Origin of the sequence: Actinophytocola sp. (genome assembly GCF_049647105.1) — a bacterium.
Classification (GTDB): Bacteria; Actinomycetota; Actinomycetes; order Mycobacteriales; family Pseudonocardiaceae; genus Actinophytocola.
The window spans coordinates 1-46,693 of sequence record NZ_JBARWZ010000078.1; the positions used below are offsets into that span (position 1 = coordinate 1).

Sequence of the window (46,693 nt, forward strand, 5' to 3'; positions counted from 1 at the left end):
GCGCTGGCCAGGCGGCGGGGCACCGTCGACCTGGTGGTCCGAGGTCCGGCGGGCGAACGCGGCGCGGTCGCGTTCGTGTACGGCAAGCACGCGGTGCTGTGCAAACAGACCTTCACCGGCGACCGGCTCGTCGACGTGCGGCGCATCCCGCTCAGCGCGGTCGCGTCCGCACTGACCGCACTGGTACCGGACCTGGTGGCGGCCCCGGCCATGCCCGTCCGGCTGCCTGCCGCGGCCGCACAGGTGACGACGGGCCACCACCACGTGGTGGTGGCACACGGCGGCGACCCCGACGAGCTGGACGCACTCACCGACCTGGTCAGCACGGTCGATGGCGGCGGGCAGCTGGGCGCGACCACGACCACCCGGGAGAACGGGACCGTCCGCGACACCCGCTCCGGCCAGGAGCTGTGCTGGCTGGACACCCCGTCGGGCCGGGTCCGGGTCACGACCCCCACACAGCCGACACCCAACGGGTGGATCAGCGTGAACCCGTTGTCCCCAGGCACCCTCCGCTCGGCAGCCGAGGACCTGGTCGAGGCGCTACGCCGCTGAAAGGGCGGTGACCAGGGCGGGACAGCGAGTGACTCCATCGCGGGGCGGCCGGCTTGCGAGTGTGGCGCGGGTGTGCCGCAAGGTCACCGAGTGAGACTTCCCGGTGATCCTGCTCTTGTAAGGAGTCACCATGTCGGTCGTCACGAACCTGCGTGTGGCCAGCCTCGCCGAGCGTCCCGACCTGGCGTCAGCGATGCTGACCATGGAGTCGACCTGGCCCGCGTACGTCCGGGCCGAGCCGCTGCTCGTCGACTGGGCGTTCGAGCGGCACGCGGAGCACCAGCTCGTCGTGCTCGACGGCGATGGCGACGACGAGCAGGTCATCGCGAGAGCGGCGAGCGTTCCGTTCGCATGGGACGGTGACCTCGACAGCCTGCCCGACACCGGCTGGGACGAGGTGCTCCGCCAGAGCATGGTCGACACCTACGCCGGACGTGCGCTCACCGCCGTCTGCGCGCTCGAGATCGCCGTCGTGCCGGGCAGACAGGACAGAAACCTGTCCAGCAGGACGCTCGTGGCACTCAACGACAACGCGCGGCGCCTCGGTTTCGCCGACCTCATGGCGCCGGTCCGGCCGAGCAACAAGCACGCGGAGCCCGAGGTGTCGATCACCGAGTACGCGGCACGCACCCGGCCGGACGGGCTCCCGGCCGACGCCTGGCTGCGCGTGCACGTCCGGGAGGGCGGCCAGATCATCAAGATCTGCCCGGCCTCGATGGCGATCGCGGGCAGCCTCGCACAGTGGCGCGAGTGGACCGGCCTGCCCTTCGACACCGACGGCCCCGTGGCGGTACCCGGCGCGCTGACCCCCGTCGAGGTCAACGTCGCGCACGACCGCGCCGTCTACATCGAACCCAACGTGTGGATCCGACACCGGCTCGACAAGTGAGAGTGGAAAGGCGTTCCCCGATGACCAGCACCCTGCCCAACCAGGCCGAGAAGATCCGCAACCGGGCCGCGCTGATCGAAGTGATCGGTGGCTACATGGCGTCTCAGGCACTCAGCCTCGCCGCCGAGCTGAAGATCGCCGACCTCATCCACGACGGTGTGGACACCAGCACCGCGCTGGCCGAGGCGACCGGCTCGCACGAGCCGTCGCTGCTCCGCCTGCTGCGCATGCTGGCGGCGGTGGGCATCACCACCGAGCCGGAGCCGGGGCGGTTCGGGCTGTCGGAGGTCGGTGACCAGCTGCGCACGGACTCCCCGAACTCGCTGTGGGCCTTCACGCGATTTTTCACCGACCAGTCGCTGTTCAGCTCGTGGCAGTCGGTCGGGCACACGATCAAGACCGGTGAGTGCGCGTTCGACCACGTCCACGGCAAGAACGCCTACGTGCACCTGTCCGAGCAGCCGGAGCTGTCCGCGCTGTTCAACTACGCGATGAGCCAGGAGTCGCGGATCTCGGCGGGCCAGGTCGCCGACGGGATCGACTTCTCCGACGTCAAGACCGTCGTGGACATCGGCGGCGGGGACGGCACGCTGCTCAAGGCGATCCTCACCGCCCACCCGCACCTGACCGGCGTCGTCTTCGACAGCGCGAGCGGGGTGGCCGAGGCGCCGGGCGTGCTCGCCGAGGCCGGTCTCACCGACCGCTGCGAGGTCGTGGCAGGCGACTTCTTCTCCTCCGTGCCCGACGGCGGGGACCTGTACATCATCAAGAGCGTGTTCCAGGACTGGGACAACGAGCCCGCCGCGAACCTGCTCAGGACGGTCCGCGAGCACATGCCCGCGAACGCGACGCTGCTGATCGTGGGTTCGGTGCTGACCGACACCGCGACGACCGACGAGCCGGTGATGTTCCTGACCGACGCGAACATGCTCGTCACCGCGGGCGGCCGGGAGCGGACCGAGAGCGAGTTCCGCGCGCTGCTCGAGGAGACCGGGTTCACCGTCGAGTCCGTCGGCCGCAACGCGGCAGGCCCGCTGTCCATCATCAAGGCCGTGCCCGCCGAGGCCAGCTCGTGCCATTGCTGCCACGCAACGGAATCCTGACCAGACGTTCTAGGAGTACGACATGATCCCCTTCAGCACCAAGCCGAGTGAGACGATCGACAGCGGTGGCGGCAAGTGCATGTACGCGCAGCTGGACCGGTTTCGCGAGGCCGCACCCGCGGTGGCCGTCGAGTTGCCAGAGGGTGTCGTGGTCTGGTCCATCACCCGTGGCGACGTGGTCAAGAAGCTGCTGAGCCACCCCGACATCTCCCGCAACCTCAAGAACAACCTGCCGATGTACGAGCCGGGTGAGGTGCCGTGGCTGTCGCCGTGGGTGGACGTCGAGTCCATGTCCACCGCGGAGGGCCGCGAGCACCAGCGCCTGCGCAAGCTGGTCGCACCCGCGCTCACGCCCAAGCGCATCGACGCCATGAAGCCGCACCTCGAGGCCATCGCGGAGAAGCTGCTCGACGACCTGGCGACCCGCCCCGGCGACGAGCCGGTGGACCTGCACACCGCGTTCTCCCAGCAGCTGCCGACCAGGATGATCTGCGACCTGTTCGGGGTGCCAGAGGACCTGCGCCCCGAGGTGCTGCGCATCCTGCGCGTCGTGCTGGACACCGACAACGTGCCGGAGGAGGAGTCGGCCAGGGTGTTCGTCGACATCAACGTCGCGATGCGGACCCTCATCGAGGGCAAGCGCCGCGAGCCGGGTGACGACCTGACGAGCTTCCTGATCGCGGCCCGCGTCGACGGCGAGGAGCCGCTGTCGGAGCAGGAGCTGGTCGACATGCTGATCCTGCTGATCGGCGGCGGCAGCCAGACCACGGTCTCGCTCATCGACCACACGGTCCGCGAGCTGCTCGCCAACCCCGACCAGCTGGCCATCGTCAGGGCGGACCCGAGCCGGTGGCCGGACGCGATCGAGGAGTCCCTGCGCCTGCAGTGCCCCGTCGGGCACCTGCCGATGCGGTGGGCCAAGGCCGACATCGACCTCGGCGAGGGCGTCGTCATCAAGAAGTACGACGCCATCATGATCAGCTACCTCGCGCACGGCCGTGACCCCAACGTGTTCCCGAACCCGGAGGTGTTCGACATCGACCGGGAGAACAAGGAACACATCGCCTTCGGCGGCGGGCCACACTTCTGCCCCGGCGCCCGCCTCGCACGACTCGAGGCCAACGTGGCGGTGCCCGCGCTGTTCGCCCGCTACCCCGACCTGGGGCTCGCGGTCGCCCCGGAGGATGTGCCGCCGCTGCGCTCCTTCATGGCCAACGACGTCGCCGCACTGCCGGTGCTGCTACGCCACGAGGCGAAGAAGGCCGCCTGACCTTGACGCGCTCACTGCACTGAAGGATTCCTTCGGTGCAGTGAGCGCGTTCTCGTTTGGTCTTTCATGGCATCAGGCGTCAGGTGCAGGCCACCCTCAGTGCGTCAAGGCGTTCGGTGTTGCGCTGCACCCAGCGTGCGACGACGCCCGCGTCGTCGAGGCGTTCCTTCTGCACCTGGACGTAGGAGTCGGCCAGGCCGAGGAGTGAGGCCTTGATGTCCTCGTCGGCGACGTCGCCTGCCAGTTCGCGCAGTCTGCGTTCCTTGTCCTCCGCGCGGGCCTGGAGGCGCTCCTTGTCGATGAGCGGGTTCAGGTCCGCAAGGCCGAGCGCCTCCGCGCACACCGACGCCTGGTCGGCGACCGCGTTCGCGTCGTCCATCGCCGAGCCGACCTCGGCACATCCGGCCACCACCAGCAGCGATGCCAGCACGGCGCACACTCTCCGAATCCCCATGCGAAAAATCTAGCTGGCCCCGGTTTGCCCCCGAGGGTGATCGGGTAGATCATCAAGGCCCGGATCGGATGCAGGGCCTTTCCGGTGTACAGAGGACCGGACCCGTCGGATGCGCCCTCGCGAGCCGACCGGGTCCGGCCTTTGTCCGGGCCCTACGCGCGGTGGTTCGGGTTTCCGCTGATCAGGCGAATGGTGAAGCCGTCGGGTGTGAGGCTCATCGCGACGTGGTCGCACAGCTGGTGGGTCAGCCACAGCCCCAGCCCGCCTATCGGCGCGTGCGCGGCGGCCCGCAGCCCGGCGAACGGGTCGGCAGGGCCCTTGCCGCGGTCGGTGACCGTCACGACGACGCGGTCCGGGCCAGCCCAGCAGCGGACCAGCGTGGGTGGCTCACCGTGGGTCATCGCGTTCGTGATCGTCTCGGTGACCGCGATCCGCAGGTCACCGAGCACCTCCGCCTCCAGCACCCCCTGGCCGACCTGCGCGAGCGCGGCCCTTGCGGCGCCCGGGTTCGGGTCGGCCAGCTCGAACGCGGGCGGCGTGAGCTGTAGCGGGTCCGGCGCCATCGGCAGGTCGCGACGCAGGAACAGGCCGGGCTCGACGTAGGCCGGGCTGGTCAGGTGCGTGTCGCCGGGGGTCGCGACGTGCGGGTGGGTGCGGGCCACGTCGGCCAGCACCTCGGGCGGGGTGATCCGGGTGTCGTACGCGCACATGCTCCAGAGCGGGAACTCGTCGTACGCGTCGTTGATCGCCGACTCGTAGCGGGCCCACCAGTCCCAGGTCGCCCCGAGCGCGGTGGCCGGCAGCGCGCCGACCACCCGGATCTGGTGCGCACCGGCCGCCGTGTGCCCGGCGAACATGTCGCGGTAGGCGCGGATGGCGCCGGCCGGGCGGGCGTACATTTCACCGCCCGCCTGGAAGACCACCGGTGTGTCGTTCCCGAGCGCGTCGCGGACCAGCGCGGTCTCGGCCTCGCCCAACGCGACGACCGTCGGCTCACCAGCGTCGATCCCACCCTGGAGGAACGGGAGGACGACGGCGAGCAGCTCGTCGTCCGAGGCGTAGCGGATGGCCTCGTGGAAGTATCCGGCACGCCCCGAGGGCGCCCCGGTCCTCATAAACCGTCCCTTTCGTCCACGACGTCCTGCTCCAATGGCTCGATCCTCAGAAGACCAGGATCGCATCGATCCATCGGGCGTGGGTGACGGGGGCACGGGTGAGACCCGCCACAGACGCCCTCAGCTCTCAGTAGGGCCGTTTGGGCATCATGAACCACAAGATCAGGTACAGGACGAACTGCGGCCCGGGCAGCAGGCAGGACAGCACGAACACCAGCCGCACCCGGCCGACGCGCCAGCCGTACCGGTCCGCGATCCCCGCACAGACGCCGGCGATCATCTTCTTGCTCTGGGGCCTCGTCAACGTGGTCATGACTCCACGGTCCCCCAGTTCGAGCCGTTCCGCATGGTTGACGACCCTGAGATGACCCTGGGTTTCAGCTGCCGCCCCGGGCCGCACCGTCCCAGCCGTACATGAATTCACGCACCTTCGAGCGGGTCTGTCATGACCCCACAGGACCCGTCCCGTGTTCATTCGCGCACAGCGTCACGTTCGTTTTCCGACGGCGATTCACAGTCGTACCGAATCGTCCGCGAGGAGGAACCCATGGCCGACTACCTCGACGTCTACATCTCCCGCGCGGATGCCGGACGGGCGAAGGCACTGACCGGCACCACCACTCCCTTCACGATCACCGTGCGGTTCACCGGTGGGCTGACGCGCACACAGCAGGACGCGTTCGTCGCGGCCGCGGACCGCTGGGCCCGCGTCATCGTCGGGGACCTGCCCGACGTGGAGCTCGACGGGGAGGTCATCGACGACGTGCTCGTGCTGGCCTCCGGCGAGGACATCGACGGGGAAGGCAACGTGCTCGGCATGGCAGGGCCGACGCACGTGCGGGTCGGCGGGGCGCCCTGCCGGGGCGAGATGCGGTTCGACTCGGCCGACCTCGCCGCGATGGAACGCGACGGCATCCTCATCGACGTCATCACCCACGAGATGGGGCACGTGCTCGGCATCGGCACCCTGTGGGAGGGCCTCGTGCAGGATGCGAGTGGCGCCGACCCGCGCTACACCGGCCGCGTCGCCATGGTCGAGTACGGGCGCCTCACCGGCAGCAACCCCGAGGCGGTACCGGTGGAGGACGAGGGCGGCCCCGGCTCCCGCGGCAGCCACTGGCGCGAGAGCGTCTTCCGCAACGAGCTGATGTCCAGCGGCATCGGCGGTGTCAACAACCCGATCAGCAGGCTGACCGTGGCGTGCCTCATCGACCTCGGCTACCAGGTGGACCTCGACGCGGCGGAGCCGTACACGTTCCCGATCCCGATCGAGGGTGCCGCGCTCACCACGCGCCGCCTGGCAGGGCACTTCGAACGGCCCACGCGCCTGCGGGTCAGCACGGAGGAGACCGTCACATGACGTGCGGCCGGCGCGGCTCCCCGCCGCGCCGGCCCGGTCGCGCCCGCATCCGTGTCGGCGAGCACGTTGTGTATACAGTATTCATCTCAGGCTGTAGTCTTGCCCTCCATGTACACAGTCACCAACCCGGCGACAGGCGAACTGGTCGAGGAGATCGAGAACGCGACCGACGAGGAGGTGCGGGCCGCGGTCGAGCGCGTACACGGCGCCTACCCGGCCTGGCGGGCACGGTCGGTCGCCGAGCGCGCGAAGATCGTCTCGCGGGCGGCGGAGCTGTTCGCGAAGCGGACCGACGAGCTGGCCGAGATCATGACGCTGGAGATGGGCAAGCGGATCAACGAGGGCCGCGGCGAGGTCGGCATCGTGGTCGACATCTTCAACTACTACGCGGACAACGGCCCCGCCCTGCTCGCCGACGAGCCGCTGACGGTCACGACCGGCGACGCGGTGATCGTGAAGCAGCCGATCGGCGCGCTGCTCGGCGTGATGCCGTGGAACTTCCCGTGCTACCAGGTGGCACGGTTCGTGGCGCCGAACCTGGTGCTGGGCAACACGATCGTGCTCAAACACGCGTCGATCTGCCCGCGCTCGGCGCAGGCCATCGCCGACATCCTGCACGAGGCCGGGGTGCCGGAGGACGTGTACGTCAACACGTTCGCCGCCAGCCGCCAGATCCCGTCGGTGCTGGCCGACCCCCGGATCATGGGGGTCTCGCTGACCGGCAGTGAGCCCGCGGGCATCTCGGTCGCGACCGAGGCGGGCAAGCACCTCAAGAAGACGGTGCTGGAGCTTGGCGGCTCCGACCCGCTGATCGTGCTCGACACCGACGACCTTGACGAGACGGTGAAGCAGACCGCGACCGCGCGGATGCGCAACTGCGGCCAGTCCTGCAACGCGCCGAAGCGGATGATCGTGCTGGCCGAGCTGTACGACGACTACGTGGACAAGCTGTCCAAGCACGTCGCCGACTACTTCCAGCCGGGCGACCCGGCCGACCCGGCGACGAAGCTGCCGCCGCTGGCCTCGGCCGCCGCGGCCGACGAGGTGGCCGGTCAGGTGCGCAAGGCCGTCGAGCAGGGCGCCACCCTGCGGGCGGGTGGGCGCCGCGTCGAACCGGGCGCCTACCTCGAGGCGACCGTGCTGACCGGCGTGACCCGCGAGATGGACGCCTACTACGAGGAGATCTTCGGCCCGGTCGTGGTCGTGTTCCGCGCGGAGGACGAGGAGGAGGCGATCGAGATCGCCAACGACTCGCCCTTCGGCCTCGGCGCGAGCGTGTGGGGCACCGACCCGGCCCGGCTGCGCCGCGTGGCGGAGCGGATCGAGGCGGGCATGGTGTACGTCAACCGCGCGGGTGGTTCGTCCGCCGACCTCCCGTTCGGCGGCATCAAGCGCTCCGGCATCGGCCGCGAGCTCGGCGCGGCGGGCATCGAGGAGTTCATGAACAAGAAGGCGATCCGCCTGTAGGACCTGGCCGAAAGTTTCGGTCGCGAAATCCTCGTGATTGACAACGTCTATCAGACATCTCTACATTTAATTCCGGAATTGTTTCGAAACTTCCGGACTCGTAGTGGTGCGATAGACGGGAGCACGGTGAACACGCCGAAGCGCAACAAGATCCTCGCGGTGCTCACCGGCGCCGCCGTCCTGCTCACCGGCGCGACCTCGGCCGACGGTGAGACCGCCGACCCGCCCGCGCGCTGGGTCGGCACGTGGGCGAGCGTCCCGACGCAGACCCCGGCCACCGCGACCCCGTCACTGGCCGACGAGACGATCCGGCAGGTCGTGCACACCAGCGTCGCGGGCAGCCAGCTGCGCCTGCGTCTCACCAACGAGTTCGGCACGACCGCGCTGCGCGTCGGCGCGGTGCACGTCGCGCGGCGCGCCGGGACGACCGGCACGGACATCGACCCGGCGACCGACCGCACGGTCACGTTCGGCGGCATCGGAGCCCCCACGATCCCCTCCGGCGCACCGCTCGTGAGCGACCCGGTGCGGCTTCCGGTGCCCGCCATGGCGGATCTCGTCGTGAGCATCCATCTCCCGGACCCGACACCGGTGACGTCGCTGCACAACTTCGCCTACCAGGAGAACGTGGTCGCCGAGGGGGACGTGACCGACGACCCGGCCGTCACCGGCCGCACGGTCACCGCGTGGTACTTCCTTTCCGGGGTCAGCGTGCGCACCACGGACCGGCACGCGGACGCGGTCGTCGCGTTCGGCGACTCGATCACCAACGGGTTCGAGACGCAGGTCAACGCCAACCACCGCTGGCCGGATCTGCTCGCGAACCACCTGCGGGACAAGGGAATGCTGAACCTCGGCGTGGCGGGCAACCGCCTGCTGCACGACCCGAACCCGCCACCTGGCAGTGACGCGGTGAACTACGCGGCGTTCTTCGGGCAGAGCGCGCTGCGCCGCTTCGACCGGGACGTGCTCGCGCAGCCGGGCGTCGAGCACGTGATCGTGTTGCTTGGCGTGAACGACCTCGGGCACCCCGGGACCACCGCGCCCGCCTCGGAAACCGTTACGGCGCAGGAGATCATCGGCGCGTACCGGCAGCTGATCGTGCGCGCGCACGCGGCGGGCGTCGAGATCGTCGGCGGCACCATCCTGCCGTTCAAGGACGACACGCTCGGCTTCTACAGCCCGGAGAACGAGGCCAAGCGGCAGGCCGTGAACCGGTGGATCCGCACGAGCGGCGAGTACGACGGCGTGATCGACTTCGACGCGGCACTGCGCGACCGGGCTGACCCCCAGCGTCTGCGCGCGGCGTACGACAGCGGCGACCACCTGCATCCCAACGACGCCGGCATGGCGGCGATGGCGGCGGCTATCCCGTCACACCTGCTCCGCTGACACCCGGAACGGCAGCCGGGCGGCGGGTGGCGCGGGCGTCAGGCGGGCCGGGGCGCCCAGCTCGCCGGGGGCCGCGAGGGTGAGCACGGCGCGCAGCGTCCACACCAGATTGTAGTCGCCGTACCACCAGTAAACGTGCGTCGGCGCGAACACGTCCGTCGCCGGGCCGGTCGGCGTGCGGTAGGCATGCGCGTGTTCGGCGTCCCGGACTACCAGCACGTCCACGCAGTCCGCCCACTGGTACACACCGACCAGCAACTCCGGGCCATCCTGTCCGGCACCGAACCGGCGCCACCGGAACCCGCGCACACTGGCCAGTTCGAGCAACGCGTCGGCGCTCATCTGGTCGGCACGGTATTCAATTGGTCCTGCTGCTGCCCGAAGTGCTCGGGGTCCATCCACACCAGTGCCATGGGCTCAGGCCGTGCGGTGTAGCGGTCCAGCGCCGCCGTGGCGCAGGCGTGCACCGAGTGCGTGGTCTGCCGGGTCACCGGGTCCCGCCGGTAGATCACCGCCTCCCGCTCACCCTCATCCTCATCCTGGATCTCCATGCCCCACGCGAAGATCAGGTCGTTGTCGGCCGCGTTGACCAGCGTGAACAGTCGTCCGTACATGTGATTGCCTCCGTTATTTACCAGTCCACATTCGATTCTTCCGATACGTATCTATCTACACAATGCACCTATCGAGGGATTGTCAGCACACCCGTTTGCACATTTAGGATTGCTACATGGCAGTTATCATCGGTACCGCCGAGTCGCGCGAGCTGGGTGCCGAACTCCGGCGCCTGCGCACGGAGGCCGGGCTGAACACCAGGACCATGGCCGACCGGACCGGAGTCTCGAACGCGAACATCTCGTTCTGGGAGACTGGTAAGCGGCTCGTACCGTTAGAGCGGTTGACCGCCATTCTCGATGCACTGAGCGTGACCGACGACGAGCGGGAGCGCATCATCGGGCTACGGCGCAAGGCCGACGGTCCCGGCGAGCTGACCACCAGCTCCACCAGCATCGGCCTGCGGCTCACGAGGCTGATCGAGCTGGAACGCACGGCCACCCGGATCACGGAGATCGCCCCGCTGGTGATTTCCGGCCTGCTACAGACCGGCGACTACGCTCGCGCCGTGTTCGGCGACGGCCCTGACACGGACACCAAAGTGGCGCTGCGTGCGGGCCGCCGCGACGTGATCACCCGCAGACGCGATCCAGTCGAGTTCCTCGCGTTGATCGACTCCGAGGCGCTGGTCCGGCCGATCGGATCGCCGGAGGTGATGGCCGACCAGCTCGATCACCTGGTTCACATGGCCGAGCTGCCGAACGTCACCATCCAACTCGTCCCGAGCACGGCATCCGGCTACCACCCGATGCTTGCTGGCCCGTTCATCCTGTACGAATTCCCCACCGCGACGCCCATCGTTCTACTCGAACACCACCGCACGAGCGCGTTCCTCTGGGACAAGGAGAGTGTGGCGGCGTATCTGTCCGTACCGGGGGAAATCCAGAATCTGGCAATGACACCGGACCTGTCATGGAGGATGATCAAAGAGATCGCCCGACGAATGGAGACGACATGACCACGAACCTCCGGTGGCGCAAGTCCAGCCGCAGCGGACAGGACACCGCCTGCGTCGAGCTGGCACACACCAGAACCGCGGTACGTGACAGCAAGAACCCCACCGGGCCCACACTGACGCTTGACACCGCCGACCTGATCACCGCGATCAGGACCGGCCGACTCGACCGCTAAACGACGAGGTGACCATAGGGACGCCGAGCGTTCCCTATGGTCACCCTCCACGGCCCCCTACGCAGGCAGGTGCCAGACCTGGTTGCTGCCCGCGAAACAGTCCCAGATCTGCAGGCGTGTGCCGTCCGAGGAGCTGGGCCCGGTGGCGTCGAGGCAGCGCCCCGACACCGGGTTGCGCAGCGTGCCGTTGGACTGCGCCTGCCACTGCTGCGCACCGGTCCCGTTGCAGTCGTACAGTTGCACAACGGTGCCGTTGGCCGTGCCCGCGGCGTTGATGTCCATGCACTTGCCGAGCGCACGCAGCGTGCCGTCGGAGCTGACCGTCCAGCTCTGCGCGGTGGAGCCGTTGCACGACCACAGCTGGACGGCGGTCCCGTTGGCGCTGCTGGCACTCGCGACGTCGACACACTTCCCGCCGATGCCGGTGATCGGCCCGGTACGCCCGGTCGGCGGGTTGCCGCCGCCGGTGGCGACCTCGTAGATCGCGCTGACGAGCGACGTGGCGCCGCTGGTGTCCTGCGACAGCTCCCAGTTCATGATCCCGCCCGCGTTCGCCATCGCCCACTGCGTCTTGCGCTTGATCGTGGGGATGCCGTTGTAGCACTGCTGGCCGCCGCTGTTGATGCAGTCGACGTTGGCGTTGGCCGGGTTCATCGCGACGATCTGCGCGTAGGTCAGGTAGCCGGGGCGGCTGTAGAACGGCACGCCGAGCACGGTCTTGCTCGCAGGCAGGCCGCGGCCCTTCCAGTAGTTGGCGGACTGGATCGACCAGTCGTAGTTCGCGTGCGGGCTGCCGCCGTCGTAGGCCATGATGTTGAGCCAGTCGACCTGGCTGAACACGGCGGTCTGCACGCCTTCCGCGGTGCCACCGCCGGAGACGACGGCCGCGGTGAGCAGCTTGCCCCTGCTGTGCATGGCGGAGGACAGCTGTTGCATCAGCGCGGTGAAGTTGTTGCCGGACTGACCGGGGTCCGGGTACTCCCAGTCGATGTCGACGCCGTCGAGGTTGTACTGGCTGACGACGCTGACCACGCTGTTGACGAACGTGGTGCGTGAGCCGGAGTTGGCGGCGAGGGCCTCGAACGCGGAGTCGTTGCCGTCGTTCCAGCCGCCGATCGCGAGCGACACCCGGACGTTGTTGGCGTGCCCCTGGCTCACCAGCGACGACAGCTTGCCGGGGTCGGGGATGCCCTGCAGCGTGCCGTTGGAGTTCGGCAGCGCGAAGGCGTAGTTGATGTGTGTGAGCTTGTTGTACTGGATGCTGTTGACGTTCCCGGACCACGACGGCATGTAGCCGACGCTCCGGAAACCATTGGGCAGCACCGCGGCGGCCGCGGGAGACGCGGCGGCCACGACGAGCCCGGTGGCCATGGTTGCCAGGGCGAGCCCGGCGGCACCCCACCGGCGTCTTTGCCGGGTCAGGCGTGAGTTGGGCATGGGCGTTCCTTCCAAGGCAGGGGAAGAAGGTGACGCGTACGCGGAACCGGTTCCGGCCAAGTGAACATCGGATGTCTCCCGGCCGTCAATAGAGGACGGCACATTGGTTCAACCAATAGCCGAGTGGCTCAACCACCCGCCACGCGCGGGCCCGCCGAGGTCATCCGACGATGCCGAGCCGCGCCCGCACCTGCCGCACCGCGCGTGACTCACTGCCGCGCATCCAGAGGAGGACGTCGAGCAGCCGCAGGACGCTGACCTCGTCACTGGGCGCGAGGGCGGCCAGCCGAGCGCGTCGCTCACCGTCCAGCAGCACCCCGCGAATCGCCTGCCACGAGCCAAGCGGCGACAACCGCAGCGTCCGGAGGACGACCCGGTCGATGATCGGCACGAGGTGCGGCCGTTTGCGGGCCAGCAGCTTGGACGTGGTGACCCGGCCGACCCCGCGCAGCCCGCGCAGCAGCTTCCACAGCTCGGTGAGCGGGCCGGCCAGCAACTCGTGGTCCTCCCAGATCGGCACTCCCGGGTCGACCTTGGCCAGCAACGTCGAGATCGCGTCCGCCTCCGGTCCGAGGATGGCGCGCACGGCGGCGGGGCCGAACCGCACCTCGAGCAGGGACGTGGCGAGCAGGTCGTCGACGGTGATCCGGCACGGATCGGGCTCACCGAGGGAGTCGAACAAACCTCCCGCGAAGCCCGCGTCCGGGTCGAAGTACGCCGCCACCAGTGCCTTCGAGTGGGTCTCCGCCAGCAGGCCGTCGACGATCGACCCCGCGTCCGGGCGGACGGACTCAGTCATCCATGCACTGTAACCCGGGAGCCAGGACGACCGGGTCCGTTCGACGGGTGGTTCGACCCGTTCGCCGGGGTTACCCGTCGTTTTTCCGGGATTGTTCGGACCCATTGCGGAGGCCACCGGAAATGCGGTACTACCGGTTTTCGCGCAAATTTTCCCCACTGTTGCCAAAAACTCCGGAGGTGCGCGATGTCAACTCGCTGGTCCCGCCGTTCGTTCCTCAGAAACGCGACAGCCGGCTCGCTCCTGGGCGCCGTGGCGCTCAGGCAACCGCTTGCTTCAGCGGATCCCGCCGACCCGTGGACGCGGGCGGACGCCATCGCGCGTCGTGTCCGACCGCCGCGATTTCCACACAGGTACTTCCCCGTCACGCGGTTCGGCGCGAAAGGCGACGGGGTCACCGACTGCACCATCGCATTCGCCCGGGCGGTGCATACCTGTGCGAAAGCGGGTGGCGGGCACGTCGTCGTTCCGGCAGGCCGTTACCTGACCGGGCCGATCCATCTGCGCAGCAACGTCGACCTGCACGTCACCGCAGACGCGACGATCGCGTTCAGCCAGGACCCGAACGCCTACCTGCCCGCCGTGTTCACCCGCTGGGAGGGCACCGAGCTGTACAACTACTCGCCGCTGATCTACGCCTTCGGGCAGCGCGACATCGCGGTCAGCGGCACCGGCACGCTCGACGGGCAGGCCGACAACGCGCACTGGTGGCCGTGGAAGGGAAACGTCGAGGACGGCTGGCAGCCCGGCGACCCGCACCAGGCCGAAGCACGCGCCCGCCTGTTCGCCATGGCCGAGCAGGGGGTGCCGGTCGCGCAGCGGGTCTTCGGCGACGGCGACTACCTGCGGCCGAGCTTCATCCAGCCCTACCGGTGCCGGAACGTCCTCGTCGAGGGCGTCACGATCGTCAACTCCCCCATGTGGGAGGTCCACCCGGTGCTGAGCCGCAACGTGCTGGTGCGGGACGTGACCGTGGTGACCCACGGCCCGAACAACGACGGCTGCAACCCCGAGTCCAGCCAGGACGTGGTGATCCGCGGCTGCACGTTCGACACCGGCGACGACTGCATCGCCATCAAGTCCGGCCGCAACGCCGACGGCCGCCGGGTGAACGTGCCGAGCGAGCGGATCCTGGTGGAGGACTGCGACTTCGCGGCCGGGCACGGCGGCGTGACCGTGGGCAGCGAGATGTCGGGCGGTGTGCGGGAGGTGTACGCGCGCAACCTCCGCCTGAGCAGCCCGGAGCTGGACACCGCACTGCGCTTCAAGACCAACTCGGTGCGCGGCGGGTTCATCCACGACGTCCACGCCCGCGACATCACCATCGGCACCGTCGGCCAGGCCGTGATCACCATCGACTTCTACTACGAGGAGGGCCCCGGCCACGGCTTCAACCCCGACGTCACCGGCATCAGCGTCGACAACCTCACGGTCGCCGAGGCGGGCCGGGCGCTCAACCTGCGCGGCTACCCGGACAACCCGGTCGGCGCGATACACCTGACCGGCGTCGACTTCGGGCGCACCGCGCAGCCGTCGATCGTGGAGAACGTGTCGGGCCTCGTGCTGACCGACGTGTACGAGAACGGGGCGCCCATGGAGGCGTAGGGGCTCATACTTTTCAGTCCGGAGAGGCGGACTAGTCATGCCGGGGCGGCACGCTCGTGCGAACATCGACACGTGAGATTCAATGAGGACGCGGACCTCGACACGTCGCAGATCACCGACCAGCGTGGGATGGGCGGCCGTCTCGCGGTAGGCGGTGGCGGGCTCGGCATCCTGGGGTTCGTCATCTACTTCGTGATCTCGCAGCTGGGTGGCGGTGGTGGCACGGCGCTGCCGCCCGGGTTCGGCGACCTCGGCCAGAACGAGCAGGTCGGTTCGTCGTCGCTCGCCGAGCGGTGCAAGACGGGCGCGGACGCCAACCGCGAGGCGGACTGCCGCGCGGTCGCGTTCATCAACTCCATCCAGAGCTACTGGACCGGCAGGCTCGACGGCTACCAGGTCGCGGAGACGAACTTCTTCTCCGGTGGCGTGCGGACCGGCTGCGGCAACGCGGACTCGGCCGTCGGCCCGTTCTACTGCCCCGCCGACAACGAGGTCTACATCGACCTCGGGTTCTTCCAGGAGCTGACCGACCGGTTCGGCGCGCAGGGCGGCCCGTTCGTCGAGGGGTACGTGCTGGCGCACGAGTACGGCCACCACGTGCAGAACCTGCTTGGCACGTCAGGAGGCGTCGGGCAGGACACCGGTCCGACGTCTGGCTCGGTGCGCCTGGAGTTACAGGCGGACTGCTACGCGGGCGCGTGGGCCAACCACGCGACCACCACGCCGAACGCGGGCGGCGAGCCGCTGATCACCGAGGTGACGCGGCAGGACATCGCGGCCGCGCTCGACGCCGCGTCCCGCATCGGCGACGACTACATCCAGCGCGAGCTGGGTGGCGGCACCGTCGACACCACCCAGTTCAGCCACGGTTCCTCGGCGCAGCGCCAGAAGTGGTACTCGACCGGCTACGAGACCGGCGACCCGAACAGCTGCGACACGTTCCGCACCAACAACCTGGGCTGACGGGCACCCTTCCCCTATTGCCTGCGCGTGACCATCTGGTTACAGTTGTGCCGCCCGGGTTGTAACGTTTAAATCCCCCTGCACGTCGGTCGCTCGCTGGGAGCCCTGCCATGCCCCGGAACAGCCGTCGCTCGATCATCGCCGTCCTCGTCACGACTCTCGTACTCGCCGTCGTCGGTGTGCCACCCTCGGCCACCGCCGCGCCGCCCGGGCTCGCCGGGGCGCACTGGATCTGGTACCCGGAAGGGGATCCACGCGTCTCCGCACCTGCGGGCCACCGCTACTTCCACGCCACGTTCACCGTCGCGCCCGGTGCGGTCAGCGACGGCACCCTCGCGATCACCGCCGACGACACCGTCGACGTGTGGCTCAACGGCACGCCACTGGCCGGTTCACCGCGCCGCGACCACTCGTGGCGCCAGTCGATCGCGGTCGACCTGCGGTCCGCGCTCGTCGCTGGCACGAACACGATCGCGGTCGCCGCACGCAACACCTCGGTCTCCCCCGCGGGACTGGTCGCCAGCGGCCGGGTCACGACCGCGGGCGGGGTGACCGACCTCGTCACCGGCGCGAACTGGAAGGCGAACCGCACCGCCCCCTCTGGCTGGGAGAAGGGTGCGGGCGGCGGCTGGGTCGGCGCCCAGGACCTCGGCGCCTACGGGATCGCGCCGTGGAACCAGGACGTCGTCGCGCCGGACGTGACGGCCGCGACGCCGTTGCAGGTCACGCGCGGCACCGTCGAGCACCAGCCCGCCCCACTCGGCGTCGACGCCGCCAAGCCGCGTTTCGGTTGGCAGCTCACGGCTGCCGCGCCACAGCAGCGCCAGGCCGCGTACCAGCTCACGGTGTCCGGTCCACAGGGCGTGGTGTGGGACAGCGGCCGCGTCGTGTCCGGCACGCGGGCCGACGTGGCCTACGGCGGGCCCGCGCTCGCGCCGCGTACCCGCTACACCTGGCGGGTACGGGTGTGGGACGGGCAGTCCCGCGCGGGTGGCTGGAGCCCGGAGTACTCGTTCGAGACCGCGCCCCGGGACTGGACCGCCGGCTTCATCGGACAGCGGCCCGCCGCGCCGGGGCTGTCCGGCGCGAGCTGGATCTGGTACCCCGAGGGCGATCCGGTGGCGGGTGTGCCGCCATCGACGCGCTACTTCCGGCACACGGTGAACGCCGCGTCGTCCGGCCGCGCCACGCTGGTGCTCACCGGTGACGACAGCGCGGACGTGTGGGTGAACGGCACGCAGGTCAGCACGTCGCCGAGGGTGACGGACTCGTGGAAGAACGCGGCGGTGGTCGAGGTGCCACTGTCCTCTGGCGCCAACGTGATCGCGGTCCGCGCGGAGAACACCACCCAGTCCCCGGCCGGGCTGATCGGCGCGCTGTCCCTCCCAGGTGGACAGACGGTGGTCACCAACGGGTCGTGGAAGGCCAGTCAGAGCGGGCCGTCGGGCTGGGAGCAGCCGGGGTTCAACGACAGCGCGTGGCCTGCGGCGCGTGCGCTGCTCGCGTACGGGAGCGGCCCATGGGGCGCGAACGTGCGGGTCGCGCAGCCCGCGCCGTTGCTGCGCAAGGGTTTCACGGTCGCCAAGCCGGTGGCGAGCGCACGCCTGTCGACCACCGCGCTCGGCCTGCACGAGACCCGGCTCAACGGAGCGCGGGTCGGCGGCGACGTGCTCGCCCCCGGGTGGACCGACTACCGGAAACGCCTGCAGTACAAGGTGTTCGACGTGACCGGGCAGATCCGGCAGGGCGCGAACGCGCTCGGTGCGTGGCTGGGCAACGGCTGGTACTCGGGCAGCCTCGGCATGGCGGGCAACCAGTACTACGGCACCCAGCCGTGGTATTCGGCGCAGCTCGTGATCACGCACACCGACGGCACCACGTCGGTGGTCGGCACCGACGGCACGTGGAAGGTCGCCGCGAGCCCGATCCGGTCCGACGACCTGTACCACGGCGAGACCTACGACGCGCGGCTCGCGGTGTCCGGGTGGGACGCGCCGGGCTTCGACGACGGTGCGTGGGCGGCGCCGGTCGTCCGCACCGAACCGCTGCCGAACCTGGTGTCCCAGGTGGACAACGGGGTGACCGTGCAGCAGGAGTTCCGGCCCGTCGCGGTCACGCAGCCCAAGCCGGGCGTGTGGGTGTTCGACCTCGGCCAGAACTTCACCGGCTGGAACCGGCTCGCGGTCCGTGGCCCGGCGGGCACCACCGTCACGATGCGGCACGCGGAGGTACGGAACGCCGACGGCACGATCTACACGGCCAACCTGCGGGGCGCGCAGGTCACCGACCGGTTCACCCTCGCGGGCACCGGTGGCGTGGAGACGTGGGAGCCGCGGTTCACCGTGCACGGCTACCGGTACGTCGAGCTGACCGGGCTGCCGTCGGCACCGACCGCGGACACGGTCACCGGCCGTGCCGCGTGGGCGTCCGGTGGGCAGCCGGGCACGCTGACCACGTCGAACCCGCTCGTGAACCAGTTGCAGCACAACATTCTCTGGGGCACGCGGTCGAACATGCTCTCGATCCCGACCGACTGCCCGCAGCGCGACGAGCGGCTCGGGTGGACCGGCGACATCGCGATCTTCGCGGGCACGTCGACGTTCAACCTTGCCGCGCACAACTTCCTCGGGAAGTTCGCCGACGACCTCGTCGACGCACAACGCGCGGACGGCGCCTACACCGACGTGGTGCCCGCCGTGATCGACGGCGCGGGCCGGGCGGGCTGGGGCGACGCGGGCGTGGTCGTGCCGTACACGCTGTGGCAGCGCTACGGCGACACGGCCGTGATCGACGAGCACTTCGCGGCGATGGCGCGGTGGGTGGACTACCTGCGTGCCACGTCGGGTGCGGACCTGATCCGCAACCAGTGGACCTACGGGGACTGGCTCAACGTCAACGACAACACCGCGCAGGACGTGCTGTCGACCGCGTTCTTCTCCTGGTCGGCGCGGCTGGTGTCCCGGATGGCGGCGGCGACGGGGCGAACCTCGGAGGCGGCGTCGTACGGCAGGCTGGCCGACGACGTGGCGGCGGCGTTCACGAACCGTTTCGTCGCCGAGGACGGCACGGTCGGGTCGAACACGCAGACCGGTTACGTGCTGGCACTGGCGTTCGGGCTGCTGCCACAGTCGCTGCGGCAACCGGCGGCGGACAAGTTGGCGGCGAAGGTCGCGGCGACCGGCGGTCACCTGTCGGTCGGGTTCCTCGGCGTGGAGAACCTGCTGCCCGCGCTGGCCGACAACGGGCACGTCGACACGGCGTACGAGATCCTGCTGCAGCAGGACTTCCCGGGCTGGGGCTACATGCAGAGCCGCGGCGCGACCACCGTGTGGGAGCGGTGGGACGGCATCAGGCCCGACGGGTCGTTCAACGACCCTGGCATGAACTCGTTCAACCACTACGGCCTCGGCTCGGTTGGCGACTTCCTGTACCGCCAGGTGGCGGGCCTCGGCCCGGCAAGCCCTGGTTACGGGTCGCTGCTGATCGCCCCGCGCCCCGGCGGTGACCTGACGTCGGCGAGTGCCACCTACGAGACACCGCACGGCACCGCGAAGAGCGACTGGTCGCGGTCGGGCGGACAGCTGACGCTGCGGGTGACGGTGCCGACGGGCACGTGGGCGACCGTCCGCGTCCCCGGCACGGTGACGGCCTACCCACCGGAGGCCATCCCGACGGATAACGGCTTCTACGTCCCAGCGGGCAACTTCACCTTCACCGCGACGACGTGAGGCAGTGGGCTAGAACAGCCTGGTCGGGACCTCGTTCGCCAGAGCGCGGTACCCGGCCGGGTTGAAGTGGAGGTGGTCGCCGGTGTCGTAGGCGGTGAGCAGCTGGCGCGGCGTGGCGGGGTCGCGGGCGACCTTGTCGAAGTCGATGACGGTGTCGAAGACGCGGCTCGTGCGGATCCAGCGGTTCACCGTCTGCCGCGCCGCCTCCCGGTGCCCGGCCGGGTCGTCGTAGGCCGTGTTGCCGCCGAACGGGGTGATCGTCGCGCCGAAGACGTCGATGCCCTGTGCGTGCGCGCGGACCACGATCTGCTCGTACGCCGCGATGAGGTCGGCCGCGACCTGTTGCTGTGCCTCGGGAGTTGCCGCCGCGGTACCGATGTCGTTGACGCCCTCGAACACGACCAGCCACTCGGCCCCGCTCTGCGCGAGCACGTCCCGGTCGAGGCGGGCGAGCGCGTTGGGCCCGAGACCGTCGTTGAGTACGCGGTTGCCACCGGCCGCCTGGTTGAGCACGGCGAGGTGGCGGGCCCGGTCGGCGAACTGGTCGGGCCAGCGGTCGTTGCCGTTGGTGGTGGAGCCCCGCCCGTCGGTCAGTGAATCACCGAGCATGACGACCGCGGCCGTGCCGCGCGCGGCGAGTACCTCGACACCGGACAGGAAGTACCAGTGGTCCGACGGCGTCGCGCCTGGCAGGTCGACGGCACCGACATGGTTGCCCGCCAACAGGTGCGAGGTCGTCCGCGATCCGGGGTGCGACGTGATGGCGTTCGATGCCTGTCCGCTCTGGAGGTACACGGTGACGGTCAGGTTGGTCCTCGGCGCGACGGGGAAGGCGAGCGGATCCGACACCACCTGCGCGCCGACCGGGACCGAGGTGGCGGCCCGCCCGTTGAAGGTGACGGGCCGCACGGACCCCGGCTCGATGGCCGCCACCCCGGCCCGGCCACCGGCGGGCAACGCGACCGACGCGGCCGTGATCGGCAACGCGGTCCCGCCGAACGCGTTGGAGAACCGCAGCCGCAGGTTGGCACCCCCGGCGGTCACCCGCACGGTCTGCCGCAGCGTGGTGTCCGCCATGACGAGCCCGTCCTGCGTGAAAGGCGGCGGCGGCATGTTCCCCGGCTCGGTGAGCTGCGGCATGGACGTCCACGTGCCGACCCAGTTCCCGGCCGCGACCGGCGAGCCGGTCACCTGCCCGGCCGCCGGCGCGCCGACCCCTTGCGCCACAACGAGAAGCGCGGCCACCAGCACGCCGACGAGACCGACCACCACACGCCCGCGCATTACGCCTCCCGAATTCCGAAATTATCGGAAATGCACCGGTTACGCGAAAACGTTAGGGCACGGCGCAATTACGGGTCAACAAAAAGAATTCCGGAAGTTTCGGAATTCCTCACGCCGACGAGAGCCGCAGCCTCCGGTGGGCCGCCATGCGGACCGGTGAGTTCACCGCGCCGTAGCCGGAGTAGCCGCCGATGCGCTGCACGATCTCGAAGAACACGCGGCCGCCCAGGATGTGGGTGTAGAAGTGCAGGTACTCGCCTGCGTCGTCGCGGTCGTACAGGATCGACTCGGCGCGCAGGTCGTCGAGGCCCGGTGGGGCCAGGCGGGCGTCGAGGTCGTCGTAGTAGTTGTCGCCGATCTCGAGAAGTTTCGCGCCCGCCGCCCGCATCGCGCGGGCCGCGGCCACCGCGTCCTGGGTGGTGAACGCGATGTGCTGCGGGTCCGGCACCGCGGGCGCCCATTCGCCGCGCCGCAACATCGCGACGTTGTGCGCGACGCGGACCCGGCCCCCGGGGTCGATCGCCGACAGGCTGCGCACCAGGCCATACGGGGCCGCGAACTCCGCTTCCGGCTCGGCGCGCAGCCCCAGCACCGCGCGGTAGAACAGGGCCGTCTGGTCCACGTCGTCGAACGGGGCGGTCAGCGACACGTGGTCGATGCCGGTCAGCAGGCCGTCCTCGACGGCGGCAGGGAGGCCGGCCGCGAACGCCACCGCCGTGCCGTCCGGGGCGGCGACCGCACCGTCCGGAAGTGGTTGCGCCAGCAGGCGTTCCGCGCGCCGCCGGGAGTCGTCCGGGGACCTGCTCGCGACCCCGACGGTCTTGATGCGGGTGTCGTCACCGGTGCCCAGCAACAGGGTCGCGCCGCCCTGCCGCCACCTGCCGTCACCATCGTCACGGAAACCCAGCGCCGCCACGGTTTCCGCCGCGTCGTCCGAGATCACCTCGGCGAACGCGTACCCGTCCAGCGGCGGCGCGGGCGGCAGGTCGCCAAGGCCCAGCTCCTCCCGCAACACGAGCAGCGACCGCATCGCGTCGACCGCCGTGCGGTGCGGGTCGGCCTGTCGGAACACGTCGTTGAAGACCTCCAGCGACAGCGGTCCCGTGTACCCGGTGCCGAGCACGAACCGCACGAACGCGGGGAGGTCGAACGCGCCCTGTCCCGGGAACAGCCGGTGGTGGCGGCTCCACTGCAGCACGTCCATGCGCAGCCGGGGCGCGTCGGCCAGCTGCACGAAGAACAGCTTCTCCCCCGGGATGACGCGGATGCCTGCCGGGTCACTGCCGCGCGACAGCACGTGGAAGCTGTCCAGGCACAGCCCGAGCGCGGGGTGGTCCGCGCGCCGCACGATCCGCCACGAGTGGTCGTAGGTGGAGACGAAACGGCCCCACGCAAGGGCTTCGTACGCGATCCGGATGCCGCGCTCCGCCGCGCGGTCCGCGAGCAGGTGGAGCTGTTCCGCGGCGAGGTCGTCATCGTCCACCGCGTCCCGCGACACCGAAGAGCACACCAGCACCGTGTCCGCGCCGAGCTCGGCCATCACGTCGAACTTGTGCTCGGCGCGGCGCAGGTTGGCGGCCAGCACCTCCGGCGGCACGGCCTCGAAGTCGCGAAACGGCTGGTACAGGTCGATCGTCAGACCGAGGTCCGCGCACCGGTCGCGGATCTGCTTCGGCGACCACGGCGACACCACCAGGTCGTTCTCGAAGATCTCCACTCCGTCGAAACCGGCGGCGGCCACGGCGGCGAGCTTGTCGTCGAGCGTGCCGGACAGGCACACGGTCGCGATGCCCAGCTTCACTGGTCCACCTCCAGCGTGTCGAAGCACCGCAGCATCCTGTCCTCGTCCGGAGTGCGGCCGGTGAACAGGCGGAACGCGTCAGCGGCCTGGTAGACCGCCATCCGGCCGCCGTCGAGCACGCGGCAGCCGCGCGCGCGGGCGGTCTCGACGAGCTCGGTGGTGAGCGGGCGGTAGACGACGTCGGCCACCCACAGCCGGGGGTCGAGCAGATCGGCGGGCAGCGGCATGCCGGGGTGGGCGTCCATGCCGGTCGGGGTGGCGTGGACGAGCCCGTCGGCGTCGGCGAGCGCGGCGGCGAGTGACCGGCCGAGCGCCGCCCGGTCGCCCAGCCGGTGCACGAGCGCGGCGGCCCGTTCCTCGTCGCGGTCGAACACCGTCAGGTGCGCGGTGTCCAGCGCGTGTGCGCACGCCGCGCCCGCGCCACCCGCGCCGATGAGGACCACCCGATCGAGCGGTGCGTCCGGCAGGCCGGTCCGCACGGCGCTCGCGAAGCCGGTGGTGTCGGTGTTGTGGCCGATCGCGTTGCCGTCGCGGAAGATCACGGTGTTCACGGCGCCGAGCGCGGCCGCGGTGGGGTCCAGCTCGTCGAGGTGCGCGAGCACGAGCTTCTTGCACGGGTGGGTGATGTTGAGGCCGTCGTAGCCTGCGAGGCGGGTGGCGGCGAGCAGGTCGCCGATCCGGTCGGGGGCGAGGCCCAGTTGGTCGAGGTCCAGCCTGCGGTACAGGTAGCGCAGGCCGAGTTCGTCGGCCTCGCGCTCGTGCAGCGCGGGGCTCAGCGAGGGACCGATGCCCGTGCCGATGAGACCGACGAGGTAGCTGTCCACATTAATTAACGTACCAGATAGTTAGTTAGATTCGCGCTACATTGTGCCGGTGGCACAGCCCGACCGGACCCGCGACGCGGAACGCACTCGCGCGGAGATCATCCAGGTGGCGACGCGTGAGTTCGCCGACAAGGGCTACGCCGGTGCGCGCGTTGACGAGATCGCCGCGAAGATGAGCACCACCAAACGGATGATCTACTACTACTTCGGCAACAAGGAACGGCTCTACGTCGAGGTGCTGGAGCACGCCTATGCCGGCATCCGCGCGATCGAGCAGAAGCTGGACGTCGAGCACCTCGACCCGGTCGAGGCGATGCGGCAGCTGGCCGGGCTGACGTTCGACCACCACGAGTCGCACCCGGACTTCATCCGCCTGGTGAGCATCGAGAACATCCACCACGCGGAGCACATCGCCAGGTCAACCGTGCTGTCCGGCCTGGCCAACCCGGCACTGGACGTACTCGCCCGCATCCTCGACCGCGGCCGCGAGTCCGGCGTCTTCCGAGGCGGCGTGGACCCACTGGACATCCACATGGTCATCAGCGCGTTCTGCGTCTTCCGCATCGCAAACCGCCACACCTTCAAAGCAATCTTCAAACGCGACATGCTGGCCCCCACCCACCGCCCCAACCACCGCCGCCTACTAGGCGACCTACTAGTCAACTACCTATCCCACTAACCCGCGAGTCCACGCTTCGGAACCCGCGAGTCCACGGTTGGGAACCCGCGAGTCTTGGGTTCGGAACCCGCGAGTCCACGGTTCGGGACCGCCGAACTCACGGTTCGCGCACATCGGGCTGGAGACGAACCGCCGACGCAGCGGTCACGAAAGGCCAACTCGCGGGTCCCCAACCGAAGACTCGCCGGTCCCCAACCGTGGACTCGCGGGTCCCCAACCGTGGATTCGCCGGCCCCGAACCGTGGACTCGCCGGTCCCGAAAGGCCAACTCACGGGTCCTGAACCGTGGACTCGCGGGTTCTGAAGCGTGGACTCGCCGGTCCCCAACCGTGGACTCGCGGGTTCTGAACCGTGGACTCGCGGGTTCTGAAGCGTGGACTCGCGGGTTCCCAACTGTGGGCTTGCGGGGTTTGTGCTGGGTGGGGGGTGGTGGGGTTGACAATGGGGGGGTTTGGATCGTATTAACTATCCAGTTCGTTCGTTCTCCTGTCGCCGACGTTGTCTAGGGAGTACGTTGTGACACCCTCCGTAACCGGGAAACCTCGCCAGGCGGCGGTCGCCGCCTGGGTCGGCAGCGCACTCGAGTACTACGACTTCTTCATCTACGGCACGGCCGCGGCGCTGGTGTTCAACAAGGTCTTCTTCCCAGACTCGGACCCCGCGACCGGCACGCTGCTGGCCGTCGCCACGTTCGGCGTCGGGTACGCGGCCCGGCCGGTGGGTGCGTTCATCCTCGGGCACATCGGGGACCGGTTCGGGCGCAAGCGGGTGCTCGTGCTCACGCTGATCCTCATGGGGGTCGCGACGTTCCTCGTCGGCTGCCTGCCCACCTACGACCAGGTCGGCGTGCTGGCTCCCGTGCTCCTCGTCGTGTTACGGCTCCTGCAGGGACTCTCCGCCGCGGGGGAACAGGCGGGCGCCAACTCGATGACACTCGAGCACGCGCCACCGAACCGTCGCGCCTACTACACGAGCTTCACCCTCAGCGGCACACAGGCCGGTCAGATCATCGCCACCGCCGCGTTCCTGCCGGTCGCCGCGTTGCCGGAGGACGACCTGCTCTCCTGGGGCTGGCGGATTCCCTTCTGGGCCAGCGCGGTCGTCGTGGTCGCCGGGTACCTCATCCGCCGCAAGCTCGACGAGACGCCGGTGTTCGAGAAGACCACCGTCGCCCAGATGCCGGTCGTCGAGCTGTTCCGCGACAACTGGCGGGACGTGGTGCGGGTCATCTGCGCGGCCGTGATCGCCTCGGTCAGCACGATCTTCACCGTGTACGCACTCAGCTTCGCGGTCAACACGGTCGAACTCGAACGAACACCGATGCTGTGGGTCGGGGTCCTCGCGAACGTGGTCGCACTCGCCACGCTGCCCCTGTGGGCGACGGTCGCCGACCGGATCGGCCGCAAGCCGGTGTTCATCGCGGGCTCGCTCGGCTCCGCGGTGCTCATGTTCGCCTACCTCGGCGCGATCGCGGCAGGCAACTACCCGCTGATCTTCATCGTCGGGATCGTCCTCTTCGGCGTCGTCTACAGCGCGGCCAACGCCATCTGGCCGTCCTTCTACGGCGAGATGTTCATCGCCCGCGTCCGCCTGTCCGGAATGGCGATCGGCACGCAGATCGGCTTCGCGATCGGGGGTTTCTCCCCCACCATCGCGGCCGCGGTCGACGGCGAGGACGGCACGAGCTGGGTACCGGTCGCGATCCTGACCGCCGTGCTGTGCCTGGTGAGCGCGGTCGCGGTCGCGACGGGACGCGAGACCTACCGGGTGCCGACCGAGCAGCTTGGCCTCCCGGCGAACGACCCGCGCACCACCACGACGGCCACGACCTGATCAGTCGGGCACCATCACCCCGTCGACGGGCAGCGCGGCCCGGACCGCGGCGGTGGGCCCGGTCGTGGTGCCGCGCCACGTGCCGATGCCGGGCACCCGCGCCACCGGCGTCATCAGGTCGTACCTGGACAGCACACCTGCCAGCTCCTCCTGCTGGACCTCGCCGACGAAACCCTTGACCAGGTTGAGGAACAGGCCCAGCACGTGCGGGCCGGAGGGGACGCGGCCGTAGCGGGCCAGGGCGTGGACGATCCGGCTGACCGCCTCGGCCGGGGCGCCCGACACGTCGATGCCTGCCGAGTGCCCGCCAGCACCAGCACGTCCCGGCGGGTCTGCTCGGTCGCGAGCGCGGGCAAAGCGCACAGCATCAGCACGATGCGCTGCCGGTCCGCGACGGCCAGGTCGGTCATCCCCCGTCTCCTCACGCCGCGACCATGCTGTCACGCAAGGGTTCGCGGCGGCACCGCCGAGGTCAGCCCTCGCCGACCGCGGCCCGGTCGTCGAGGTCCGATGGCACGCGCGGCGGCTCCAGCCACTCGCGCATCCTCGGCGGCAGCCGCTTCTCCAGCCCGTAGGGCTCCAGGTGCGCGGCGAACACCTCGTCGAAGGCCCGCTCGACGCTCTCGTCGTCCCAGGTGTCGCGTTCCAGCACGGGTGCCTTGAAGTACGGATGGCCCACGAGGTGCAGCTGCGGCCCGTTGCACCTGATCACCTGCCCGGTGACCCCGCGCGAGCGGTCGCCGAGCAGGAACGTCACCAGCGGCGCGATCCGCTCCGGTGTGCGGTCGGGTGGGCAGTTGCGCAGCGACCGCTCACAGCCGAGCACCATGCGGGTGCGGGCGAGCGGGCACACGGCGTTGGCGCGGATCCCGGCGGTCTCCAGGTCCAGCGCCCACGAGTAGGTCAGCGACGCGACGGCGCCCTTGGTCGCCGCGTAGGTGCCCCTGGCTCGCTGGCCGAGCGCGGCGCCGGAGGAGATGTTGACGATCGACCCGTCGCGTCCCATCGCCCGCATCGCGGCGAGGCCGGTGTAGATCACGCCGAGGACGTTGACCTCCACCAGTTCCTTCACCAGGCGGGTGTCCTCGTCCCACGGCAGCACCGCGTAGTTCAGCCCCGCGTTGTTGACGAGGCCGTCGATCCGCCCGTACTCGCCGACGCACTGGTCGACGAGCGCCCGCGCCTCGTCCGCGTCGGCCACCGAGTGGGCGCTGGCGACCGCCCGGCCGCCGTCCCCGGTGATCAGCTCCGTGGTCTCCACCGCGAGATCCGCGTCCACGTCGTTGACCACGACCGCGGCCCCCGCACCAGCCGCGTGGCGCGCGAACGCCCGTCCGAGCCCCCGTCCGGCCCCCGTCACCACCACAGCTCGCCCATCCAACGACGTCACCGTCCGCTCCCCCCAGTCACCCTCCAGTGTCCATCCAGGAGGGCTCGACTGCCCGCGTCCTCGACAGGAGGTCGCTCGGTGCGGCCAAGCACACCGGGCACTTCGGCAGGCCTGACGTCCCGGCCTAACGTCCAGCGGTACGCGTGGTGCGACGACCGGCCATGTCCGCCGGTCACGGACGGCGTAACGTCGAGCGGGTGACGAGTGCGGAGTTGCTCACCGACGTGTTCGGGCGTATCAGGGAGATCGTCCACGATGCCGTCGACGGGCTCACGGAAGACCAGCTCACCCACCGGCCGGAACCGTCGGCCAACTCGATCGCCTGGCTGGTGTGGCACCTGACGCGCATCCAGGACGACCACATCGCGGAGGTCGCGGGCACCGAGCAGACCTGGCCGGCATGGGCCGACCGGTTCGGGCTGCCGTTCAGCCTCGGCGACACCGGCTACGGGCACGACGCCTCGGCCGTCGGCGCGGTTCGGGTCGCCGCCGACCTGCTCCTCGGCTACCACGATGCCACCCACGCCCGGACCGTCGAGTACGTTTCCGGTATCGCCGATGATGATCTCGGACGCGTCGTGGACGAGCGCTGGGATCCGCCGGTGACGCTGGGGGTCCGGCTGGTCAGCGTCGTCTCGGACGATCTGCAGCACGCCGGGCAGGCCGCGTACGTGCGTGGGCTGCTGCCCCGTTAGGTAGCGGACTGGGGCGGGTGAGCATGGGAAACGGCCGACGATGGCGCAGGAAACGCCAGGACTGGCTCACACGGGATCTGGACAACGCCGAGTTCACGCTGCGCCTGACGCGGTGGCTCGCGGCGCGTTGGTCCCGGCACGAATTCGATGTCGGCTCGGTGCTGCTGGACTACGCACGCAGGCTGACCGAGGCAGGCCGCCGCGAGGAGGCGCTGTCCGCGCTGGACGAGTCGATCGCGATCGGCAACCGGCACATCCAGGACAAACCGCTGCGGTACGCGCCGAACATGGCGGCGGCACTGCTGACCAGGGCGCACCTGCTCGCCGAGCTGGACAGGATCGACGAGGCGCTGTCGTCGGTGACGGGCGCGGTGGACATCTTCCGCACGCTCACGCCGACCGACCCGGACCGCTTCGAGCCCGTGCTGTTCGCGGCGCTCACGTCTCTGGGTTTCTGGCGCCACCAGCGCGGTGACCTGGACGGGGCGCTGCCCGCGTTCCGCGACGCCGCCACGCTGGCCGAGAAGCTGCCGCGCTCACGGGACGGCGACCGGGCCATGGCACTGCACAACTACGGCGCGGTGCTGCACAAGCTGGGCCAGTCGGAGGAGGGGCTGCCGTTCATCGAGCAGGCCATCGCGATCCGCAGGCGCCTGGTCAGGGAGGACCACGACCGCTACGAGCGCGACCTGGTGCTGTCGCTGCGGAACTTCGAGCAGGCGCTGTCCTCGGTCGGCCGCTACGTGGAGGCCATCGAGGTCGTCGAGGAACTGTCGGCCATGAACAGGAGTTCGAGCCCGGCCGCGGAGAGCGACCCGGGTTCGGCGTAGCGGTACCCCCCACCTCACCTGAACTGCGATCGGCCCCGGCGACTCCCCGCCGGGGCCGATCCTGTCTGCCTCCGTTCAGCGTAACCACTCGGCCGTCGCAAATTTTCTGAATCACGTCAAGTTCTTGCATGTTGTCTACCGCCTGTTGCATGCTGCTCACAGCTGTGTGGCACCCCCTGCTGTCTCAAAGAAGAGAAGACGCCATGACACGTACGCTGCTCGGCCGGTTCGTCGCCGGTTTCCTCGCGGCGGGGCTCTCCGTCGCCGGGATCTCCATCGCCTCCGCGGCCAGTGGTCCGCAGGAGAACTCCGTCACCGCCCAACCAAGACCGGTCGCGCTCGCGGACGTGCCGCTGACCAGCACGATCTCGGCGAGCAGCGCACTGCCCGCCTACCCCGTCGCCAACGCGGTCGACGGGAACCAGGACACCTACTGGGAAAGCGACAACAACGCGTTCCCCCAGTGGATCCAGGCCGACCTCGGGTCGACCAAGGCCCTGTCGCGGGTCGTGCTGAAGCTGCCCGCCAACTGGGAGTCCCGCACCCAGACGCTGGTCGTGCGCGGCAGCACCAACGGCACGTCGTTCACCGACCTCGTCGGCTCGGCGGGCCGCCTCTTCTCCCCCAGCGCGAACACGGTCACGATCCCGGTGACCGCGTCGACCCGGTACGTGCGGCTGCACATCACGGCGAACACGCAGTGGCCGGCCGCGCAGCTCTCGGAGTTCGAGGTGTACGGGCCGGACACCGGGGACACGCAGGCGCCGTCCGCGCCCGCGAACCTCGCGCTGACCGAACCGGGCTCTGGCCAGCTCCGGCTGACCTGGTCGGCGTCGACCGACAACGTCGGCGTCACCGGCTACACCGTCTACCGCGACGGCGCGGCCGTCTCCACGATCACCGGCACCACGTTCACCGAGACGCGGCCGGCAGGCACGCGGATCGAGTACTTCGTGCGGGCCAGGGACGCGGCGGGCAACACCTCCGCCGACAGCAACCACGTCGTGCGCGCGGGACCCATCGCGGGCTCGAACCTCGCCGCGGGCAAGCCGATCGAGGCGTCGTCGACGGTCCACACGTTCGTCGCGACCAACGCCAACGACGGCAACACCGCCACGTACTGGGAGTCCGCGGCGGGTTACCCGAACACGCTGACCGTCAAGCTCGGCAGCAACGCCGAGGTCGAGCAGGTCGTCGTGAAGCTCAACCCGGGCTCCGAGTGGGGCGCGCGCACGCAGAACTTCGAGGTGCTCGGCCGCGACCAGGGCGCGACCGGCTTCACGTCGCTGAAGGCGCGGGCCGACTACGGCTTCAACCCGGGCACCAACCAGAACTCGGTGACCATCCCGGTCAGCGGGCGCGCGGCCGACGTGCGGCTGCAGTTCTTCGCCAACTCGGGCGCACCGGGCGGGCAGGTCGCGGAGTTCCAGGTGATCGGCACCCCGGCGCCGAACCCTGACCTGGTCGTCACCGGCACGACCTGGACCCCGGCGAACCCGACGGAGACCAGCCAGATCGCGGTGTCGGCGACCGTGCGGAACTCCGGTTCCGCCGCCGCGGGCGCCACGACCGTGAACGTCAGCCTCGGCGGCACGGTCGTCGGCAACGGAGCAGTCGGCGCACTCGCCGCGGGCGCGTCCACCACGGTGACCGTGAACGCGGGCACCCGGCCGCAGGGCAGCTACACCGTGTCCGCGACCGTCGACCCGTCGAACACGGTCGTCGAGCAGAACGACACCAACAACACGTACACCTCACCGACGCCGCTCGTGGTCGCGCAGTCGCCGGGGCCGGACCTGCTGGTCACCGGCATCACGTCGAACCCGGCGAACCCGGCGGTCGGCCAGGCGGTGTCCTTCACCGTGGCGGTCAACAACCGCGGCACGAGCAGCGCGGGCGCCTCGGTGACCCGGCTGACCGTCGGGAGCACGACGCTGAACGGCAACACGGCCGCGATCGCGGCGGGCGCCACGGCCAACGTCGCGATCTCGGGCACGTGGACGGCGACCAACGGCGGCGCGACGCTGACCGCGACGGCCGACGCGACCAACACGGTCGCGGAGACCAACGAGTCCAACAACGGGCTCTCGCGGGCGATCGTGGTTGGCCGCGGCGCGGCGGTGCCGTACGTCTCGTACGAGGCGGAGGCCGCGCAGTACCAGGGCCAGCTCGTGGAGACCGACCCGCTGCGTACGTTCGGGCACACCAACTTCGGCACCGAGTCGTCGGGCCGCAAGTCGGTGCGCCTGACGAGCCAGGGCCAGTACGTGGAGTTCACGTCGACGAACCAGGCGAACTCGATCGTCGTGCGGAACTCGATCCCGGACGCCGCGAGCGGCGGCGGGCAGGACGCCACGATCAGCCTGTACGCCAACGGCACGTTCGTGCAGAAGCTGACGCTGTCGTCGAAGCACAGCTGGTTGTACGGCAGCACCGACGACCCCGAGGGTCTGACGAACACGCCGCAGGCCAACGCACGACGGCTGTTCGACGAGTCGCACGCGCTGCTGTCGCAGTCCTACCCGGCGGGCACGAAGTTCAAGCTGCAGCGCGACAGCGGTGACAACGCGTCGTTCTACGTCATCGACCTGGTGGACCTGGAACAGGTCGCGGCCGCGTCGAGCAAGCCGGCCAACTGCACGTCGATCACCGAGTACGGCGCGGTGCCGAACGACGGGAACGACGACGCGGCGGCGATCCAGCGTGCGGTCACCGACGACCAGAACGGCGTGATCAGCTGCGTGTGGATCCCGGCCGGCCAGTGGCGGCAGGAGTCGAAGATCCTGACCGACGATCCCGTCGGCGGCGGCTACAACCAGATCGGCATCTCGAACGTGACGATCCGGGGCGCCGGGATGTGGCACTCGCAGCTGTACTCGCTGATCGAGCCGCAGAACGCGGGCGGCATCAACCACCCGCACGAGGGCAACTTCGGGTTCGACATCGACAAGAACACCCAGATCTCCGACATCGCGATCTTCGGTTCCGGCCGGATCCGCGGTGGGGACGGCAACGCCGAGGGCGGCGTCGGCCTCAACGGCAGGTTCGGCACCGGCACGAAGATCACGAACGTGTGGATCGAGCACGCGAACGTGGGTGCGTGGGTCGGGCGGGACTACAGCAACAAGCCGGAGCTGTGGGGCCCGGGTGACGGCCTGGAGTTCAGCGGCGTGCGGATCAGGAACACCTACGCCGACGGCGTCAACTTCACGAACGGCACGCGTAACTCGAAGGTGTTCAACTCGTCGTTCCGCACCACCGGCGACGACTCGCTCGCCGTGTGGGCCAACCAGTACGTGAAGGACACGTCGGTCGACGTCGCACACGACAACGTGTTCACCAACAACACCATCCAGCTCCCGTGGCGCGCGAACGGCATCGCGATCTACGGCGGCTACGGCAACAAGATCGAGAACAACCTCATCTACGACACGATGAACTACCCGGGCATCATGCTGGCGACGGATCATGACCCGCTGCCGTTCTCCGGGCAGACACTGATCGCGAACAACGGTCTGTACCGCTGCGGCGGTGTGTTCTGGAACGAGGACCAGGAGTTCGGTGCGATCACGTTCTTCGCGCAGGCGAAGGACATCACCGGCGTGACGCTGCGAGACACGGAGATCCACGACTCGACCTACGACGGCATCCAGTTCAAGACGGGTGGCGGCAACGTGCCGAACGTGGCGATCACCAACGTCAAGATCGACAAGTCGAACAACGGTGCGGGCATCCTCGCGATGAGCGGCGCCCGAGGCAGCGCGACGCTGACCAACGTGACGATCACGAACTCGGCGGACGGGAACATCGTCGTCCAGCCGGGATCGCAGTTCGTCATCACCGGCGGGCAGATCCCGGCGGTGGTGGCGCCGGGTCGGCGCGGTACCAGGTAGCCGGCGGGAACCGGTCCGGTGCCGGGGCGGTCTGCCGATCGCCCCGGCACGGGACCATCCCTGGGCCTGGCGACGAGTCTCAGCGATGGTGGTCCGCCGCCTCCTGGACTCGCGCCAGGTGCCTGTCCCACCACGCGGTGTCGCCCGTGGCCTCGCGGTCCCTGCCTCCTCGGCCGTCGATCATCTCGCGGACGATGTCGGCGTGGCCCGCGTGCTGGGCGGTCTCCGCGACCACCCGCACCAACAGATGGCCGAGCGTCGTCGTGCGACGTTCCACCGGCCACCAGGCCACCGTCGCGGGCGTGTCCAGCGCGAACTCGTCCAGCGACTCGTCCGAGTGCTGCCACGCCCGCCGGTACAGCCCGACGAGGTACTCCCGGCTCTCCGCCGCCAACGCCCACATGTCCGCGCCGTCCCAGATCGACTCGTCGTCCCACGGCTGTGGCACCGGCACATCACGCCCGACGCATTCACCCAGGTAGCCGAACTCGATCCCGGCCAAGTGCTTGACGAGACCCAGCAGGTTCGTCGCGGTGGGTGTCATCGGGCGGCGGATGTCGTACTCCGAGAGCCCGTCCAGCGACGCGACCATGGCGTCGCGGCTCTGCTGCAGGTAGTGGCGCAGGTCGGCGGCAATCATGCGGGCAGACTAGGACCCACCACCGACAAAAACGGCTACCGAGCGGACTCCGCGAACTGCGGGACGACGTTCAACACCTGATCGAGTGCCGTCACGGCGAGTGGGCGGGTCACCACACTGCCGCCTGCCCGGATCTGGAGCATGCTGCCGAGCGCGGCGCAGCGCTCGTGGTGCGTCACCATCACCGCCAGCCCGGCGGACCCGAGGAACGTGAGCGCCGTCAGGTCCAGCACGACCGGGGCGGGCGGTACGACGATCGCCTCCGCCCGGTCGAGCTGTGCGGAAAGTGTTGACGCCGTTAACATGTCCAGTTCGCCACCCGCGTGCACCACAACCGAGAGGTTGTCCACCGTCCGCTGTACCCACAACAACGCATCGACATCTGTCATGACAGCCTCCGCTAGGTGGCGCGGCCCGTGGAGACGATCGAGCATAATTGAGGTTTGTGTCCGGCGCGAGCCTGCTTTGCCGTGACAGCCACGATTCCAGGCACCTTTCGGGAAATTCACCCTTCCGGATGAAGATCGCTCCACGGGCTCACGCACCGGGTACGCGAGGGCACACAGGGGAGCCGCCGCGGACGGGGTGAGCGGCCACGGCCCGGCGCCTGTGCGCATGCGGATTCCGTCGCACAAGCCGGTCCACAGCGTGGAATCCCACCAGACGGGTCATTGACACAGGCCGCCCCGGCAGGTCGTATTGACGGCGTGCCCCAGGTCGCGCTCACGAGGCGACGCCACGTTGACTTCGCCATCGTGGCGGCCCAGGGCTGTGCCGGTTCGCCTCGCCAGCCCGTTGCCGACCCCAGTGAGGTGCACCCGTGTTGTCGCCAACCCCGACCGTAGTCGTACACCTGAACATCGAGCTACCGAAAAACCCGGACACGCTGGCCGCGCTGTCCGACCTGCTGCACTCGGTCGCGGAGCTGCCCGGCGTCGCGCTCACGCAGCGCGCGGTCCCCGAGTTACCCTACCCACGTCAGTCCACATCGGACACACTGGACGACCGGCTGCGGATCGTGCCGTACTCGCGGACGGTGCTGCGGCACGGCCTGCCGATACCACTGACCAGGCTGGAGTTCGACCTGTTGCTGTATCTCACGCAGCGGCCGAAGCGGGTCCTGCCGCGCCGCACGCTGATGGCCGACGTGTGGGGCATCGACCAGCCGCTGAACAGCCGCACGGTGGATGTCCACATCAGACGGTTGCGGGACAAGCTCGGCGCGGACCGGCCGAGGATCACCACCGTGCGCGGGATCGGCTACCGCTTCGACGGCACGCAGGACGTGATCGTCGAGTCCACGCCGGAGTGGGCAGTGGTGTAGCGCCCGGCCGTCCTGCCGCAGGGGCTGGACACGTGGTGCCGGTGCCCAGCCCCCGGATGCCGTCAGGTCACACGCCGGCGACCGAACTGATCCAGCTCCGGTACGACGTGATGTTGGTGTAGGCGGTGTTGTTGGCCCGGTCGCTGGTCGACGCGACGCCGACCTGCCTGCCGGACGCGAACATCGGGCCGCCGGAGTCGCCGCCCGCGGTGATGCCGTTGATCCGCTGTGCGCAGACCGCGACGCCGCCGCTGTAGTCGCGGCAGTTCACCTGCCTGACGCGCACGTCGGCGTACTTCAGGTAGCGGGACTGGCAGTTGATCTCCGGCTGGCCGGTACACGTCGCGCCCCAGCCGTAGACCCGGACCGACTGGTTCACATAGACGTCGGCCGCCGTGCCCAGTGGCGAGTAGGTCGCCGAGACGCCGCGGTCGAGCCGCACGATCGCGATGTCCGCCCGCGAGTGGCGGGTGATGGCGACACCGTTGGCGACGGTGCCGCCGCTGGTCTGGTCGAGGCTGCCGATCCGGAACGAGTACGAACCCGAGCCGGACACGCAGTGCTTGGCGGTGAGGATGTACTCCGGCGCGATGATCGTCGCGGTGCAGTTCTGCTGCCCGTTGACGAACAGACGCGCCGCCCATGGGGCATTGGTCGCGGTGCCACCGCCGATGATCATCGGGGTGGCGCCCGCACCCGGCGTGGGCGGGGCGGCGATGGCCTGCGGTGCCGCGGTGGCGAGCGCGAGCGCCGCCCCCACCACCGTGACAGCGAGGGTGAAGAGCTTTCTCATCTGTGGTTTCTCGATTCTGCGGCCGTCGAGACCGCGAGCAGGGGTGAATCGGGAAAACTCAGCTCACCACCCGCTCGCCCGACCCGGCAAGGGAGAAGAACTTCCCAGAGTTACCGGTCCACAGTGGACACCCGGGCGCGGCGCATGCCGAGCAAGAAAACGGCCGTTCTCATCACCCGTTCGGGTGACATCGGCAGTACGATCTTGCCGAGATCTCCTCACCTGCGAAGGGATCACCACCCATGACGAGGCAACACAACGACGTGACAACCTCGGTGACCAGCCGTTTTCCCACGAAAAGTCACCTACCCGCGCCCGAGGTCAGGCCACTGCCGGAGGCGCCGGCCTCCACGTGGCGCATCATCGGTCCGGGCATCATCGCCGCCGGTGTCGGACTGGCGTCCGGCGAGTTCATCCTCTTCCCCTACATCGCCTCCCAGGTCGGCCTCGTGTTCGTGTGGGCCGCGCTGATCGGACTGGCGACGCAGTTCTTCCTGAACATGGAGATCGAGCGGTACACGCTCGCCACCGGGGAGACCGCGCTCACCGGGTTCAGCCGCTTCTGGCGGCACTGGGGTCTGGTGTTCGCGGTGCTCACCATCCTCGCGAACCTGTGGCCGGGCTGGGCGACCAGCTCCGCGACACTGGTGACCTACCTGTGGGGCGGCAACGTCACCTGGATCTCCATCGGCATGCTCGTCGCCATCGGGCTGATCCTCACGCTCGCACCCGTGGTGTACGTGGCACTGGAACGCGCCGAGATGCTCAAGGTCGCGGCCGTGCTGGTGCTGCTGATCGTCGGCGCGATCGTCGCGATCACCGCGGACGCGTGGGCGGCGGTGCCGCAGATCGTGACCAAGGCGAGCGTGCCCATCGACCCGCTCGGCCTCGCGTTCCTGCTTGGCGCGCTCGCGTTCGCGGGTGCGGGCGGCGGCCAGAACCTGGTGCAGAGCAACTGGATCCGCGACAAGGGCTTCGCCATGGGCAAGTACGTGCCGCGGATCAAGAGTCCAGTGACAGGCAAGCCGGAGGCCGCGCCCAGCACCGGTTTCATCTTCGAACCGACCGACGAGAACCTGTCGCGGTGGCGCGCGTGGTGGCGGTTCGCGAACCGCGAGCAGCTGTACACGTTCGTGCTGATCACGTTCGTGTCCATCCTGTTCACCTCGCTCCTCGCGTACTCGACCGTGTACGGCCGCGCCGACCTGCCCAAGGACATCGGGTTCCTGCAGATCGAGGGCGAGGTGCTGAAGGACACCGTCGGCGCCTGGTTCGGCACGCTGTTCTGGGTGATCGGCGCGTTCGCGTTGTTCGCGGCGGCGCTGGGCATCGTGGACTACACGGCCCGGCTCGTCGCCGACGTGCTGAAGACCGCGTATGTCAAGCAGGTCAAGGAAAGCACGCTGTACTTCGGCGTGGTGTGGGCGCTCGTGCTGGTCGGCTGCCTGATCGTGCTCGCCGGGTTCGCCCAGCCGCTGATCCTGCTCGTGATCTCCGCGTGCGTCGGCGGCGTGATGATGTTCATCTACTCCGGGCTGCTGATCCTGCTCAACCGAAAGGTGCTACCGGGGCCGATCCGCATTCGTGCCGGGCGGACCGCCGTGCTTGGGTGGTCGGTCGCCCTGTTCGGCATTCTGAGCGTGCTCACGATCATCGAGCAGGTCGGCAAACTGCTGGGTGACTAGCGTCGTTTCGTTCGTGGCCCCGCGGTTCGCCGCGGGGCCACGAACGTGTCTGCGCTGTGCCCTGGTGCAATGAAGGCGTCATTCAGCGCACTTGCTTGCCTCGGTGCGCGTGTTCTACTTCCGCCAGGTCCTCGGCGGTCACCAGGCGGTACTCGGCGATTCGTTTGCCGACCGCGAACCTCGGGTTCTGGATGCGGCCATCGCGGGCCTCCGAGTATGGGTCCGCCAGCTCGCCGAACGCGATCTGGGACACCGCGCGGATCGCGTCGTCGACTCGTTGGGGTCGTTCCAGGTTCCACGCGTGGCCGCCGCGCCAGTCTCGGATTCGTTCGTAGATCCGGCGGTTCGTCGGCGGGAACGGGGAGTCGTCGTCGCCTGCCAGCCAGGGTTCGGCCAGCGCCAGGGCGACGAACCACTCCTTCGACTGCCGGGTGAGCTGGCCCTTGCGCACGTGGGGTTTCAGCTCCGTGTCGCGGTGGACCGGGGGTGCTGGCGCGGCGGCGGGGACGAGTGCGTTGACGGTGAACGTCATCAGCAGGTCGGTGAACAGCTCGGCGCCCATCTGCTTGCCCGCCAGCACGACCAGCTCGTTCTTGCCCCCATCCAGCAACGCGGTCATGTCCCGCACCAGCGTCACCCGCCGCGCGCCGCCCGGAGCGTCCAGGAGGCTCGACAGGCGACCCTCGCCCGCGCCCAGCCACCGCAGCCACGCCGCCTCCTGACCCACCACCAGCTCCGCGAGTGTGCCCGAGACGTGTGGCGCGGAGGCAGGCAACCGCAGCTCTATCCGGCCGGGGCCCGGGCCGGTCGCGCTGTGGGGATCGCGGCCGAACAGCAGGCGCTCGCCCGCCGTCAGCAGAACGGGGTGCACGTCGTTGCCCCGCACCATGACCTGCAACATCGCCGCAGCCTATCCGGCCAGGACGGCCAACGGCGGGCCCTGCTGCCCGCGGCGAGGTCTCGTGTTCTCCATCGTCGACATGGCCCAACGATAGGACGCACGTGTCGCGGCCACAGGGGGAAACTTCCGCCTAGTGTCCCGAACCGGGAATGCGGTGCGTGAGTCGGTGGATCCAGGTTTCTGCCGGCAAGGCGCCGATCCTCCCTCGTACCGGGTTGTACTTGGGTGGATCGGCAACGCCGCCAGAAGGAAGCTGGGCCGCCGAATCAGGTGCCAGATTTCCGGTTCGGGACGCTAGCAGCCGAGCGACCCGAGGTCCTCGCCCGCGTCCGCCAGGTTGGCGCACACCTGCCGCACCACGGTCTCCGGGTCTAACCGCCACACGCCGACGTCGGTGTCGGTGCCCGCGCTCGCGAGCACCGAGTCGTCCGGTGAGAACACGACCTCGTTGATCGACCCGCTGTGCCCGGTGAGCACGGCGAGCAGTTCACGGCGAGGGAGGTTCCACAGTCGCACGACCGGGTCCTCGACCGTCACGGTCGCGGCCATGGTCCCGTCCTCCGAGACGGCGATCTCGCGGACCGTGGACGAGTGGTTGCCGAACCTGGCGCGCTCCTCGCCGGTCACCGCGTCGCGGATCTGGATCACGCCCTCGGTGCCCGCCGTGAGCACGGACCGGTTGTCTGGCGTGAACGTCAGCGTGGACAGGGAGTTCTCGTCGAGTGGGATCTCCCTCTCGGTGTCGAAGTCCGACGTCCGCCACGAAACCATGCTGGACGAGATCGCACCGTCCGGGTCGCTGCCCACCGCCGCGTTGCCGTCGCTGTTCACGAGCGCGACCAGCCGCTTGCCGTCCGGCGAGAACGTGAGGTCGGCAGGGGATCGCTCACCGAGGTCCAGCACCGCGCGTTCCTTCAGCGTCGCCACGTCCCACACGCCGATCTTGTTGTCGGTCGGCTCCGTGGACCGCAGCGGGCTCTGGTGCGCCGCGGCGAACAGCTTGCCGTCCGGCGACACCACCAGCGCGCCGCGGAACTCGCGGCCGGGCAGGCGGACGGACCTGGGGCGGACGACCCCGGCCCGCGCCGAGGTGACGGTGAACGTGCTGTCCACGGTGCCGGTGATCCGCAACCCCTCCCTGGTGAAGCGGGCCGCGAACACGGCGCTGTCGAACCGGGTGCTCTCGATCTCCCGCCCGGACGCGGCCTCCCACGTGTTCAGGCCGCCATCGGAGTCACTCGACGTCAGATTCCTGCCGTCCGGGCTGAAGGCGAGCCCGGTGATCGCGCCGATCGGCCTGACGTACCAGTTCGGGTTGGAGTGCCAGCGCAGCACCGTGCCGTCGCTGGTGGCCGCGACCCTCGTGCGGCCGTCGCCGGACACGGCGATCGCGAGCACCGTCTTGCCCACGGTCGTACCCGCCCTCGGGCCCGGTGCGAGCGTGCCGGAGTAGCTGCCGGTCAGGGTGTCCCACGCGGTGAGCGTCGTGGAGTCGCTGTTGGTGTACAGCAGCATGCCGTCCGAACTGAACGCGAGCGCGATCGGGCCCTGACCGGGGTCGGTGGCATGCCGGGTGATGTCACGGAACTCCCGCACCAGCGCGCCGGTCTCCTGGTGCCACAACCGGATCGTGTTGTCCGAGACGCTGACGCTCGCCAGCAGCTCGGCCGAGAACGTGACCTGTACCGGCACGTGCCCGTCCTCGTCCTTCGTCGCGGTCCTGGCGTGGTCGTCGTGCCGGGCGACGAGTGCCGTGGTGACCGGGTCCCACAGACTCAGCACGCCGGTGCTGTGCCCGACCGCCAGCCGCTTCCCCGTCTCGCTGTACTCGAGGCTGGTCACGTCGCCGCCGGTCTCCGCGACCCAGCGGATCAGGTTGCCGGTCCCCGGTTCCCACTCACCGACGCGTGCGATCCCGTCGGTGGCCACCGACATCGCCGCGACCGCGGTGCCGTCCGGGCGCCACGACACCGGTCCGAACGCGTTCAGGTTGTGCCTGAGCCTGCGGATCAGCTTCCCGTCGGGCACCGACCAGATCCGCACCCCGCTCTCCTCGATGTTCCCCGACTGGATCGACGACACCGCGAGCATGCGCCCGTCCGGGGAGAACCGGACCGCCCGGATGGACCCGGCCCCGGCGATGTCGACCTCCAGCCGCCTGCGTTCCGCCGCGTCCCACAGCGCGACACCGCCCTCGCCGGACCCGATCGCGATGAGCCGCCCGTCCGAGCTGACATCGATCGAGTACCCCTGCCCGAGGCCGGAGGCGAACGCGGAGGGGTAGGTGAGCCCCGGCGCGGACAGCAGCGCGCCACGTGCCTCCACGGTCGGGCTGGTCCGCCAGCCCTCGACGGCCTTGCGCATGGCGCCGACCGGGTCGACCTGGGACTCGGCGAGCGACTCCGCGGCCAGCTGGCGCGAGAGTGCCACGTTGCGCTGGTCCTGCGCCTCGCCGCGGGAGATCACCGCGACCGCACCCGCCACCAGTGCGACCGCGAGCAGCGACGCGAGGCCGGCGACGAGTCCGCGCAGCCTGCGGGTGGTGCGGCGGCGGTCCCGGTCACTCGCCTGCAGGAACGCACGCTCGTCCGGCGCGAGGTCGGTGCGCCCGCCACTCCAGTCGAGCGCGGCCGCGAGCCGGGCGCCGCGGTACAGGTCGCCACGGTCCTGACCACTCTTGCGCCACCCGGCCGCCGCCTCGGCCAACTGCTGGCGGATGAGCAACCCCTGCCGGTCCTCCTCCACCCACTCACGCAGGCGCGGCCACGCGGTGAGCAGCGCGTCGTGCGACAGGGCGACGGCATCCCGGTCGACCGTCACGAGCCGCGCCGCGACCAGACTTTCCAGCACCCTCGGCGGAATCTCGTCGCGGTGGGCCCGACGCCGGGCGATGCCGCCGCCGTCCAGCAGCGTCACCATCCGCAGCAGCGCGGCGCGCAACGCCCACCGGTCCGGTTCCGCGAGCCGGTTGTACACGCCGTCCGCGGTGAGCGCGACCGCCCGGTCGACGCCGCCGGTGCGCTGGTAACCGTTGAGCGTCAACCGGTTCCCGTCGCGGTTGTGCCACGTCTCGCGCAGCGCGTGCGCGAGGCGGGGCAGCGCGCCGGGGTCCCTGCCGATGCCGTCGCCCGCGCCGACGTCGGTGATCAGCCGGTCGACCAGACCGGGTTCCAGCTCCAACCCGGCCGCCTCGGCCGGTTTGGTGACGACCCTGGCCAGCTCGTCGGCGGACAGCGGGCCGAGCACGTACGGCGCGTCGAGCGACGGTTTCAGTGCGGGCAACGTGATGCAGTGCTCGACGAAGTCCGCTCGGACGGCGACCACGACCCGCGCTGGCCACGCGCTCGCGAGTGCCGTCGCGAACACCTCCCGCTCGCGCGGATTCTGGCACAGCGTGAACAGCTCCTCCGCCTGGTCGACGGCGATGACGAGCGGCCCGTGCGCACCGCCCGCCGCCTGACACAGCACACCGAGGTCCGATGGCCGCGACCACAGGCGTTGCGCGAGCTGGTGTGCGTCGGTGTGAACGAGCGCGGCGAGCCGTGCCGCGAGTGTCCCGACAGGACGGTCACCGGGCGTCATGGCGAGTGCCCGCTCGCCCGACCGGGTGTGTGCGGCGAGGAGCCCGGCGTTCACCAGCGACGACTTGCCCGCACCGGACGCGCCGACCACGATCAGCGGGCCGTCGGCCGCGCGTTGCCGGGACAGGCGGGCGAGCAGGTCCCGCACGGACTGCTCGCGACCGTAGAACCAGTCACTGTCCCTGACCCCGAAGCTCTGCAGCCCTGGATACGGGCAGCTGTCGGGAACGCGGCGTGTCTGCGGCTGCTCCTGGTCGGCCACCGCGGTCATGAGCAGCTGCACGAAGTGGCCGCCGGTCAGCGTCGCGTCGGCCTGCACGGCCGTCGGCGCCGCCGAGGTGATGGCCGCGGCCGCCGCCATCAGCTCGCCCGCGCTGGGATAGCGCCGCTTGGGGTCCTTCTCCATGCCGGTGCGCACGACGAGATCCATGGCGGCCGGGATGCGGCGGTCGAACAGCGATGGCGCGGGCGGCGGGTCGTTGAGCTGTGCCGACAGCTTGCCGACCGAGTCCGGCGCGGGGAACGGGACGCGGCCGGTGAGGCACTGGAACAGCACGCACGCGAGCGAGTACACGTCCGAGGCGGCGTCGACATCGCCACGCATCAGGCGTTCCGGCGCCATGTAGTCGAGGGTGCCGATGTAGTCGCCGGTGTTGGTCAGCAGCGTGGCGTCGTCGGCGAGCGGCCGGGCGATGCCGAAGTCGGCGAGGTAGGCGCTGCCGTCCGCGTCGAGGAGTACGTTGGCGGGCTTGACATCCCGGTGCAGCACGCCGGCCGCGTGGGCGGCGTCGAGCGCGGTCGCGACCTGGCCGAGGATCTCGACGGCCCTGGCGGGCGGCAGCGGACCGTCGGCCAGCACGCGTTTGAGGTCGGGGCCGTCGATGAGCGCCATGTCGAGGTACAGGCGGCCGTCGATCTCGCCGTGCGCGTGGATGGGGATCACGTGCGGCTCGTTCAGTGCGGCGACCAGCTTGGCCTCGCGGCGGAAACGGGCGCGGAACTCGGCACTCGCGGTGGCGGGGAGGCGTTTGAGGGCGACCTGGCGCTCATGCTCGGTGTCGAAGGCACGGTGCACCTCCCCCATGCCGCCGCGGCCGAGCAGCTCCTCGATCCGATACGGGCCGAATGACTCGGAATCCGTATCGCTCATCTGCGCCCCCCAGTTCTGGCAATGCCAAGCGAGCGTAGAGGGCGCGCGAACAGGGCATGGCGGCGCCCGCCACCGACCCTATTCGCGCGCCCTCTTACTGGCACGCGGTGAACATGGCGTCGAGCGCGGCGTCCCTCGCGGTGCCCGCCAAGCCGTCCCACAGGTAGTGCTGCACGGCGTCCACGCACGCCTTGAGCGTGGTGTGTTCTGACTCCAGGTCCGCGTTGCGTTCTTCCGCGTCCGCCCACTCGGCCTCCCCGGCGGTGAGCCGCTCGCGGACGTCGGCCAGTTGCGACCTCCGTTCATCCAACTGGGCGACGGCCGTGTCGTGGTCGCCGTCGGCGCCGACGTAGAGCGCGCCGAACAGGACGGCGGCGGCGAACGCGACCGCACACGCGACCAGGAGCACGAGCCGGGCACGGTGTCCCGGCGCACGCACGGGCGGTTGCGGTGGAACCTGTTGCGGATAGGGGTACTGCCGCGGGATCGGCTGCGAGATCGGCGACTGCCGGGACTGCTCCGGCAGATACGGCGGCGTCCTCGGTTGTTGTTGTTGTGGCGGGTACCGGGTCGGGTGGTAGTCGGTCATCGTCATCTCCCGCAATGCAGCAGCATCTGGTCGATCGCGTCCGAGAGTGCCTTGTCGTCGCCCGCCTTCACCGCGTCGATCGACGCCTTCGTCGGGTCCGCGCACGCACGCAGCGCGTCGTTGGTGCCGGTGAGCGCCTGTTCCCCGTCCGCCAGTTCGTCCACTGTGGACCTGTTGTGGGCGAGCCGGTCCCGTGCGTCACCCAGCTCCTGTTCCGCGACCGTGACCTGGCCACCGACCTCCGCCGCCGCCGACCGCTCGAGGAGAAAGAGCGTGACGAACGCTCCCGTCGCCGCGATCAGCACCCCGAGCACGATCGCGAACATCGCCGTGGTTCTCCGCGCCCCGTTCATGGCGCCTCCCTGCCTTCCGCCTGCTTTCCGCACTGTCCCGACACCAGTCTCGGCGTCGCGCTCACGTGCGGGAAGCGGAAGGTTCCGCCGCCGGTGACGGCGGTGTCGACCGGCCAGCGTTCGGCCAAACGCACTACCGCCGCGGGTACAGGCGGACCTCGGTGATGGCGTGGTGCTCGACCGCGGTGACCTCGATCGTCCACTCGGCCAGCACCACCCGGTCGCCCGGCGCGGTCGGGATGCGGCCCAGCACGGTGAGCACGAGACCCGCGATCGTCGCGTAGTCGCCGTCGGGCCGGTCCGCGATCTCCACGCCGACGTCGACGAGGTCGTGGACAGGGAACGTGCCGGGTAACTGCAGTGCGCCGTCCGGCCGCGTCTGGACGGACATGACATCCAGGTCGGTCTCGTCGTAGATCTCGCCGACGATCTCCTCGAGCAGGTCCTCGAGGGTGACGATGCCGTCGATGGCGCCGTGCTCGTTGGCCACCAGCGCGAACTGCTCGCGCTCGTCCTTGAAGCGCCGCATAGCATCCGACACGCGCACCGAGTCGGGGAACACGACCGGCGGCCGGGCGACTGCGGTGAGCGTGGTCGAGTCGTCGAGCAGGTCCCGCAGCGTCACCACCCCGATCACGTCGTCGAGGTGCCCGTCCCGCACGATCGGGGCCCGCGTGTGGCCGGACTCGGCGAGCGCGGCACGCGCCTGTGCGATCGGCACGTCGGCACGCATCGTGAACACCGCCCGCCTCGGCACCAGCACCTCGCGCAGGATCCGCTCGTGGATCTCCAGCGCGCCGGTGATGATCGTGCGCTGCTCGGCGTTGAGCCCTCGGTGCCCGGCGACCAGGTCCCGCAGTTCCTCGGGACTCAGCGGTTCGGAGTCCGCCTTGGGGTCGCCGCCGCACATCCGCACGATCAGATCCGTGGTCCTGCCCAGCAGCCACACCACGGGCCGGGACAGGCGGGACAGGAAGTCGAGCGGCCTGGCCACCGCCAGCGCCCACCGCTCCGCGTACTGCATGGCGAGCCGTTTGGGCGCCAGCTCGCCGAACACGAGCGTCACGAACGTCAGCAGCAACGTGATCAACGCGATCGCGACGGGCTCGCTGGCGGTGCCGAGGAACGAGAACAGCGGCGCGACCGGCTCGGCGAGCGACACGGCCGCCGTCGCGGACGCGAGGAACCCGGCGAGCGTGATGCCGACCTGGATGGTGGCGAGGAACCGGTTCGGGTCCCGCGCGAGCCGCACCAGCGTCCTGCTCGCGGCGCCGCGATGGCGTTCCAGGCGCTTCAACTGCCCTTCCCGCAACGAGATCAGCGCGATCTCGCTCCCCGCGAACAGGGCGTTGAGCACCACGAGCACCCCGACGAGAATGATGTTGAACGAATAACCGCTCATGCCGCTCCCCTGCGCGTCACACGAGCGACAACCGTACCGATCCGAGGCGATCATCCACGCGCCTGGCCACATGTTCGTGACCGACGTGCCGGACAGCGAGTACCGGATGGCGGCGGGTACGGGAGGCGATGGTGACGCTGCGTCGTCACCATCGGCAACCCAGTTGTGCGCGCATGACCTTCCTACCCACCCAAGCCAGCGGACAAACCTGGCCGCCGCGCGTTTCCGCTTTTCCTTCCCGGGCATCCGGAGAGCACGGAGGTGAGCCGGCCGTGCACAAGGGGATCGAACTACGGGACGAGATCATCATCCTGGCGCCGACAGGCACGCTGGATGCCGAGAGTCGCGGCACCCTCCGGGAGAGACTGCTGGTCGCCGCCTCCGACGAGCCACACGCGGTCGTGGTGAACATCTCGGCCCTCTACCTGCCCGACCCGACGACGCTGTTCGCCGAGGTGGCGGGCGAGGTTCTCCGCTGGCCAGGCGTACGACTCCTCGTCGTCGACCCGCGCGGGCAGGTGGCCGGTTGCTACCGCTCCGTTGACGGCGCGATCGCGGCCGTCGGCAAGCCGCCACCACGCAAGCTCGCCCGCCGCACACTGCCCAACACCCGTTCGGGCGGGCGTGCCGGGCGCGCGTTCGTCCGCGACTGCTGCCGACGCTGGGACGTCGAGGAGAACCGAGCGGCCGATGCGGTGTGGGTCGCGAACGAGCTGATCGAGAACACCATCCGGCACACGCCCTACCAGCCGTCGCTGCGGGTCGAATTGCGCGGCGGCGAGCTGACCGTCGCGGTGGCCGACGACGACCCCACCACCCCCCGCGCGGATGCGGGCGCACTGCCACTGCACGGGCTCGGGGCGGTGCACCGGCTCGCGACGGCGTGGGGCTCCACGCCGACGACGAGCGGCGGGAAGGTGGTCTGGGCCGCACTGTGACGTGACCGGGCTATGACACTCGTCATGACGAAGCCAGTGCCCCGTCAAGGCGAAGAGGGCACGTTTCTCCGCAGCCCAGGCGGCCGCTGGCGGCGTTGCGGGAAAGCCCAAGTACAACCCGGTACGAGCGGCTTTCCCGCGCCTTGCCAGCGACCACCTGGACCACGGATAAACGACCCCCTTCACCTTGACGGGGCACTAGTATGACGGGTGTCATGATCCGGG

Annotated in this window: 40 protein-coding genes; 20 read left to right on the forward strand and 20 right to left on the reverse strand. The window is 69.8% G+C overall.

Features of this window, described 5'->3' with window-relative positions; all coding sequences use genetic code 11:
- The 4 genes from WBA97_RS09530 to WBA97_RS09545 all read left to right on the forward strand — a co-directional run.
- Window positions 1-555, forward strand: a 555-nt coding sequence (locus WBA97_RS09530) for an ESX secretion-associated protein EspG (protein WP_424230370.1), incomplete at its 5' end; no start/stop codon positions are given.
- Window positions 556-685: 130 nt separating this feature from the next.
- On the forward strand, window positions 686-1,444 hold the full coding sequence (locus tag WBA97_RS09535; protein ID WP_424230371.1) for an N-acetyltransferase: 759 nt from the start codon (window positions 686-688) through the stop codon (window positions 1,442-1,444).
- A gap of 20 nt (window positions 1,445-1,464) precedes the next feature.
- Complete coding sequence (locus WBA97_RS09540; protein ID WP_424230372.1) at window positions 1,465-2,547, forward strand: methyltransferase; 1,083 nt, start codon at window positions 1,465-1,467, stop codon at window positions 2,545-2,547.
- A 22-nt stretch (window positions 2,548-2,569) separates the two neighbouring features.
- The gene (locus WBA97_RS09545) at window positions 2,570-3,817 is read left to right on the forward strand and encodes a cytochrome P450 family protein (protein ID WP_424230373.1); all 1,248 of its coding nucleotides are present in this window, start codon (window positions 2,570-2,572) and stop codon (window positions 3,815-3,817) included.
- Window positions 3,818-3,896: 79 nt separating this feature from the next.
- On the opposite strand, the gene WBA97_RS09550 is transcribed toward WBA97_RS09545, so the two are convergent.
- The 3 genes from WBA97_RS09550 to WBA97_RS09560 form a co-directional block, all read right to left on the reverse strand.
- Window positions 3,897-4,271 (reverse strand): hypothetical protein, encoded by a 375-nt coding sequence (locus WBA97_RS09550; protein WP_424230374.1) that lies wholly within the window; start codon window positions 4,269-4,271, stop codon window positions 3,897-3,899.
- Window positions 4,272-4,423: 152 nt separating this feature from the next.
- The gene (locus WBA97_RS09555) at window positions 4,424-5,386 is read right to left on the reverse strand and encodes an anti-sigma factor RsbA family regulatory protein (RefSeq protein ID WP_424230375.1); all 963 of its coding nucleotides are present in this window, start codon (window positions 5,384-5,386) and stop codon (window positions 4,424-4,426) included.
- Window positions 5,387-5,513: 127 nt separating this feature from the next.
- A complete protein-coding gene (locus WBA97_RS09560; RefSeq protein WP_424230376.1) occupies window positions 5,514-5,699 on the reverse strand; it encodes a PspC domain-containing protein in 186 nt (61 codons plus the stop codon).
- A 234-nt stretch (window positions 5,700-5,933) separates the two neighbouring features.
- Here WBA97_RS09560 and WBA97_RS09565 point away from each other — a divergent pair, with 234 nt between their 5' ends.
- The 3 genes from WBA97_RS09565 (at window position 5,934) to WBA97_RS09575 (ending at window position 9,605) form a co-directional block, all read left to right on the forward strand.
- Entirely contained in the window at window positions 5,934-6,746 is an 813-nt protein-coding gene (locus tag WBA97_RS09565; protein WP_424230377.1) for a leishmanolysin-related zinc metalloendopeptidase, read from the forward strand.
- Window positions 6,747-6,854: 108 nt separating this feature from the next.
- Entirely contained in the window at window positions 6,855-8,213 is a 1,359-nt protein-coding gene (locus tag WBA97_RS09570) for an NAD-dependent succinate-semialdehyde dehydrogenase (RefSeq protein WP_424230378.1), read from the forward strand.
- A 126-nt stretch (window positions 8,214-8,339) separates the two neighbouring features.
- Window positions 8,340-9,605 carry an SGNH/GDSL hydrolase family protein gene (locus WBA97_RS09575; protein WP_424230379.1) on the forward strand — a complete coding sequence of 422 codons (1,266 nt, stop codon included), beginning with the start codon at window positions 8,340-8,342 and terminating at the stop codon, window positions 9,603-9,605.
- Here WBA97_RS09575 and WBA97_RS09580 read toward each other — a convergent pair.
- A complete protein-coding gene (locus WBA97_RS09580; protein ID WP_424230380.1) occupies window positions 9,588-9,947 on the reverse strand; it encodes a hypothetical protein in 360 nt (119 codons plus the stop codon). The two genes, WBA97_RS09575 and WBA97_RS09580, sit on opposite strands and share 18 nt — an antisense overlap.
- Complete coding sequence (locus WBA97_RS09585; protein ID WP_424230381.1) at window positions 9,944-10,219, reverse strand: hypothetical protein; 276 nt, start codon at window positions 10,217-10,219, stop codon at window positions 9,944-9,946. The genes WBA97_RS09580 and WBA97_RS09585 overlap by 4 nt, the downstream gene beginning before the upstream one ends.
- Before the next feature lie 116 nt (window positions 10,220-10,335).
- Between WBA97_RS09585 and WBA97_RS09590 the strand changes: the two genes are divergently transcribed.
- Both WBA97_RS09590 and WBA97_RS09595 read left to right on the forward strand, forming a co-directional pair.
- Window positions 10,336-11,178, forward strand: a complete 843-nt coding sequence (locus tag WBA97_RS09590) for a helix-turn-helix domain-containing protein (protein ID WP_424230382.1) — start codon at window positions 10,336-10,338, stop codon at window positions 11,176-11,178.
- A complete protein-coding gene (locus WBA97_RS09595) occupies window positions 11,175-11,351 on the forward strand; it encodes a DUF397 domain-containing protein (RefSeq protein WP_424230383.1) in 177 nt (58 codons plus the stop codon). Before WBA97_RS09590 ends, WBA97_RS09595 begins: the two co-directional genes overlap by 4 nt.
- 57 nt (window positions 11,352-11,408) lie before the next feature.
- Here WBA97_RS09595 and WBA97_RS09600 read toward each other — a convergent pair whose 3' ends face one another.
- Both WBA97_RS09600 and WBA97_RS09605 read right to left on the reverse strand, forming a co-directional pair.
- Window positions 11,409-12,788 (reverse strand): glycosyl hydrolase family 18 protein, encoded by a 1,380-nt coding sequence (locus WBA97_RS09600; RefSeq protein WP_424230384.1) that lies wholly within the window; start codon window positions 12,786-12,788, stop codon window positions 11,409-11,411.
- 160 nt (window positions 12,789-12,948) lie between these two features.
- On the reverse strand, window positions 12,949-13,587 hold the full coding sequence (locus tag WBA97_RS09605) for a DUF6308 family protein (protein WP_424230385.1): 639 nt from the start codon (window positions 13,585-13,587) through the stop codon (window positions 12,949-12,951).
- Window positions 13,588-13,773: 186 nt separating this feature from the next.
- Between WBA97_RS09605 and WBA97_RS09610 the strand changes: the two genes are divergently transcribed.
- From WBA97_RS09610 to WBA97_RS09620, 3 genes are all read left to right on the forward strand, one after another.
- Window positions 13,774-15,192 (forward strand): glycoside hydrolase family 28 protein, encoded by a 1,419-nt coding sequence (locus WBA97_RS09610; protein ID WP_424230386.1) that lies wholly within the window; start codon window positions 13,774-13,776, stop codon window positions 15,190-15,192.
- Window positions 15,193-15,264: 72 nt separating this feature from the next.
- A complete protein-coding gene (ypfJ, locus tag WBA97_RS09615) occupies window positions 15,265-16,155 on the forward strand; it encodes a KPN_02809 family neutral zinc metallopeptidase (protein ID WP_424230387.1) in 891 nt (296 codons plus the stop codon).
- A 110-nt stretch (window positions 16,156-16,265) separates the two neighbouring features.
- The gene (locus WBA97_RS09620) at window positions 16,266-19,883 is read left to right on the forward strand and encodes a family 78 glycoside hydrolase catalytic domain (RefSeq protein WP_424230388.1); all 3,618 of its coding nucleotides are present in this window, start codon (window positions 16,266-16,268) and stop codon (window positions 19,881-19,883) included.
- Between the two features lie 9 nt (window positions 19,884-19,892).
- Here the strand turns inward: WBA97_RS09620 and WBA97_RS09625 are convergent, their stop codons facing one another.
- From WBA97_RS09625 to WBA97_RS09635, 3 genes are all read right to left on the reverse strand, one after another.
- Window positions 19,893-21,167 (reverse strand): SGNH/GDSL hydrolase family protein, encoded by a 1,275-nt coding sequence (locus tag WBA97_RS09625; RefSeq protein WP_424230389.1) that lies wholly within the window; start codon window positions 21,165-21,167, stop codon window positions 19,893-19,895.
- A 109-nt stretch (window positions 21,168-21,276) separates the two neighbouring features.
- Complete coding sequence (locus WBA97_RS09630) at window positions 21,277-22,968, reverse strand: TIM barrel protein (protein WP_424230390.1); 1,692 nt, start codon at window positions 22,966-22,968, stop codon at window positions 21,277-21,279.
- Window positions 22,965-23,792, reverse strand: coding sequence for a shikimate dehydrogenase (locus WBA97_RS09635; protein WP_424230391.1), 828 nt, complete (start codon window positions 23,790-23,792; stop codon window positions 22,965-22,967). Before WBA97_RS09635 ends, WBA97_RS09630 begins: the two co-directional genes overlap by 4 nt.
- A 43-nt stretch (window positions 23,793-23,835) precedes the next feature.
- On the opposite strand from WBA97_RS09635, the gene WBA97_RS09640 reads away from it, so the two are divergent.
- Together WBA97_RS09640 and WBA97_RS09645 are read left to right on the forward strand one after the other, a co-directional pair.
- Window positions 23,836-24,471: a TetR/AcrR family transcriptional regulator gene (locus WBA97_RS09640; protein ID WP_424230392.1), complete on the forward strand. Its 636-nt coding sequence runs from the start codon at window positions 23,836-23,838 to the stop codon at window positions 24,469-24,471.
- A gap of 516 nt (window positions 24,472-24,987) precedes the next feature.
- A complete protein-coding gene (locus WBA97_RS09645; RefSeq protein WP_424230393.1) occupies window positions 24,988-26,304 on the forward strand; it encodes an MFS transporter in 1,317 nt (438 codons plus the stop codon).
- Here the strand turns inward: WBA97_RS09645 and WBA97_RS09650 are convergent, their stop codons facing one another.
- Window positions 26,305-26,667: a hypothetical protein gene (locus WBA97_RS09650; RefSeq protein ID WP_424230394.1), complete on the reverse strand. Its 363-nt coding sequence runs from the start codon at window positions 26,665-26,667 to the stop codon at window positions 26,305-26,307.
- A gap of 109 nt (window positions 26,668-26,776) precedes the next feature.
- Window positions 26,777-27,694, reverse strand: a complete 918-nt coding sequence (locus WBA97_RS09655; RefSeq protein WP_424230395.1) for an SDR family NAD(P)-dependent oxidoreductase — start codon at window positions 27,692-27,694, stop codon at window positions 26,777-26,779.
- Between the two features lie 197 nt (window positions 27,695-27,891).
- On the opposite strand from WBA97_RS09655, the gene WBA97_RS09660 reads away from it, so the two are divergent.
- From WBA97_RS09660 to WBA97_RS09670, 3 genes are all read left to right on the forward strand, one after another.
- Window positions 27,892-28,389 carry a mycothiol transferase gene (locus tag WBA97_RS09660; RefSeq protein WP_424230396.1) on the forward strand — a complete coding sequence of 166 codons (498 nt, stop codon included), beginning with the start codon at window positions 27,892-27,894 and terminating at the stop codon, window positions 28,387-28,389.
- 23 nt (window positions 28,390-28,412) lie between these two features.
- Window positions 28,413-29,219, forward strand: coding sequence for a tetratricopeptide repeat protein (locus tag WBA97_RS09665; RefSeq protein WP_424230409.1), 807 nt, complete (start codon window positions 28,413-28,415; stop codon window positions 29,217-29,219).
- A 203-nt stretch (window positions 29,220-29,422) separates the two neighbouring features.
- Window positions 29,423-33,112: a CARDB domain-containing protein gene (locus WBA97_RS09670; RefSeq protein ID WP_424230397.1), complete on the forward strand. Its 3,690-nt coding sequence runs from the start codon at window positions 29,423-29,425 to the stop codon at window positions 33,110-33,112.
- 79 nt (window positions 33,113-33,191) lie between these two features.
- Here WBA97_RS09670 and WBA97_RS09675 read toward each other — a convergent pair whose 3' ends face one another.
- Together WBA97_RS09675 and WBA97_RS09680 are read right to left on the reverse strand one after the other, a co-directional pair.
- Window positions 33,192-33,752 carry a DinB family protein gene (locus tag WBA97_RS09675; RefSeq protein WP_424230398.1) on the reverse strand — a complete coding sequence of 187 codons (561 nt, stop codon included), beginning with the start codon at window positions 33,750-33,752 and terminating at the stop codon, window positions 33,192-33,194.
- Window positions 33,753-33,787: 35 nt separating this feature from the next.
- Window positions 33,788-34,141 (reverse strand): STAS domain-containing protein, encoded by a 354-nt coding sequence (locus WBA97_RS09680; protein ID WP_424230399.1) that lies wholly within the window; start codon window positions 34,139-34,141, stop codon window positions 33,788-33,790.
- Window positions 34,142-34,572: 431 nt separating this feature from the next.
- Between WBA97_RS09680 and WBA97_RS09685 the strand changes: the two genes are divergently transcribed.
- Window positions 34,573-35,076: a winged helix-turn-helix domain-containing protein gene (locus WBA97_RS09685; RefSeq protein ID WP_424230400.1), complete on the forward strand. Its 504-nt coding sequence runs from the start codon at window positions 34,573-34,575 to the stop codon at window positions 35,074-35,076.
- A gap of 67 nt (window positions 35,077-35,143) precedes the next feature.
- On the opposite strand, the gene WBA97_RS09690 is transcribed toward WBA97_RS09685, so the two are convergent.
- Window positions 35,144-35,869: a S1 family peptidase gene (locus WBA97_RS09690; protein ID WP_424230401.1), complete on the reverse strand. Its 726-nt coding sequence runs from the start codon at window positions 35,867-35,869 to the stop codon at window positions 35,144-35,146.
- A 242-nt stretch (window positions 35,870-36,111) separates the two neighbouring features.
- Here WBA97_RS09690 and WBA97_RS09695 point away from each other — a divergent pair, with 242 nt between their 5' ends.
- Entirely contained in the window at window positions 36,112-37,554 is a 1,443-nt protein-coding gene (locus WBA97_RS09695; RefSeq protein ID WP_424230402.1) for an Nramp family divalent metal transporter, read from the forward strand.
- Window positions 37,555-37,636: 82 nt separating this feature from the next.
- Here the strand turns inward: WBA97_RS09695 and WBA97_RS09700 are convergent, their stop codons facing one another.
- From WBA97_RS09700 to WBA97_RS09720, 5 genes are all read right to left on the reverse strand, one after another.
- The gene (locus tag WBA97_RS09700; protein ID WP_424230403.1) at window positions 37,637-38,455 is read right to left on the reverse strand and encodes a hypothetical protein; all 819 of its coding nucleotides are present in this window, start codon (window positions 38,453-38,455) and stop codon (window positions 37,637-37,639) included.
- Window positions 38,456-38,749: 294 nt separating this feature from the next.
- A complete protein-coding gene (locus WBA97_RS09705) occupies window positions 38,750-43,186 on the reverse strand; it encodes a protein kinase domain-containing protein (protein WP_424230404.1) in 4,437 nt (1,478 codons plus the stop codon).
- 94 nt (window positions 43,187-43,280) lie between these two features.
- Window positions 43,281-43,775, reverse strand: a complete 495-nt coding sequence (locus WBA97_RS09710; RefSeq protein ID WP_424230405.1) for a hypothetical protein — start codon at window positions 43,773-43,775, stop codon at window positions 43,281-43,283.
- A 2-nt stretch (window positions 43,776-43,777) separates the two neighbouring features.
- A complete protein-coding gene (locus WBA97_RS09715) occupies window positions 43,778-44,128 on the reverse strand; it encodes a hypothetical protein (protein ID WP_424230406.1) in 351 nt (116 codons plus the stop codon).
- Between the two features lie 133 nt (window positions 44,129-44,261).
- Window positions 44,262-45,530 (reverse strand): hemolysin family protein, encoded by a 1,269-nt coding sequence (locus WBA97_RS09720; RefSeq protein WP_424230407.1) that lies wholly within the window; start codon window positions 45,528-45,530, stop codon window positions 44,262-44,264.
- 272 nt (window positions 45,531-45,802) lie between these two features.
- Here WBA97_RS09720 and WBA97_RS09725 point away from each other — a divergent pair, with 272 nt between their 5' ends.
- Window positions 45,803-46,468, forward strand: coding sequence for a hypothetical protein (locus WBA97_RS09725; RefSeq protein ID WP_424230408.1), 666 nt, complete (start codon window positions 45,803-45,805; stop codon window positions 46,466-46,468).
- Window positions 46,469-46,693: the final 225 nt, after the last annotated feature.

What these genes read in the sequence shown, in the direction of transcription:
- WBA97_RS09535 (WP_424230371.1), top strand. Translation starts at nt 686, where the DNA reads ATGTCGGTCGTCACGAACCTGCGTGTGGCCAGCCTCGCCGAGCGTCCC.
- WBA97_RS09540 (WP_424230372.1), top strand. Translation starts at nt 1,465, where the DNA reads ATGACCAGCACCCTGCCCAACCAGGCCGAGAAGATCCGCAACCGGGCC.
- WBA97_RS09545 (WP_424230373.1), top strand. Translation starts at nt 2,570, where the DNA reads ATGATCCCCTTCAGCACCAAGCCGAGTGAGACGATCGACAGCGGTGGC.
- WBA97_RS09550 (WP_424230374.1), bottom strand. Translation starts at nt 4,271, where the DNA reads ATGGGGATTCGGAGAGTGTGCGCCGTGCTGGCATCGCTGCTGGTGGTG.
- WBA97_RS09555 (WP_424230375.1), bottom strand. Translation starts at nt 5,386, where the DNA reads ATGAGGACCGGGGCGCCCTCGGGGCGTGCCGGATACTTCCACGAGGCC.
- WBA97_RS09560 (WP_424230376.1), bottom strand. Translation starts at nt 5,699, where the DNA reads ATGACCACGTTGACGAGGCCCCAGAGCAAGAAGATGATCGCCGGCGTC.
- WBA97_RS09565 (WP_424230377.1), top strand. Translation starts at nt 5,934, where the DNA reads ATGGCCGACTACCTCGACGTCTACATCTCCCGCGCGGATGCCGGACGG.
- WBA97_RS09570 (WP_424230378.1), top strand. Translation starts at nt 6,855, where the DNA reads ATGTACACAGTCACCAACCCGGCGACAGGCGAACTGGTCGAGGAGATC.
- WBA97_RS09580 (WP_424230380.1), bottom strand. Translation starts at nt 9,947, where the DNA reads ATGAGCGCCGACGCGTTGCTCGAACTGGCCAGTGTGCGCGGGTTCCGG.
- WBA97_RS09585 (WP_424230381.1), bottom strand. Translation starts at nt 10,219, where the DNA reads ATGTACGGACGACTGTTCACGCTGGTCAACGCGGCCGACAACGACCTG.
- WBA97_RS09590 (WP_424230382.1), top strand. Translation starts at nt 10,336, where the DNA reads ATGGCAGTTATCATCGGTACCGCCGAGTCGCGCGAGCTGGGTGCCGAA.
- WBA97_RS09595 (WP_424230383.1), top strand. Translation starts at nt 11,175, where the DNA reads ATGACCACGAACCTCCGGTGGCGCAAGTCCAGCCGCAGCGGACAGGAC.
- WBA97_RS09600 (WP_424230384.1), bottom strand. Translation starts at nt 12,788, where the DNA reads ATGCCCAACTCACGCCTGACCCGGCAAAGACGCCGGTGGGGTGCCGCC.
- WBA97_RS09605 (WP_424230385.1), bottom strand. Translation starts at nt 13,587, where the DNA reads ATGACTGAGTCCGTCCGCCCGGACGCGGGGTCGATCGTCGACGGCCTG.
- WBA97_RS09610 (WP_424230386.1), top strand. Translation starts at nt 13,774, where the DNA reads ATGTCAACTCGCTGGTCCCGCCGTTCGTTCCTCAGAAACGCGACAGCC.
- WBA97_RS09620 (WP_424230388.1), top strand. Translation starts at nt 16,266, where the DNA reads ATGCCCCGGAACAGCCGTCGCTCGATCATCGCCGTCCTCGTCACGACT.
- WBA97_RS09625 (WP_424230389.1), bottom strand. Translation starts at nt 21,167, where the DNA reads ATGCGCGGGCGTGTGGTGGTCGGTCTCGTCGGCGTGCTGGTGGCCGCG.
- WBA97_RS09665 (WP_424230409.1), top strand. Translation starts at nt 28,413, where the DNA reads ATGGGAAACGGCCGACGATGGCGCAGGAAACGCCAGGACTGGCTCACA.
- WBA97_RS09670 (WP_424230397.1), top strand. Translation starts at nt 29,423, where the DNA reads ATGACACGTACGCTGCTCGGCCGGTTCGTCGCCGGTTTCCTCGCGGCG.
- WBA97_RS09675 (WP_424230398.1), bottom strand. Translation starts at nt 33,752, where the DNA reads ATGATTGCCGCCGACCTGCGCCACTACCTGCAGCAGAGCCGCGACGCC.
- WBA97_RS09680 (WP_424230399.1), bottom strand. Translation starts at nt 34,141, where the DNA reads ATGACAGATGTCGATGCGTTGTTGTGGGTACAGCGGACGGTGGACAAC.
- WBA97_RS09690 (WP_424230401.1), bottom strand. Translation starts at nt 35,869, where the DNA reads ATGAGAAAGCTCTTCACCCTCGCTGTCACGGTGGTGGGGGCGGCGCTC.
- WBA97_RS09695 (WP_424230402.1), top strand. Translation starts at nt 36,112, where the DNA reads ATGACGAGGCAACACAACGACGTGACAACCTCGGTGACCAGCCGTTTT.
- WBA97_RS09700 (WP_424230403.1), bottom strand. Translation starts at nt 38,455, where the DNA reads ATGTTGCAGGTCATGGTGCGGGGCAACGACGTGCACCCCGTTCTGCTG.
- WBA97_RS09705 (WP_424230404.1), bottom strand. Translation starts at nt 43,186, where the DNA reads ATGAGCGATACGGATTCCGAGTCATTCGGCCCGTATCGGATCGAGGAG.
- WBA97_RS09710 (WP_424230405.1), bottom strand. Translation starts at nt 43,775, where the DNA reads ATGACCGACTACCACCCGACCCGGTACCCGCCACAACAACAACAACCG.
- WBA97_RS09715 (WP_424230406.1), bottom strand. Translation starts at nt 44,128, where the DNA reads ATGAACGGGGCGCGGAGAACCACGGCGATGTTCGCGATCGTGCTCGGG.
- WBA97_RS09720 (WP_424230407.1), bottom strand. Translation starts at nt 45,530, where the DNA reads ATGAGCGGTTATTCGTTCAACATCATTCTCGTCGGGGTGCTCGTGGTG.